The following is a 56,828-nucleotide window of genomic DNA, read 5'->3' on the forward strand; positions in this document are numbered from 1 at the left end:
CCAGCGAGACGGTGCCTTTTTGCAGGTGATCCAGCAGGCGGCCGGGCGTTGCGACAATAATGTGCGGCGCATGCTGGAGTGAATCACGCTGCGCGCCGAACGGCTGTCCGCCGCAGAGGGTTAAAATCTTGGTATTGGGCAGGAAACGCGCCAGGCGACGCAGTTCACCCGCGACCTGGTCTGCCAGTTCGCGGGTCGGACACAGCACCAGAGACTGGGTCTGAAAAAGTGCCGCATCGATGTGCTGCAACAGGCCAAGGCCAAATGCCGCCGTTTTCCCGCTGCCCGTTTTCGCCTGCACGCGCACGTCACGGCCCTCAAGGATGGCGGGCAACGCGGCCGCCTGAACAGGCGTCATCGTGAGGTAACCCAACTCGTTGAGGTTATCGAGTTGGGCGGCGGGCAGAACATTCAGGGTAGAAAAAGCGGTCACAGTAGTCTCTCGTGGTCATCTTTGCGGTCAGATGGCGCGTATCCTCGCAGATCTCGCGGTCCGATGCGACAATTTAATCGGTTCTTCATCTGGCGGCGGGTCGGGCATCGGCTGCGGGCGCGGAATGGGATCGGGCATTGGCACCGGATCGCTGGGGATGGGATCGGATTGACGCGATTGTTGCTGTAGCAGAGCGTTCAGGATGCTCATCATTCCCTCCAGAATTTGCTTTCGTCCCTTTTAGGGTAGACGCTGAGAATCAGGAGGCAAAAAAAAGCCGACTATGAAGTCGGCGTCGTACGAATCAATTGTGCTATGCAGTAATTCAAAAAAGGAAGTAAGACAATATGGAGCGCAACGCCCATCGCTTGACGTTGCATTCACCTGCGGAAGTAATATTGCACCTTACGGGGTAGATGTTTATTGACTTCGCTCAATTAAAAGAGCGTTTTGATCCCGTGAAAAGCTGAAAAAAGCGTAAATTTACAGCCATTTACTACGATGCAACCACCATGCAACACCACCAATCAAAACAACTAACATCACGCAAAACGCGGTAAAGCCGTAGCGATAAGCGCCACCCGGAATTCCCCCCAGGTTCACGCCAAACAGCCCGGTAAGAAACGTGCTGGGTAAAAACACCATCGCCATCAGGGACATCGTATAGGTTCTTCTCGCCAGAGACTCCTGCATCACCTGCGCGATTTCGTCCGCCATCACCGCCGTTCTGGCAATACAGGAATCAATCTCGTCCAGCCCGCGCCCCAGTCTGTCGGCAATATCCTGCATTCTGCGCCGCTGATCGTCATTCATCCAGGCGAGCCTTTCGCTGGCAAGACGCGCGTAAACGTCGCGCTGCGGCGTCATATAGCGGCGCATCACAATCAACTGCTTACGCAACAGGGCCAGAAAACCGCGGGGCGGGATCTGCTGATCGAGCAGGTTATCTTCCAGGTCGATGATTTTGTCGTGCAGCTCTTCAATAAATTCACTCGCATGATCGGTAAGGGCGTCGCAGACGTCCACCAGCCAGCTGCCGCAGTCGACCGGCCCGGTGCCTTCTTTCAGATCGTTGACGATGTCATCCAGCGCCAGAACTTTTCGCTGCCGGGTCGACACAATGAGCCCGTCGTCCATGTAGACACGCATCGCAACCAGCTGATCCGGACGTTCATCCGTGCTGCCGTTAATGCAGCGCAGGGTGATTAGCGTCCCGTCACCCATTCGACTCACGCGGGGCCGCAGGCTTTCACCCGCCAGCGCATCGCGCACGTTATTGGGCAAGAGCGGAGTCGAGGCCAGCCAGTCAGCGCTGTCCGGGTGGGTGTAGTTCAGATGTAGCCAGCAGGGATGCGCACTATCGATCACATCATTATCTTCCAGCGGTCGCGCACCGCCGCGACCATCCAGCACCCACGCAAAAACTGCGTCTGGAACGTTAAGTTCAGATCCTTTAATGCTTTCCACAGCGCCTCCACCTTTTTAGCTCTTCGGTGTCAGTCTAGCTTTCATCAGGTGTTAAGCAACAACTATGTATCTCATCGCGCTGAAATCGCTCAGGAATTGTACATACTGGCCAGAGGCGTAAAAAAAGCCTGGCATGCCAGGCTTTGAGGTGCTGTCAGAGAGAATGCTCTGGCCGCTGCAGGAAGGATGGCGAGCCGCCAGGTGATGAGGACAAGGATGACTGATCGAGCCTGAAATTACGCGTTCGGGTCTGCAGCTCAATCACCTGATTACGCAGTACATCAGACGAACCGTTGAGTTCCTCTGCCATTGCCACGTTACTTTGCGTAACCCGCTCCAGCTCCGATAGCGCCAGGGTAATCTGAGAAATGCCTTTCTCCTGCTCTGAGGTTGACGCGGAAATGTCGTCCATTAAGCGGCTGACATTCCCCGACCCCGTCACGATTTCATGCATGTTTTTCTCTGCCTGTGACACAACGCTGGCTCCCTGCGTGACGTTACTGCTGGTGACTTCAATCAGCGTTTTGATATTCTTCGCGGCCTCTGCGCTGCGGTGTGCCAGGTTTCTTACCTCTTCCGCGACCACAGAAAACCCCTTTCCATGATCGCCCGCCCTTGCCGCCTCAACGGCCGCGTTGAGCGCCAGGATATTCGTCTGGAACGCAATGCCGTCAATGAGCGAAATAATCTCCGTCATCTGCTGCGCGCATTCGGTAATAGACTGCATATTGCTGGCGACCTGCCCCATGAGCTCACCGCCCTTGCGCGCCTGTAACGTCGCCACATTTGCCTGCTCGCTCGCCAGGCGGGTGTTATCGGCATTGTTTTTGGTGCTCGCGGCCATTTGCTCCATGCTGGCGGCGGTTTGCACCAAAGACGCAGACTGCTGTTCGGTTTTCACCGATAGCTGAGCGCTACGTGCCGAGAGTTGGTCCGATAAGGTCATGGCGGTTTGCGATGACGCCCTGATCTCACGCACCAGCGTCGCAATATTGCCGGAAAGGCTATTTATCCCGGGGATGAGTCGGCCCGCGCAGTTATTGCCAAACTCAGGGATAGATACGCCAAGGTTACCTGCGGTCACCTCCTCAATACTTCTCTTCACCGTATTGATCGGCGTCACAAGATACTTCGTCATATAGACCCAGAGCAAAAATAGCGCAACGAAATTGATGACATTAAGCGAAATAAAGAGAGACGTATTGCTGGAAAATAGAACCACGACACCCGCACTTACCAAAAAAAGAGAGAAAAGGAACCCGATAATAAAGGTCCTGACACTAATATTTTTTAGCATGATAATACCCACGTTTTATATTTTGGTCGGCACTTAGACTTATAGCATTGGCCCGGAAGTTTTTCATCGCAAACAACGCTTGTTTTTTGTTTCGCCGTTAGCATCCTGAGATTTGTCTTAAGTCAGATAAAAAAAGCGTATTAGTGAAAATGTTATGCTCAGCATGCTGTGATACTGGTTTCCCGCCATCTTAAGCGATAGTATCGCCCGCGGTGAGACGATACGATCGCCCTCATATTTAAGGAGCTTTGCTACAGTTATTCGTTCTTGTTTAGCAACGCTTAATATATTAACAAGAGAATATATTTTATATTCTTAATAAGTTTTAGAGTATTAATATGACTGGTCATTTTTCACGATAAATAACTAATATGGTTTGAATGCGCATGTTCGTTGCCCAATAAAGATGTACCCGGCAGGCGAAATCGGTGACCCTCTCAGGCGTGGGACTGCATAATGCTCAATATATCGTGGGACCCTGTGTTAATCGCTATCTCTTATCTGGTGGCGTTTATCGCCTCCTTTGTGGCGCTGGACAGCGCCGGAAAGATCCCCCTCTCCAGCCGAAAGGCTGCCCTCTTCTGGCGCATTGCCGGTGGGGTCACGCTGGGCATTGGCATTTGGTCGATGCACTTTATCGGCATGCTGTCGATGCAAATGCCCATGATGATGAGCTACGACCTCTGGTTAACCCTTGCGTCACTGGGCGTCGCGGTGATTGCATCGGCCACGGCACTTAATATTGCCGTCGCGGGCAAAAAACTTTCTCCCTTCCGGCTGATCTTTGCTACGGCGATCCTGAGCGCTGGCGTGGTGTCTATGCACTACATCGGTATGGCGGCCCTGATGCTGGATGGCAGCATCATCTGGGATCGCCGCATCGTGGGGTTGTCCGTGGTTATTGCTGTTGTTGCCTCCGGCACGGCGCTGTGGCTGGCTTTCCGTCTGCGGGATAAACACAAAGGCGTCTTTATCAATCGCATTCTCGCGGCCTTCGTCATGGGTGCCGCCATTTGTGCGATGCATTATACCGGCATGAGTGCCGCGCAGTTTCAGGAAATGGCGCATACCCTCCCGGGCGGGATCGGCGAGCTGGGGTTATCCATCTGGGTTTCGGTCACCACGCTCTGCCTGCTCGGCGTGATGTTAATCATTTCACTTATCGATTCCCACCGGCGCACCAGTCGGCTGACGGATAATCTGCAGCAGCTAAACCGCCAGCTTGAGCTACAGGCGCGTTTTGACGCGCTCACCGGGCTCGCAAACCGCCACCAGATGGATCTCCGCATGCAGGATTGTCTGCGCAGCGCGCTGCTGAGCAAGAAGCCATTTGCGGTTATTTTCCTGGACGTCGATCACTTCAAACGCGTTAACGATACGTGGGGCCACAGCGTCGGTGATGAGCTATTGATCGCGGTCGCGCAGCGCATCACGGCCCGGCTCACTCGTGAGATGACCCTGGCAAGGCTGGGAGGCGACGCCTTTATCCTGCTGGTGCCGGAATGTGACGACGACAGGCTCAACGCCCTGGTCACCGCGTTGCTCGAAGACGTGCGACGCCCTCTGTCTGTCTGCGGGCATACGTTAAGCACGACGATCAGCGCGGGCGTCAGCCTCTATCCTCAGGATGGCGAAACGCTGCATGAGCTGAAGCTCAAGGCGGATGCAGCCCTACATCGCGTCAAAGAAGAGGGCCGCAACGGCTGGGCGATTTACCGGGCCGAGATGTCAACGGCGATCCCGGCAAAACCCGGTTTCCTGCAGGAGCTTTCTCAGGCGCTTGAGCGCGATCAGTTTGAACTGTGGTACCAGCCAACCTGGCATGCGGGAGAGAAAACCATTCACGGTTTTGAAGCCCTTCTGCGCTGGCGGCATCCCGAGCAAGGGGTTGTGCTGCCAAATCTGTTTATCCCCTCTCTGGAGCAAACGAGTTTAATTATTCCGGTAGGTAACTGGGCCATTGAAGCGGCATGCCGACAGCTTCATTTCTGGACTGAGCAAGGTTTCAGCCAGTGGACGCTGTCGCTCAACCTATCCCCCATCCAGTTTGAACAGCCGGATATTTTCCAGATCATCTCGTCGATGCTGGAAAAATATAGCTTGTCTCCGTCCCGGCTGATCCTTGAGGTAACGGAAAGCACCGCGCTTAAAAATCTGGACCGCAGCATTGAGTTGCTCAATGCGTTTAATCACGCGGGGATCGTCGTCTCGATTGATGATTTTGGTACGGGCTATTCCAACCTTCTGATGCTGAGCGTGCTTCCGGCAAAAGAACTTAAGATCGACAGAAGCTTTGTCACGTCGATGCTGGAAAATGAAAAAAGCTACAAGCTGGTTGAAACCATTATCAGTATCGCCCGGACCATGGAGATGAATGTGGTGGCAGAAGGGATCGAGACGGAAGAACAGCAGGCGGTTCTCACCCGTCTCGGCTGCGATTACCTGCAGGGTTACCTTTTCTCCAGGCCCTTACCTGCCGAACAGGTACCGTGGCTACTGCTGCAGATGAATTCAGACAAACAGATTATACCCATTAATAAAATTCAAACGGACCCCGCATTTATTTCTCAAAAAAATCATGCCTGACGGGGTTAAGTGGAGTATGTTTCAAGGGAGTACACGCGAGTCAATTCTGTCATGATTGTCAGGCACATGTTGTCGATGAACAGGAAACGCCTATGTCGCAACCTTGTTTTGATGCGTTAAATGTAATTAAAACACCCGTGTGGCTCGTTTCACCCGTGTCGGAAAAGATCATTTTTGCGAATGTGTCCGCAACGCAGATCATGGGGGATAAAACGCTCGATGACCTGCGCAAAGGGATCTATTCAGCCAGTGCGCAAACCGTCCTGTCGATGTATGTATCTGAACTGAAAACAGAGCAGGAGATCGTCGAAATCTGGACAACGAACCGGGATGGACAGGATACGCCGTTAAGCTGTCGCCTCTCGCTTGCCCACTACGCGCCCTGGGGAGATGTGATTGTTTTCGAGGGCATCTCCCAACAAATACTCTCAGGATTGAAGGCCAGCCGTTCCGCTAACTACCGGCGGAAAAAACAGGGTTTTTATGCGCGCTTTTTTCTGACCAACAGTGCCCCGATGCTGTTAATCGATCCGGCCCGCGACGGTCAAATCGTCGATGCGAATCTGGCCGCGCTCAATTTTTATGGTTATTCACATGATGACATGTGCAGTAAGCATACCTGGGAAATCAATACGCTGGGGCGAGATGTGATGCCCATAATGACTGCGATTGCCGCGCTGCCCGGTGGTCATAAGCCGCTCAATTTTGTTCACCGCCTTGCCGATGGATCCACCCGCCACGTTCAGACGTATGCCGGGCCCATTGAGATCTACGGTGACAAGCTGATGCTGTGCATCATCCACGATATCACCGAGCAAAAAAGGCTGGAGCAGGAGCTGGAACATGCGGCGTTACGTGACTCCATGACCGGGCTACTCAACCGGCGGCAGTTCTACGCGATTACCGATCAAAGCAGCCTGAATAAACTTCCTGCGCAGCAGCAATTTAGCCTGCTGCTGGTGGATACCGACCATTTCAAAAACATTAATGACCTGTTCGGCCATCTGAAAGGCGATGAGGTGCTTATCGCCCTTTCCCGGACGCTGGAAGCCTGTAGTCGGGAGGGCGATATGGTCTTCCGCTGGGGTGGCGAAGAGTTCGTTATCCTGCTGCCGCGCACCTCTCTCGATACCGCGATGCAGATTGCCGAGTCAGTCCGCGCAGCCGTTGCCCGCATTACGATTCCGGGCTTGCCGCGGTTCACCGTTAGCATCGGCGTGGCGCGGCACAATCAGGGGGAGAGTATTGACGAGCTGTTTAAGCGCGTGGACGATGCGCTGTATCGCGCTAAAAATGACGGACGCAATAAAGTCCTTGCGGCATGAAACTGGAGTATCCGTACAAGCCCCGCTACAATGCCCACCTCGAATCAATTAGCTTCAGGTGGGTAAAAGCCGCAATGGGAAAAACAGAAATAATACTCACCTTAATTATTTTACTCCTTATTATATTTGGCTTCTGGTTTATTTTTAGCGGTGAGATCTGGTATCTCGTCGAGTTTCTTGAAAATAGCCTTTACCCGACCTTTGACGCACCGTAACGCACGTTTAATCGCTTGTTTCACCTACCGAATATGTCAGGTATCTGCTTCCCTTACAGCCGCGTAAAATACGCGGCGTTATCCTCCAACAACGTTGATAACGAATCACTTATTCATTTGCTTATGTTGCCCGTGCTCTGACGGGCTTTTTTATTTCCGGCAATTCAGCCACGCCAGGCTATATCTTAATCATCTTTATTGATAGAGGTGAGGAAAGATGAGCAAGAAGATCCTGATGCTGGTTGGCGATTACGCCGAAGATTACGAAACCATGGTGCCTTTTCAGGCGTTGCAGATGATTGGCCATCAGGTGGATGCGGTCTGCCCAGACAAACCGAAGGGCGACTATATCATGACGGCAATCCATGACTTTGACGGCGCCCAGACCTACAGCGAAAAGCCCGGTCACCGCTTTACCCTCAACGCCGATTTTTCAGCCGTAAAGGAGCAGGACTACGACGCGCTGCTCATCCCCGGAGGGAGAGCCCCCGAGTATCTGCGGTTAAATGAGGACGTCTTAAAGCTGGTACAGGCATTTGACGCCGCGCGTAAGCCGATTGCTGCGGTGTGCCACGGACCACAGCTGCTTGCTGCAGCGGGGATACTGAAAGGACGAACCTGTAGCGCCTACCCGGCCTGCGCGCCTGAGGTCCGTCTCAGCGGCGGACACTACGCCGCTATCGGCATCGATCAGGCCCATGTGGACGGGAACCTGGTGACGGCTCCCGCCTGGCCCGCGCATCCGCAGTGGCTGGCGAAGTTTAATGCGCTATTAGAATAACAGAGACCCGGCATCGGGCCACGCATAGCGAATGAAGCCCTACCGCGTTTTGCAGGCCTGGCGCGGGAATGCGCCAGGTCTCATAAAACATCAGTGCTTCTCGATAAACATCGTCCGGCTATACGCCACGTCTTCCGGGTTATTGATGGGGTAGCCTTTCACCCAGGGTTTAATAAGACGACCATTGGTGTACTGGTAAATTGGCGCGATAGGCGCTTTCTCCATGAGGATTTTCTCCGCCATGTTGTAGTCCGTATTACGCGCTTTCGCCGTGGTTTCCAGCGTTGCCTGGTGGATAATTTTATCGTAGGCCGGTTCATTGAAACGCGAGATATTACCGCTGTGGGTTGAGGTCAGCAGAGACAGGAAGGTCGACGGCTCGTTGTAATCGCCTACCCATGACGCGCGGATCACATCAAAATTGCCGGTATTACGGCTGTCGATATAGGTTTTCCACTCCTGGTTTTGCAGTTTGACGTCCACACCGAGATTTTTCTTCCACATAGACGCCACCGCAATGGCGATTTTCTGGTGGTTTTCCGAGGTGTTGTACAGAAGGGTCAACTTCAGCGGACGCTGAGGACCGTAACCTGCGGCCTGGAGCAACGTTTTCGCCTGAGCGTTCAGCTCCTGCTGGGACATCTGCTCGAACGGAGAAGGTTCAGGGGTGAACCCCGCCGTCACGTCGGGGGTGAAATGCCAGGCCGGCTTCTCGCCTGTACCTAATACCTTTTCTGCCATAATGCGGCGATCGATAGTCATGCTCAGCGCAAGACGCACCCGGGCATCGGCCGTCGGGCCCTTTTGCGTGTTAAACGCATAGTAATAGGTCCCGAGCTGAGGCGGCGTATACACCTGTCCCGGAATGTCCTTCAGGAGCTTCTGATACATGTTTTTCGGGAACGATTCGGTGATATCAATATCTCCCGCCAGATAGCGCTTAGTGGCGGAGGATTCCTGATTAATCGGAATGAAAGTCACTTTTTGCAGGACAGTTTTCGCGTTGTCCCAGTAGTGCGTATTCGGCACGACAACCAGTTTTTCATTCACCACGCGGTCGTTCAGGACGTATGCGCCATTGCCCACCAGGGCGCCCGGACGCGTCCACTCTTTACCGCTTTCAACGTTCGCTTTTTGCACCGGATAGAAGGCGAAGTTTGCCGTCAGGTTGCTAAACCACGGGAGCGGTTTGTCCAGCTGGACGCGTAAGGTTCTGGCATCCACCGCCGTCACGCCCAGGGTATCTGGCGCTGCTTTGCCATCGATAATGGCCTGCGCGTTGTTGATGCCTGCCAGCGCCGCAAACCAGGCAAACGGAGACGTGGTTTTTGGGTCAACCAGACGCTGCCAGCTGTAGACAAAATCCTGCGCGGTGACGGGCGTACCGTCAGACCATTTCGCGTTATCGCGCAGGGTAAACGTCCAGATACGGTTATCGTTGCTCTGCCAGCGCGTCGCCACGCCCGGGGTAAGCTCCCCTTTCTCGTTCTGATTCACCAGCCCTTCGAAAAGATCGCGAATCACCTGAATCTCGGGTAATCCCACCGCTTTTGCCGGATCGAGCGAAGCAGGCTCGTCTTTAATATGCCTGACCAGCTCCTGTTTTTGCGCCAGTACCGTGCCCTGGGGCACATCAGCAGCGTACGAGAGTGTAGAGAGTCCGCACAGGTACAGTGCAGCGCAGAGACGCGAAACAGGATGCTTCATAAGATCCCCTTTAATAAATTCAGGTAACAAGCAGATGCGTAATTATTTGTTTCGACACAGGGAAATGCAAATACCTTCGTCAGGAATAGTGATTTGAGGCAATTCTCAAGCGTTACGGAAACTATTTGATTAACAGCGAGTTTTGCACAACACTGCCAGTAGAGAATTCTTTATCAGGATTTCGTATGGCAATTACCCGACCACGAGCGGAGCGCGGGGCCTTTCCGCCGGGCGCTGAGCAATATGGCCGCTCATTTTTAGGCGCATCGCTGATCTGGTTCCCGGCGCCCGATGCCGATCGCAACAGCGGTTTGGTCATTGCCGGCACGCACGGAGATGAGAACTCGTCCATCGTCACGCTTTCCTGCGCGCTGCGGACGCTGACGCCTTCATTGCGACGTCACCACGTGATTCTTGCCGTCAATCCGGACGGCTGTCAGCTTGGTTTACGCGCGAATGCGAGGGGAATCGACCTGAACCGTAATTTCCCGGCGGCAAACTGGCGCGCCGGCGAAACGGTTTATCGCTGGAACAGCTCCGCCGAGGAGCGGGACGTGGTGCTGCTGACGGGAGACAAGCCCGGCTCCGAACCGGAAACGCAGGCGCTGTGCCAGCTTATCCATAAGATCCACCCCGCATGGGTTGTCTCTTTCCACGATCCGCTGGCCTGCATTGAAGATCCGCGCCACTCCGAACTGGGCGCGTGGCTGGCGCAGGCTTTCGCCCTGCCGCTCGTCACCAGCGTGGGCTATGAAACCCCCGGATCGTTCGGTAGCTGGTGCGCCGATTTGAGCCTGCCCTGCATCACCGCTGAATTCCCGCCGATTTCCTCCGACGAAGCCAGCGAGATTTACCTAAAAGCGATGATGGAGCTTCTGCGCTGGCAGCCTCAAAGATGAAGCACGCCGCTGGTAAAATTAAGCGCTGGTGAAACGTCAACCGCCAGCCACGTCGGGCCATCCAGATCGGCGAAACGGACCTGATTGACCAGCGGCAGCGCCGCGCCGATCGCCCGTGATGTGCAGAGCATGCATCCCAGCATCAGGGAAAAGCCCTGCGCCTGCGCCTCCGCCGCCAGGGCCAGCGCTTCTGTCAGCCCGCCTGTCTTGTCGAGCTTGATATTGACCATCTCATAGCTGCCCTTAAGCGCGCTCAAATTCTCGCGGGTATGACAGCTTTCATCCGCACAGACGGGCAGCGGATGGATAAAATTCTTCAGCGCCGCATCATCCTTCGCTGGCAGAGGCTGTTCCAGCATCGCCACGCCCAGGTCAGCCGGCAGCTGACATCGTGCGGCAAGCCCCTCGGGATGCCATGACTCGTTGGCGTCAACAATCAGCGTGGCCGAGGGAACCGCCGAGCGAATGGCGACCATCCGCTCGCTGATCAGGCGATCGTCGAGCTTCACTTTTAACAGCGTGGCCCCGGCGTCAAAGAGCGCTTTTGCGCTGGCGGCCATCTGCTCCGGCTCACCAATCACGACCGTTTGCGCCGTCACGACGGATTCCGGCAGCGCCACACCCAGCAAGGACGTCAGCGATTGCTGCTGCTTAGCGGCCTCAAGGCTCCAGAGCGCGCAGTCGACGGCGTTGCGCGCTGCCCCGGCGGGTAAACGCTGCTGTAACGCCTCGCGCGTGAGCCCTTTTTGCAGGTCAGGCACCAGGGTCATGATATGCGCCATCACCGACGCAGAACTTTCTCCGTAGCGCGGGTAAGGCGTACATTCCCCGACGCCTTTAACTCCCTCTTCTTCGATTTCAACCACGACCACGCTGGCTTCACTTCGGCTGCCGCGGGAGATCACAAACGGGGTATGCAATGGCCAGGCTTCTTCATAGACCTTAACGCTTCTCATCACTGACTCCTTGCGGCCCGGAAAGGCGAAAAATTTGGTTTGCCGTGTTATCCGCTGATGGCATACACTAGCCCCGACGTTAACTATATGTAAACAGGAAGATATCTATGTCACAACTCGTTCATTTCCAGGGCAACCCGGTTGCTGTTGCAGGTTCCATTCCGCAGGCTGGCAGCAAAGCGCAGGCTTTTACTCTGGTGGCTAAAGATCTGTCTGACGTCACACTGGCTCAGTTTGCGGGTAAACGCAAAGTACTGAACATTTTCCCAAGCATTGATACCGGCGTTTGTGCCGCGTCCGTGCGTAAATTCAACCAGCTGGCGACTGAAATGGACAACACCGTTGTGCTGTGCATTTCCGCTGACCTGCCGTTTGCCCAGTCCCGTTTCTGCGGTGCAGAAGGCCTGAGCAACGTTATTACCCTCTCCACCCTGCGCAGCGCAGATTTCCTCGAGAAATACGGCGTCAGCATCGCGGAAGGCCCGCTGAAAGGTCTGGCAGCACGTGCCGTGCTGGTTCTGGATGAAAACGACACCGTCGTCTTCAGCGAACTGGTTAACGAAATCACCACCGAGCCGGACTACACTGCCGCGCTGGACGTGCTGAAAGCATAATAAGTACTTAGCATTCTATACAACTTATTCTCAACCTCGCCGCGGCGGGGTTTTTTATTGCGCCAAAGCTGAATCGTTAAAGCACAAATGCGCACAAGTCACATTAATCATGCAATAACTTAGACAATATGTAACATTAGCGTGATCATTAACGCATAATAATCGTTAAAAATCCCTATTTTCATCCCCAGTGAAGCGCATCACATTTCCCTTTTTGTCTAAACATTAGATTTGCTTACGAAAGAAAATAATCGTTTCAGCAAAAAGGATAATATATGAAGATTAAATTCGCTTTTACACTCCTTTCGGTACTGATTTCTGGCCATGCAGCGGCCAAAACCTGGGTGCTGACAAGCGCTGAAAGCAGCGTAGAGAAAGGAAACTGGAAGATTTCCAGCGATGAGCTGAAAGTTAAAGACCAAACGTTCAGCATTGAGCAAAAAGTCTTGCACGGTGGTAAACAGGAAGGCAGCAAAGTCATCATTATTAGCAGCAAAGATGGCCTGACGATTACCCTGAGCCCGACCCGCGGGATGAACCTTCTGCATGTAGAAGGCTTTGGCACCCGACTGGGGTGGAATTCGCCCGTTAAAGAGGTCGTTAATCCGGCATATATCAATCTTGAAAGCCGCAACGGTCTCGGCTGGCTGGATGGTTTCAACGAGATGATGGTGCGCTGTGGCTATGAGTGGACCGGGCACCCGGTCACCGCGGACGGGCAAATTTACACCCTGCACGGCAGGGCCGGTAATACCCCCGTTTCGCAGGTCGAGGTTGAAATCGCGGATGCCGCCCCGCATGAGATCCGCGTTCGCGGTTTGATCAAAGAGAGCACGTTTAAAAAATCGGATCTGCAAACCATGACCGAACTGCGCTACGTTCCCGGAACCAACCAGTTCAGCCTGCATGATGTTCTGACCAACAATGCGGATTACCCTCATGATTACCAAATCATCTATCACAGCAACTTCGGCACGCCGATCCTTGAAGAAGGCGCGCGTTTCCTTGCGCCGGCGGCAAGCGTGAGCCCATTCAATGACTACGCCAAAGCGGGGGTTAACGACTGGCAAACCTATGCCGGGCCGACAAAAGGCTTTGATGAGATGGTCTTTAACATTAAACCGCTCGCGGACAATAACCACGAAACGCTTGCGGCGGTGGTCAATAAAGCCGGAGATAAAGGCGCGTCAATCCAGTTTGATACCCGCCAGCTGCCTGTGCTGACCTTGTGGAAGAATACCGACACGCTGAAGCAGGGCTACGTCACGGGCATTGAGCCAGGCACCAGCTACGCCTACCCCGTTACGATTGAACGCGAGCAGAAGCGGGTTAAGCAGCTGCAGCCCGGCGCCAGCGCGCAGTTTGATCTGACCTATACCCTGCTGCATAGTCCGCAGCAGGTGAAAGACGTGGAAAGCAGGATTGCGTCGATTCAGGGAGAGACAAAAACAGAAATCGTTAACACGCCGATGGCGAAGGAATAAACGTAAAGTAAAAAGCCTCTTTGCAGAGGCTTTTTTGTTATTCGTCGCCTTTCTTATGATTCAAACCGTACTCGCGCAGCTTGTTCGCGATCGCGGTGTGCGAGACGCCAAGGCGTTTTGCCAGCTTGCGGGTGCTGGGATAGCTGCGGTACAGCTGCGTCAGCACCGAGCGCTCAAAACGGCTGGTGATATCGTCCAGCGAACCCTCCATCGCCTCTTCGCCGACAGACACTGTCCCCGCGTCGTAATCGGGCAACAGAATATCCTGCGGACGCAGTTCATAGCCTTCAAGCTGGGTCAGCGCACGATAAACGGCGTTTTTGAGCTGGCGAATATTGCCCGGCCAGCCGTAGCGCATGAGCACCGTGCCGAGATCGGCAGACAGCTTCGGACGCGGCACCCCCTGCTCGTCGGCAAAGCGGGCAACGAACAGCTCCGTTAGCGGCATGATGTCCTGCGGACAATCGCGCAGCGGGGGAATATTCAGCGTCAGGACGTTAAGGCGGTAATAGAGATCTTCGCGGAAGATCCCCTTTTGCACCAGTTCAACCAGGTTTTTCTGGGTGGCGCAAATGACGCGCACGTCCACATGCACCTCGTGATCCTCACCGACGCGGCGGAAGGTTCCGTCGTTCAGGAAACGCAGCAGCTTAGCCTGCATACGCGGCGACATTTCGCCGATTTCGTCCAGCAGCACGGAGCCGCCGTTAGCCTGCTCGAAGAACCCTTTCTTGCCTTCCGGCGCGTGGCCAAACAGCTCGCTTTCAACGGCATCTTCCGGAATAGAGGCGCAGTTAAGTGCCAGATAAGGCTTAGCCGCACGCGGGCTCGCCAGATGCACCGCGTGAGCCAGCAGGTCTTTCCCGGTGCCGGTATCCCCGGTAATCAGCAGCGGCGCGGTCAGGCTTGCGAGCTTGCGCGCCTGATCAACCACATGGCGCATTTTAGGGCTGACGGCAATAATCTGGCTGAATGTGCCAACGTCCTGACTGGAGAGATTTTGCAGCTGGCGACCCATGCGTAGCGTCGAGCGCAGCATGATCACTGCCCCGGTCAATACGCGGGTATTCCCTTCCCCTTTCAGATAGACCGGCGTGATCTCCATCAGGAAATTCTGCCCGTTAATCACCACATGCTCGCTAAGCGTGTTCTGCGGATTGCTGTCCAGCCAGCGCTGGAAGTTAAAGCCGGGGATCAGCTGCGCGGCGTTATGATTGCTGAGCTTCTCCTGGCTCTGCGCGAAAAGCTGGCAGCTCGCGTGGTTAACGCGCTCAACTTTGCTTTTCAAATCCAGGGAGAGGAACGGCTCTGGCATGGCTTCCAGCAGCGCGCTCAGCGCCAGGTGCTCACGCTCAGAAGGCATCCAGGGAATGGTGCGTACATCCGTAACGCCAGCGATACGGCGGATTTCCGCCATCAGGCTGCTGAAGGTATTAAATTCAATTTCGGCAAAATTGAGGTAAATTCGCCCGACAGGATCGATCTCAATGCCACGTAAATCAATGCTACGTAAAACAAGAAGATCGAGTAATTCGCGGGTCAGACCGAGACGGTCTTCACAGAAGACTTCAAGACGCATGGGAAATTCACCGTTTTAAGCCAATAACAGTAAAATGATATGTCAGAACACGGCGATCCGGAAGATGGCTGTCAACAAATATTGACAGCCAGCACGATAAGTGAACAAAACCTCACGGAGCAGGTTTTTTATTGAGCGTCTCTTTCAGCTGGCCGATCAGCTCACGTCTGAAATCCCCCAGCCGGGGCTTATCGCCATCAATCCACGGCAGCGGACGGCAGACCTCCATCGCTTTAATCCCCAAACGCGCCGTCAATAATCCCGCGCCGATACCCTGGGCGGCACGAGCAGAAAGACGCGCCGCCAGATCCTGCGACATCCAGTCCATGCCAACTTCGCGCACCAGTTCACTCGCCCCGGCAAACGCGATATTGAGCAGGACAAGTTTGAACAATCTGAGCCGACTGTAATAACCCAGCTCTATACCGTAAAGGTTCGCGATACGGTTGATCAGGCGCAGGTTGCGCCAGGCGATAAAGGCCATATCGACCAGCGCCAGCGGGCTGACGGCAATCATCAGGGTGGATTCCGCCGCAGAGCGGCTGATCTCGCGCCGCGCCTGGGCATCCAGCACCGGCTGAACCATATGGGAATAGAGCGTCACCACTTCCCGGTCATTCTGGGTTTCATGGATGGCGGCATACCAGCGCTGAAGCGCCGGATGCGACTGATCGATGCCGGCCTGGCTGGCCAGCTTTTCACAGAACGCGCGGCCTTTGCCGGTGCCGTGACTGTGGAGAAGATCCCGCGCTTCATCACGCTCGTGCGCGCGCTGGCGCAAACGCCAGAGCCGCCGCCACTCGGTGGTAACCGACCCGATGCCCGCCCCCACAATCAGCGCGCCCGCGGCACATCCGCCCAGCGCGACCCAGTCCTGAGTATGCCAGGCATTCATCGTCCACTGCACGCCCTGCCCAACCACGCTTACGCCAAACAGCGCCAGACCGGTGGTGACCATCCTGCGCCACAGGCTGCGCTTTGGACGCAGAGCGGCTTCCACAACCGCCTCTGCCGGACCTTCCTCGACGCCCGACTCCTCGGTCAGGGCCGGGGCAAAGTTATCAGCCTGCGTGCCGCTGAACGTCTGCGCGGTTTTAAACGCCTCCTGAGGATCCTGCTCAAGCGTTCCGGTAAAGTCTATGCGCGGTTTTAACGGTTCCGTCATCGCAATTTATCTCCTATCAAAAACTCCAGCGCTGCATCCAGACGGATGTGTGGCAATGGCCGATCGACGCTCATTGCCTGCGGGCGGAAGGCTTCAAACTGGAAGCCCTGGTTCTGCCAGAAGGCCGGACCCGGCAGCCGCGCAGGCACTTCGCCCGGATACACGGTAAGCGGTTCACCGTCGCTGAGCCGGTTCCCGCGTAATGCCGGTATTTTCTCGCCGTTAAGATCGATCAGCCCGCTTTGCGTCGCCTGCACGGACGCAAGTCCAAGGCAATCCATGCCGATCCCTTCGAAGGCGGCGTTTTGCCAGGCGTCCTGCACCAGCTGCTGCAGCAGCGAAACCATATTGGCATGCTGGTCGACCGTGACGTGATCGGCCTTTGTGGCCGCAAAGAGCAGTTTGTCGATCACCGGAGAGAACAGACGGCGAAACAGCGTCCGCTGCCCGTAGTGAAAACTTTGCATCAGCTGCGTCAGTGCAAGGCGCATATCGTTGAAGGCCTGCGGCCCGCTGTTTAGCGGCTGCAGACAATCCACCAGCACAATCTGACGGTCAAATCGCAAAAAGTGGTTTTTATAGAATCCCTTGACCACTTTTTCACAGTAGTAATTGTAACGCTCGCGCAGCATCCCGGCGTTAGTGTGCCTGTCGGCCTGCGCCAGCTTCGACTCGCCCACCCCATCCACGTTCGGCCAGGGGAAGAACTGAAGCGCAGGTGCGCCCGCTAAATCACCCGGCAGGACAAAGCGACCCGGCTGAATGAAGTGCAACCCTTCCTGCTTGCACTGATGCAGATACGCCGTCCAGGCTTCAGCAATGACCGCCAGACGGTTTTCATCGGCCGGTGCAAGCGGGTCCAGGCCTTCGCACAGCTGTCGCCATTTGGCCGACCACCCGGCGCGCTGCCCCTGCAACAACCCCGTCATCTGGCGGGACCAGCTGAGGTAATCCTGCGCCAGCATCGGCAGGTCGAGCAGCCATTCACCGGGATAATCGACGATTTCCAGGTACAGCGTGGAGGTATCCTTGAAGTGGCGCATCAGGGATTCATTCGAGCGAAAACGCAGCGCGAGGCGAATTTCACTCACCCCTCGCGTCGGCGTCGGCCACGTGGGCGGATCGCCGTAGAGCTGCGCCAGTCCTTCGTCATAGGTAAAGCGTGGAATACCAAAATTACGCTGAGGGACACGCTTCACGCCCAGCAGACGTTCTTCCCGCACCGCGCTAAGCAGCGGCAGACGCGCGCCGGCGTGCAGGTTCAGGAGCTGGTTTACCATCGCGGTGATAAACGCCGTCTTACCGCTGCGGCTCAGCCCCGTCACGGCCAGACGCAGATGACGGTCAACGCCACGGTTCACCAGTGAATTGATTTCGTTTTTAAGTCGCTTCATCGCCGTCCTTCGTTGCCTGGAAGCCTTGAACGCATGGCTTCAGAATACAATAAATGGGGGCAGATCGTTGATTATCAATTCTTATTTATTGCTATTGCCGTTTTCTCTCCAGTAAGATGAACGACATTGCTGTCAGTCCGGAGTGAGTAAGGTGTATGTCACCCACCATCTATGATATCGCACGGGTTGCGGGCGTATCGAAATCAACCGTTTCCCGCGTTCTGAATAAACAAACGAATATTTCTCCCGAAGCGCGTGAAAAAGTGCTGAAGGCGATTGACGAATTAAATTATCAGCCCAACAAACTGGCCCGCGCCCTGACCTCTTCAGGCTTCGATGCCATTATGGTTATTTCGACCCGTTCAACCAAAACCACTGCCGGCAATCCTTTTTTCTCCGATGTCCTTCATGCCATTACGGCAAAAGCGGAAGAAGAAGGCTTTGATGTTATTTTACAAACGTCAAAAAGCAGCGAAGACGATCTGCTGAAATGTGTAAGTAAAATAAAACAGAAGATGATCAAAGGGATCATAATGCTGAGTTCACCGGCAAATGAATCCTTTTTCACCACGCTGGATGCGTATGGCGTACCGGTAGTGGTTATCGGCAAAGTCGAAGGTGAGTTTCAGAATATTTATTCCGTCGACACGGATAATTTCCATGACAGCGCCACGCTGACTGAAACCTTTATTAAAAACGGACGCCGTAAAATTGCCTGTCTGCATGCCCCGCTTGATTATCATGTTTCGATCGATCGTCTTGCGGGCTATAAAGCCAGTCTGAAAAAGCACCGTATTGCCCTTAACCCGGACTGGATCAGGGATGGTGGTTATACCCATGAGAGTGCGCTTACGGCGGCGCTGGAATTATTGTCTTCACCCACGCCGCCTGATGCGGTATTCGCTACCGACAGCATGAAGTTACTTAGCCTCTATCGCGCGGCGGATGAGTTGAACCTGATGATCCCGGAGCAGGTGGTGATAGCCGGATACAGTGACCCGATGCTGTCTCTCATTTTAACGCCCGCACCCGGCGGCTTCGATATCCCGACCCGAAAGCTGGGGGAAGAGAGCTGCGATCTTCTTTTCAGGCGTATTGCGGGTCAGCCTGCACCGCAAAAAGTTCTCGTTGATACCCACTTTTTACTGGCGGCCTCGCTGCGCTAAAACCAGGGGCTTAACGCCCCTGGCGTGCCCTCGGTCAGAACGCGTAATTTACCCCAACGCCCGCATAGTGGAAGCGGTCGTTTTTACCCTCGTCATGGTTTTCCCATTCATAGGCGTATTCAAGCGTCATGGATAAACCGTTGTTGAAGTCATAGGCATACTGCATACCCAGGCGGTTGAAATCATGTCCTTCACGCTCAGGATCGTCCTGCCAGTCCCAGTTCGTCCAGCGATCGAGCCCCAGTCGGGTATAAGGCGTTAAGGTCGTCTGGCCCAATGAAATAGGCAGATAGGCGCGAATTTCCTGGGTGGAGAATTCGCCGTTATTACGGGAACCGTCCATATTGAAGCCGCGCTCTAAATAGTAATTCACTTTAGCCGCAAAGGTTTCGTTAATGGTCCAGGTAAAGCCCGTTTCGGTTTCAACGCGGCTGTCAGAATAACCGGTTTTCTCCAGATCGTTGGCAAACTGATACATGGCAAACCAGCCGCCAAAGCGCCAGTCGTCGGTTAATTTAATATCCCAGTCAGGTTGAACTTTATAGCGCTGCATATTGGCGCTGCCGTCTTTGGCACCGTGTTCATCTTTAAAGTGGTAGCCATAATTACGGAAACCACCGGTCAGACCGAAAGTAAAATCATCGGTTCCGATAAAGCGATAGCGTAATTCAAATTCAGGACGGTCGAAATAGGTTCCACGGGTCATACTGCTGTAATCAACCGGCCCCTCCTGATACATCGCCAGCGAAATAGTCCACGCATCCCAGGTTGCATTAAACCACACGGAGGGTTCATATAATCCATCTTTATCGTCGCCCTGCCCCTCAACGTTTTCGATTTCATACATCGCCCCAATATTAAATTCCCACTGTTTCGCTGTTTCTGATGCTTGTGCACAGCTCACCCCTGCGCACAGCACGAGCGCAGGGTAATGACTCCAACTTACTGATAGTGTTTTATGTTCAGATAATGCCCGATGACTTTGTCATGCAGCTCCACCGATTTTGAGAACGACAGTGACTTCCTGCCCAGCCTTGCCAGATGCTGCCTCAGATTCAGGTTATGCCGCTCAATGCGCTGCGTATATCGCTTGCTGATAACGTGCAGTTCTCCCTTCAGGCGTGATTCATACAGCGGCCAGCCATCCGTCATCCATACCACGACCTCAAAGGCCGACAGCAGGCCCAGAAGACGCTCCAGCGTGGCCAACGTGCGTTCACCGAATACGTGCGCCACAACCGTCCTCCGTATCCTGTCATACGCGTAAAACAACCAGCGCTGGCGTGATTTAGCGCCGACGTAACCCCACTGTTCGTCCATTTCCGCGCAAACAATGACGTCACTGCCCGGTTGTATGCGTGAGTTTACCGACTGCGGCCTGAGTTTTTTAAGTGTCGTAAAATCGTGTTGAGGCCAACGCCCATAATGCGTGCACTGGCGCGACATCCGACGCCATTCATGGCCATATCAATGATTTTCTGATGCGTACCGGGTTGAGAAGCGGTGTAAGTGAACTGTAGCTGCCATGTTTTACGGCAGTGAGAGCAGAGATAGCGCTGATGTCCGGCAGTACTTTTACCGTTACGCACCACGCCTTCAGTAGCTGAACAGGAGGGACAGCTGATAGAAACAGAAGCCACTGGAGCACCTCAAAAACACCATCATACACTAAATCAGTAAGTTGGCACCATTACCGAAATGCGGTTAACCGTCGCCAGTCCCTCCCCCGTCAGGGAAAGGGCTAACGCCAGCGGGAATTATTGGGATAAGTAGCGGCGAGAAAGCCGTTTTGCCACCTTTTGCAACAGCGGTTCTAGCGCCACGGCCAGCACCATTCTGACCGGCGTGCGGGCTACAGATTTAATTGCCCAACCCGCCACACCTGCCGGGCCGAACCGTAACGCGGTCAGCAGGACCAGTTTACCTGCGATTTTCAGGCCGGGTTTTACCTTCTGACCGGCCTGTTGCCAGTGTTGTTTCATCTCATCTCTCTCTTAAAGCTGACGAAAGCGACTTCTCAGCGTAAAGGTATCCGACGTGACATAGCGTTCCATTTCCCGTAGCCGCTTCTCACCTGCGGCGAGCTGCTCATCAACCGCATTGAGAAGATCGCTGCTGGTCGGGGCTCCCTCCGCAGCCAGTTCTCCTTCCGGCATCGGGTCAAGGACAAACGACAGGACGATGTATGCCACCAGGGTAATAAACGCCAGGCCGAAGAATATCGATAGCACCGCGACCACGCGGACAAGTTTGACCGGGACATCAAGATAGTGAGCCAGCCCGGCACAAACGCCGCGCACCATGCCCTGCTGGGGAATACGCCACAGCTTTTTGTTCAGATTCAGTCCAGACATTAACGGTCCCTCCAGTTTGGATGCTCAGCATCCAGGATGGCTTCCAGCGCCTGAATGCGTTCGCGCATTTTGTTCGCCTCGTCGGAGAGCTGCACCAGACGCTGTTGTTCACTCTGGGAGAGTTCGCCCCGAGAAGAACGGTTGCTGTAGTGCAGCCATAGCCAAATCGGCAAAACGAACAGCACGAAAATTGTCAGGGGAATGGCCAGAAAAAGCGCGCTCATGTGTACTCCTTGTCTTATGATGCGGCACGCTCAGGTGCCGCAGGAATTATTATTGGTTGTCTTGCTTCATTTTGGCTTTCAGTGCCGCCAGCTGCTCGCTGATTTCATCATCAGCCTTCAGATCGGCGAACTGTTGATCCAGCGACTTCTGCTTGCCGATGCCGTGGCTTTCGGCTTCCGCTTCCATGTGGTCGATACGACGTTCAAACGATTCAAAACGCGCCATTGCTTCATCCAGCTTACCGCTGTCCAGCTGACGACGCACGTCGCGGGAGGAGCTTGCCGCCTGGTGACGCAGGGTCAGCGCCTGCTGACGCGCACGGGTTTCGCTCAGTTTGTTTTCAAGCTCACCAATCTCTTTCTTCATACGGGTGAGCGTGTCGTCCACCAGCGTCACTTCATGCTCGAGCGTCGCGACCATATCGGCCAGCTTCTGTTTTTCGATCAGCGCAGCGCGGGCCAAATCCTCTTTATCTTTGCGCAGCGCAAGTTCCGCTTTTTCCTGCCATTCGTTCAGCTGAGCGGTAGCTTGTTCAATGCGACGCGTAAGCTGTTTTTTCTCCGCCAGCGCGCGGGCGGAGGTAGAACGCACTTCAACCAGCGTGTCTTCCATCTCCTGAATCATCAGGCGGACCAGCTTCTGCGGATCTTCTGCTTTCTCAAGCAGCGAGTTGATGTTGGCGTTCACGATGTCGGCAAAACGAGAAAAAATACCCATAATCTAATCCTCATAGTTCTGTTATCGGGCTATGCCCTGCTGTACAGATAACACAAACATCATGCCAACTTTTTATCTTATTGATTTTAATGAACCTGATTGATTTTCATGCAGTGAAGAACTATTCTTACCTGGTGAATATCGCTAAGGAGTGGTTAATTTCATCATGCCTGGATACAAAGACAATTTACTCGGCGAAGCAAACAGTTTCCTTGAAGTGCTGGAACAGGTCTCTCGCCTGGCGCCGCTCAACAAGCCGGTGCTGATCATCGGTGAACGTGGAACGGGGAAAGAGCTGATAGCCAACCGTCTGCACTATTTATCCGGGCGCTGGGACGGCCCCTTTATTTCCCTTAACTGCGCGGCGCTGAATGAAAACCTGCTCGACACCGAGCTCTTCGGCCATGAGGCGGGCGCGTTTACCGGCGCCCAGAAGCGCCATCCCGGACGCTTTGAGCGCGCCGACGGCGGTACGCTGTTTCTTGATGAACTGGCCACCGCGCCCATGCTGGTACAGGAAAAACTGCTGCGCGTGATTGAGTACGGCGAGCTGGAGCGCGTCGGCGGTAGCCAGCCGCTGCAGGTTAACGTGCGCCTGGTGTGCGCCACTAACGCCAACCTGCCGGAGATGGTGGCGGAGGAGAAATTCCGTGCCGACCTGCTTGACCGCCTGGCCTTTGACGTCGTTCAGCTTCCTCCGCTGCGCGAGCGCAAAAGCGACATCATGCTGCTGGCAGACCAGTTTGCGATTCAGATGTGCCGCGAGCTCGGCCTGCCGCTGTTTCCCGGCTTCAGCGATTATGCGCAGGAGACGCTGCTTGCTTACCACTGGCCGGGAAATATCCGCGAACTGAAAAACGTCGTGGAGCGTTCCGTCTATCGTCACGGCAGCAGCGAGACGGAGCTGGACAACATCATTATCGATCCTTTTCAGCGCAGCGTGCCGCCGCTGTCCGCACCAACGTCTTCAGGCGATCTCCCTACCCTCCCCCTTGATTTACGCCACTTCCAGAACGACCAGGAGAAACAGCTGCTGGAGCAAAGCCTGAAGACGGCAAAATATAACCAGAAACGGGCGGCTGAACTGCTGGGTCTGACCTACCATCAGTTAAGGGCATTGCTCAAAAAGCATCAAATGCGCTGACAATATCAGCACTTACCCGCAGACATTTTTACGAAGCAGGCGTAAGTGCGATACACTTTGCAGATCGAACCTAAAAACCTTAAAAATTATGCGTCTGGTTTTATCGTCCTTTTTTGCACTCGGTCTGTTTAGCAGCCTGGCCTTTGCCGCGCCCGAGCTAACTCCGCAGCCTGACATTCGTGACAGCGGCTTCGTCTATTGCGTAAGCGGCCAGGTGGACACCTTCAACCCGCAAAAAGCGGGCAGCGGCCTGATCGTGGATACCCTTGCCGCGCAGCTATACGACCGTCTGCTTGATGTTGATCCTTACACCTACCGTCTGGTGCCTGAGCTGGCGGAAAGCTGGGAAGTGCTGGATAACGGCGCAACCTACCGTTTTCACCTGCGCGATGACGTCGCGTTTCAGCGCACGCCGTGGTTTACCCCCACGCGCAAGCTGAACGCAGATGACGTGGTCTTTACCTTCCAGCGCATCTTTAACCGCAACCACCCGTGGCATAACGTTAACGGCGGGAACTTCCCCTATTTTGACAGCCTGCAGTTTGCCGACACTATCAAAAGCGTGCGCAAGCTGGATAACCGGACGGTCGAATTTACGCTGACGCGCCCGGATGCCTCCTTCCTCTGGCACCTGGCGACCCACTATGCATCGGTCATGTCCGCTGAATACGCGGCGAACCTGACGAAAAAAGATCGCCAGGAGTTGCTCGATCGTCAGCCGGTTGGCACCGGTCCGTTCCAGCTGGCCGAATATCGCGCCGGGCAGTATATTCGCCTGCAGCGCCATGAGCATTTCTGGCGCGGCACTCCGCTGATGCCGCAGGTGGTAGTCGATCTCGGTTCAGGTGGAACGGGACGTCTGTCGAAACTGCTCACCGGTGAATGTGACGTACTCGCCTGGCCGGCGGCCAGCCAGCTCACCATTTTGCGCGACGATCCGCGCCTGCGCCTGACGTTACGCCCGGGCATGAATATCGCTTATCTGGCCTTTAACACCGATAAGCCGCCGTTGAATAACCCAGCCGTTCGTCACGCTCTGGCGCTGGCGATTAACAACCAGCGTTTGATGCAGTCGATCTACTACGGCACGGCGGAAACCGCCGCCTCAATTTTACCGCGCGCCTCGTGGGCCTATGACGGTGAAGCTAAAATTACGGAATACAATCCGGCAAAAGCGCGTGAACAGCTGAAAGCGCTGGGGGCGGAAAACCTCACGCTGCAGCTTTGGGTGCCAACCAGCTCCCAGGCGTGGAACCCGAGCCCGCTCAAGACCGCCGAACTGCTGCAGGCAGATATGGCGCAGGTGGGCGTCAAAGTGATCATCGTACCGGTTGAGGGCCGTTTCCAGGAGGCGCGCCTGATGGACATGAATCATGATTTAACCCTGACCGGCTGGGCGACCGACAGTAACGATCCGGACAGTTTCTTCCGGCCGCTGCTGAGCTGTGCGGCGATAAACTCGCAGACCAACTATGCCCACTGGTGCAACCGGGAGTTTGACGCCGTGCTGCAAAAAGCGCTGGCTTCCCAGCAGCTGGCCTCACGCATCGACGCCTATGATGAAGCGCAGAAGATCCTTGCCCAGGAACTGCCGGTGCTGCCGCTGGCCTCTTCCCTGCGTCTTCAGGCCTATCGTTATGATATTAAAGGTCTGGTGCTGAGTCCGTTCGGCAATGCCTCGTTCGCCGGCGTGTCGCGTGAAAAAGAACAAGAGGTGAAAAAACCATGATTATTTTTACCTTACGTCGGCTCCTTTTGCTGCTGGTGACGCTCTTTTTCCTGAACTTTGTCGGCTTCAGCCTGAGCTATTTCACGCCCCATGCCCCGCTCCAGGGATCGTCGCTGTGGGATGCCTGGCTGTTCTGGTTTAACGGGCTGCTGCACTGGGATTTCAGCGTGTCCAGCATTAACGGACAGCTGATTTCCCAGCAGCTGAAAGAGGTGTTCCCGGCCACGATGGAGCTGTGCATTCTGGCCTTCGGCTTTGCCCTGATGGTCGGGATCCCCGTGGGCATGCTGGCCGGGATCTATCGCAATAAATGGCAGGATAAGTTTATCAGCGCCCTCGCCCTGTTCGGCTTCTCCATCCCGGTATTCTGGCTGGCGCTGCTGCTGACGCTGTTCTTCTCGCTGACGATGGGCTGGCTGCCGGTTTCGGGTCGCTTTGACCTGCTCTATACGGTTAAAACGGTGACGGGTTTTGCCATCATTGACGCGTGGCTGTCCGATTCGGTGTGGCGCCATGAGATGATCGTCAGCGCCGTGCGCCATATGGTATTGCCGGTGCTGACGCTGGCGGTTGCGCCAACCACCGAAGTGATCCGCCTGATGCGCCTGAGCACCATTGAGGTATTTGACCAGAACTACGTCAAAGCCGCCGCCACGCGCGGGTTGTCCCGCCTGACCATACTGCGCCGCAACGTCCTGCACAACGCGCTGCCGCCGGTTATTCCGCGTCTGGGATTACAGTTTTCCACCATGCTGACGCTGGCCATGATCACCGAGATGGTCTTTAGCTGGCCAGGCCTGGGGCGATGGCTGATTAACGCCATCCGCCAGCAGGACTACGCCGCGATTTCTGCAGGCGTGATGGTGATTGGTTCGCTGGTGATTATTGTTAACGTGTTGTCCGATATTCTGGGTGCCATGGCCAACCCATTGAAGCATAAGGAATGGTATGCCTTACGATAGCGTATACAGTGAAAAGCGCACGCCCGGTGTGCTGCGCACCGTGTGGCGTAAATTCTATGGTGATACCACGGCGATGATCGGTCTATACGGCTGTACCGGCCTGGTGTTGCTTTGCGTCTTTGGCTCGTGGTTTGCGCCGTACGGCATCGACCAGCAGTTCCTTGGCTATCAGCTGCTGCCACCGTCCTGGTCGCGCTACGGTGAAGTCTCTTTCTTCCTGGGAACGGACGACCTCGGACGTGACGTGTTGAGCCGCCTGCTGAGCGGTGCAGCCCCGACGGTGGGCGGTGCATTTGTGGTGACGCTCGCGGCTACGATCTGTGGGCTGGCGCTCGGTATTTTTGCGGGATCCACCCATGGCCTGCGCTCGGCGGTGCTTAACCACATTCTGGATACGCTGCTGTCGATCCCGTCCCTGCTGCTGGCAATCATTGTTGTTGCCTTTGCCGGTCCGCACCTGTCGCATGCCATGTTCGCCGTCTGGCTGGCTATCCTGCCCCGCATCGTGCGCTCGGTTTACAGCATGGTGCATGATGAGCTGGAAAAAGAGTACGTCGTTGCCGCGCGTCTGGACGGCGCGACAACCTTCAACATTCTGTGGTTTGCCGTACTGCCCAACATCGCCGCCGGGCTGGTCACTGAGATCACCCGCGCCCTGTCGATGGCGATCCTGGACATCGCGGCGCTCGGCTTCCTCGATCTCGGTGCACAGCTGCCGTCGCCCGAATGGGGTGCGATGCTCGGCGACGCGCTGGAGTTAATCTACGTGGCACCGTGGACGGTCATGCTGCCGGGTGCGGCCATTATGGTGAGCGTGCTGCTTATCAACCTGCTGGGCGACGGTATTCGCCGTGCAATTAACGCGGGGGTGCAATAATGCCGCTTCTTGATATTCGCAACCTCACCATCGAATTCAAAACCGGTGAAGGCTGGGTTAAAGCCGTCGATCGCATCAGTATCACCCTTGCGGAGGGTGAAATTCGCGGGCTGGTGGGGGAATCCGGCTCCGGAAAAAGCCTGATTGCCAAAGCTATCTGCGGCGTGGCGAAAGACAACTGGCGCGTGACGGCAGACCGTATGCGTTTTGACGATATCGATCTGCTGCGCCTCTCCCCCCGCGAGCGGCGTAAGCTGGTCGGGCATAACGTCTCGATGATTTTCCAGGAGCCGCAGTCCTGTCTCGACCCGTCCGAACGCGTGGGTAAACAGCTCATGCAGAACATTCCCGGCTGGACCTATAAAGGCCGCTGGTGGCAACGCGTTGGCTGGCGCAAGCGCCGCGCCATCGAGCTTTTACACCGCGTCGGGATCAAAGATCACAAAGATGCGATGCGCAGCTTCCCCTATGAGCTGACCGACGGCGAATGTCAGAAAGTGATGATTGCCATCGCGCTGGCAAATCAGCCGCGTTTGCTGATTGCGGATGAGCCCACCAACGCGATGGAACCCACCACGCAGGCGCAAATTTTCCGTCTGCTGTCGCGTCTCAACCAGAATAACAACACCACCATTTTGCTGATCAGCCATGACCTGCAAATGCTCAGCAAATGGGCGGATAAAATTGACGTCATGTACTGCGGGCAAACGGTCGAAACCGCGCCGAGTGAAGATCTGATTAACGCCCCGCATCATCCGTATACGCAGGCGCTTATCCGCGCCATTCCTGATTTTGGCAGCGCCATGCCGCATAAAAGCCGCCTGAATACCCTACCGGGGGCGATCCCGCTGCTGGAATCCCTGCCGATAGGCTGTCGTCTGGGGCCGCGGTGCCCTTATGCTCAGCGTAAATGTATCGAGACGCCGCGCCTGACGGGGGCCAAAAATCATCTTTACGCCTGTCATTTCCCGCTGAACATGGAGAGAGAGTGAAATGGTCGAAACCTTACTGGAAGTTCGCAACCTGAGTAAGACCTTTCGCTACCGCACGGGGCTGTTTCATCGTCAAACTGTCGACGCGGTGAAGCCGCTGAGCTTTACGCTGCGTGAAAAACAGACCCTGGCGATCATCGGCGAGAACGGTTCCGGGAAATCCACCCTGGCGAAAATGCTCGCCGGCATGGTTGAACCGACTGCAGGCGAGGTGTTGATTGACGATCATCCTCTGACGTTCGGCGATTACTCTTTCCGCAGCCAGCGCATCCGCATGATCTTCCAGGATCCGTCTACCTCGCTTAACCCGCGCCAGCGCATTTCGCAGATCCTCGATTTTCCGCTGCGTCTGAACACAGACCTGGAGCCTGAAGCGCGCCGTAAGCGCGTATTTGAAACCCTGCGTATGGTTGGACTGTTACCGGATCACGAAAGCTACTACCCGCATATGCTGGCCCCCGGTCAGAAACAGCGCCTGGGACTGGCGCGTGCGTTGATTTTGCGGCCAAAAGTGATCATTGCGGATGAAGCGCTTGCCTCGCTGGATATGTCGATGCGCTCGCAGCTGATTAACCTGATGCTGGAATTGCAGGAAAAACAGGGGATCTCGTATATCTACGTCACCCAACATCTGGGAATGATGAAGCACATCAGCGATCAGGTGATGGTCATGCACCAGGGTGAAGTGGTCGAGCGCGGCAGCACCGCGGATGTGATGGCCTCTCCGCTTCATGAGCTGACAAAACGGCTGATTGCCGGTCATTTCGGTGAAGCATTGACCGCCGATGCGTGGAGAAAGGACCGCTAAGCGCGACGCTCAGCAAAAATCACCCCATTAAATTAAGGATTAAATAGCCTGCGTACGCTATTTAATCCTTTAATTTTTCGTCTCCATCCCTGCTCCATATTTTAAGCAATATCAATCAACAGTTCTTCTCCAGAATATCCGGACATTACGGAGGAGAAGAAATGAACACCGCCACTTACGTTTTAAAATACACAGAGTATCTCATCAGAAAATGCCGTTCATTTTTAATGACGGACCTACACTTTCATACTCTAAGGCTTAAGAAAACAACAGGGGAAACCCCTGACATTAACTCGCCCACGACGTTGAGCGAAAAAATATGTCATCGTCTGGTCTATGACCATAATAACTTCTATACGATGCTTGCCGATAAACTCGCCGTTCGGGCATACGTTTCCTCCAGAACAACGCGCGTGAAAACGGTGCCATTAATTGGCGTTTATACCCGGCCGTCGCAGATTGATTTTTCAGTTCTTCCTGACAAATTCGTCCTTAAGTGCAACCATGACAGCGGCAGCACAATAATATGTACAAACAAAGCGCAATTTAATGAAAGAGAAGCGTGTAAAAAACTGAGCCTCGCGTTAAAGAAAAATCTTTACTACACCACGCGCGAATGGCAGTACAAAAACATTACGCCGAGTATACTTTGCGAGCCGTATGTCGATCTCTTCGACGATGCTGACAGGAACACAACGCCCGAAATGCTGAGGATCCATTGCTTTCACGGCGTTGCCCACTATGTAGAAGCGGATTTTACGGATGAGAACGGCAAAGGGTTTATCAACGTTTATGACAGGCACTGGAACTTACAACCCTTCCGGATGGAATATCCGAATACTTCAGCAACGCCTGGCGAACCGCTTTTGTTCCGCCAGGCACTGTTGGCCTCCCAGGAACTGGCGCATGGAATTGACTACTGCCGCGTTGACCTTATGCTAAAAAAAGATGAAATCTATTTCAGCGAAATAACCTTAAGCCCGAGACGCGGTAAACTGACGATTACCCCGCAGGAATGGGATGCTAAGTTAGGAAAAATATGGCATTTATCGCCGGCAGGCACATTTGACCTGCCGCTGAAGCTCACGAGACGGGCCAGGTGAGTTTAAATATCGAGTGGTTTTGCGTCGATAAGGTATAGGTAACATCGCCACCATGAGCCAGCATGATGGCTTTTACCACCGATAAGCCCAAACCACAGCCTTCCGGGTTCACATGTCTGGCGCCATTATCGCGCTGAAAGGGTTGAAACAGGAAATCATGAAACTCTCTGGGGATGCCCGGTCCCCCGTCCTGAATAAGGATATAATTGCCTTTATCAGAAACGCCATTTTTCACGATGAGCGTGCGCGAGGTTGAATAGTGTAAGGCATTATCAAATAAAACGGTCAGACACTGATTGATGCGTATTGGATCAAATACGCATTGCTGCTCCCTCAGGTCTGTATTGACGGTAAACGCCTTACGGCTGAACTCGGGCATGAACGTATCGAGTGCGTTCTGTATTGTCCCTTTTAGATCCGTTCTTGACTGGCACAGCGTGTATCCCGCCCCGCCATTCGAACTGACAACCCGGAGATCTTCAATCAGACGGGTTAACCCTTCCGTCTGTTTGAGAAGATTATTAAACAGCACCGGATCCGGGGTAAAAACGCCGTCAACCAACCCCTGAAGCCGTCCGCGCAAAATCGTGACCGGCGTTCTCAGCTCATGTGCAATAGCGGCATTCCAGGATTTCCTCTGAATATCCAGCGTCTGTAATTTTTCCGCCATTTCATTGAAATCCGTCACCAGGTGATTGATCTCACCCAGCCGGGAACTGGCGCAAAATGCCCTGGCGTCCAGATCGCCCTGAGAAATCTTTTTCAGGCTGGACGCTACCGCGTTTAGCGGGGTGAGGATTCGCGATGATAGTTTGACCGTGAAAAAGAGGGCAATAATCATACTGATCGTAGTCGCGGTCCCAATCCATGCCCAGTCCCACATCGTCATCTGCTCGTCATCGCCCGCTGCAGGGCCGCCCGGGAGGTGATCCAGAATAAAGGAGTAAAAAAACCATGAGCCGAGTATGGCGATGGCAATTATCGTAAACGTCAGCAACAGCATATACGTTAAGATCTGACGACTCAGGACAGACTCTTTGTTCATTTCTTTTCCCCAAGCCGGTAGCCCATGCCTCTGATGCTCTCGGGAACACCGTAAAGGCCGGCAAGCTCCAGTTTTTTACGCAGCTTGCTCATATGGCTGTCGACCGTTCTGTCGAGCGTATCACCTTCCGGCAGACACGCGTTGAGTAACTCTTCGCGGGAACAGACCTTTCGCGGATATCGCATCAGCCAGGTAAGTAATTTAAATTCGGTCGTCGTTAATACCGGGGAGATGACCTCTTCGCCCACGGTGACTTCCACGTAGAAATCATCCGGATAGACCGTAATAAAGGGCGTTCTGAGCGGCAGAGAACCCGCCTGCTGAAGCGCAGTTTTTGTCCTGCGCAGCACCGCCTCAACCCGTGCGACAACCTCAGAAGGGTTGAAGGGTTTGATTACGTAATCATCCGCGCCCAACCTCAGCCCCATGAGCTTATCGACATCCTGATCGAGAGCGGAAACCATAATGACCGGGACAGAACTTTCCTGACGAAGCGTGGTAAGTACGCTCCAGCCGTCACATACGGGCAGGTGAATGTCCAGCAATATGAGATCCGGTTTATGGAGGCGATTGAGCGTTATGGCCTGTTCGCCCTGCCTGGCTCTGAGCGTTTTCATTCCCGAACGCTCTAAGTAGCTCATCAGTATATCGGCGATTTCGTCTTCATCTTCAACAATAAGGATCAGCGTATTTTTGTGCATTTTATCTCCGTGGGTGAAATCCCTTTGAGCACGCTATCAGATATCTTTAGCACAATAAGACACAGCCTCCGCGAAAAAGTGCCGTGGTGACGAAAATTTCCCGGTTGATTTAAATGCCCGGTTATTTCTCCACACAGCCTACACATTCAGTCAATAAAGACTCGACAATGTCCGTTCAAAATCGCTATTGAGGCATAACCCTTTGTGCATTGCGCGTTGCAAATTACCACTGTTTCTTAAAGATTTTATGAAGTTGGCTGAAATAATGAACATGGAACTTTCTAAATATTTCTCACCTAAAAAACTGGGCATATATTCCCTGTTTCTGCTGCTGTCGTGGGGATTACTTTATACCTGGCTGGTGCTGGTGCACAGAATGGATGAAAAAGTCGCCTCGACGCTGCTCTCTTCCCCCATTATCTATGGCTGCATCGCATTGTCGGTTGTCTCTCTGATAATACAAAATAAAGCTGGCGCGTTGACTGAGCTGCTTGTCATCGCCTTCTGGCTAATAGTGATTTTTGTCTATCTCATTATTACGTTCACCGTGCTGTTAAACGCGATGCCCGATATCGAGGATCTGGTCTTTTACTACGAGTGTTATTTGATCATTTTTTTTGGCGGAGCACCGCTGTACCTCATTATGAGAATGATTTGAGCCGCTGCTCCACACGTCCTCCATAAACCGCCCATGTACGCTAAACAGGCGCGCGGTAGAGTCTCTACCTCACTCTTTTACACAAAAATAACTCACTGAAAAGTCTGACATGACTTACCCATAATGATGAACCGTAATAATAATTTTCGTTCTTCTGAACCTGCCGGTGTGATGCGCTCGCTTAAAAAACTCGCGATACGGCACCGAAAAAAACTGGCTGTCATTTTCTTCCTGGTGGTGGCCGAAAACGTAACTTTTTTACTTTATCCCGTTCTGGCAGGCATCGCGATAAATGCCATCCTCGCCGGTGAAACGCTTAACGCCGCGCTGTATGGCCTGATGGTACTTTGTATGTGGTTCATCGGTGCAGCCAGACGGAGCATCGACACGCGCACGTTTGCACGCATTTATGCCGGACTCGCGGTTTCCGTCGTCCTGGCACAGCGCAAATACCAGCTTAACCATTCGGCGATCGCCGCCAGGGTAACGCTCTCGCGCGAATATGTGGATTTCTTTGAAATGCACCTTCCCCTGCTTATTACCTCGCTGAGCTCACTTTTTGGTGCCGCCATCATGTTGCTGTTTATTGAGTTTTGGGCCGGCGTCATGTGCTTTGCGATTGTATTTATTCTGCTCGGATTTGTCTCAGGATATGCCCGTAAAAATGAATGGCTGTTCATGCGCCTGAATAATCGGCTGGAAAAAGAAGTGGATTATGTTCATAAGGCGGGCACGGCTACCCTTCACCGACATTACTCCGCGCTGGCGCGTTTACGTATCGCACTATCTGACCGCGAGGCGTGGGGCTATTTGTGGGTCGGCGTGCTTGTTGCCGCGCTTTTTACACTGACCATCGTCTGGATGACGCGCTCAAGCGGCATCACCGCCGGACATATTTACTCAGTGATGACCTACATGTGGATGTTCGCGACGAGCCTCGATGACGCGCCGCAGCTTCTTGAGAAATTTTCGCAGCTCAGGGATATCGGTAAGCGCGTATCCACTGATGATGAAACTCACGTAACGGGACGTTAATTTAATGCCGCATTTTTTTATTGAACGCCCCGTTTTCGCCTGGGTAGTGGCGCTTTTTATCGTTCTGGCGGGACTTCTGTCTATTCCCCGTTTGCCGGTTGCGCAGTATCCGGCGGTGGCACCGCCGGGAATCATTATTTCCGTCAGTTACCCGGGGGCCAGCCCCGACATCATGAATACGTCGGTGGTGTCATTAATCGAGCGCGAAATCTCTGGCGTAGATAATTTGCTCTACTTTGAATCATCCAGTGACACAACCGGTTCGGCATCGATTACCGTCACGTTTAAACCGGGCACGGACATCAAGCTGGCGCAGATGGATCTGCAGAATCAGATTAAGATCGTCGAGCCTCGTCTACCTCAGGCGGTAAGGCAAAACGGCATTAACGTTGAGGCCGCTAACTCTGGCTTTTTAATGATGGTGGGGCTGAAGTCCGCGACGGGTCAATTTGAGGAAGCCGATTTAAGCGACTATTTTGCCAGAAACGTCAGTGACGAGCTTCGTCGCGTGCCCGGCGTAGGGAAAGTTCAGCTGTTTGGCGGCGAAAAAGCGCTGCGCATCTGGCTGGATCCCATGAAGCTCCACGGCTACGGGCTTTCGGTGAGCGATGTTCTTACCGCCGTTGGCCAGCAAAATGCCCTTGTGTCGCCCGGCAAAACGGGAGATGAGCCAGCATCTGCAGGACAAGGGGTGACGTATCCCATCACCGTGAAGGGACAACTCTCCTCGGTTGAGGCGTTCAGGAATATCACCCTGAAATCTGACGCATCCGGCGCCCGCCTGAAACTGTCCGACATTGCGCGGATTGAATCTGGCCTGCAAAGCTACGCCTTTGGTATCCGTGAAAATGGCGTGCCCGCAACGGCGGCGGCAATTCAGCTCTCGCCAGGCGCGAATGCAATGAGTACGGCTTCCGGCGTACGGGCGCGCATCGACGAGCTTTCCCGGGTGCTACCTGAAGGAATGGCATTTACGATCCCCTTCGACACCGCGCCATTTGTGAAACTTTCTATCATGAAAGTTGTTCAGACATTTGTGGAAGCAATGGTCCTGGTCTTCCTGGTTATGCTGCTGTTTCTGCACAAGATACGCTGCACGCTTATCCCGGCGATTGTTGCTCCCGTCGCACTTCTTGGCACCTTCACCGTGATGCTATTGAGCGGCTACTCCATCAATATTCTGACGATGTTCGGCATGGTGCTGGCGATAGGGATTATCGTTGATGATGCCATTGTGGTCGTAGAAAACGTTGAACGGCTGATGGAGGAAAAAAGCCTGTCCCCGCGTGACGCCACGCGGCAAGCTATGCAGGAAATCACCCCGGCGATTATTGGCATCACGCTGGTGCTTACCGCCGTCTTTATCCCCATGGGGTTTGCGGAAGGGTCCGTCGGGATTATCTACCGACAATTTTGTATTTCCATGGCGGTCTCCATACTGCTGTCCGCGTTTCTTGCCCTGACGCTGACGCCTGCCCTGTGCGCAACGCTACTCAAGCCGCATCAGGCAGGAAAGAGCGGAGGCGGAAGGTTCGCGGTCGGGTTTAACGCGCGCTTTCGTGCGCTCACCGCCTGTTACGAAGCCGGGCTGGGTGCCGTTCTGAAGCGAACCGGGCGTATGCTGCTCCTGTACGCTGCGCTTTGTGCTGCGCTATTTCTGGGATTGTCTTCGTTACCGTCGTCCTTTCTGCCGGACGAAGATCAGGGCTACTTTATGTCCTCAATCCAGCTGCCTTCTGATGCCACGATGCAGCGCACCCTCAACGTGGTTAAAAAATTTGAAGAGGAAATTGCGGCCCGGCCGGATATTGAAAGCTACATTATGATCCTGGGGTTTGGGTTTTCAGGTTCAGGACCAAACTCGGCTATGGCCTTCACCACGCTGAAGGACTGGAAAGATCGGCAGGGCTCGACGGCCCAGGGGGAAGCCGACCAGATACAGGCCAGCATGGCGAACATCTCTGATGCCGTCACGATGAGCCTGCTCCCGCCGGCCATTTCGGATATGGGCACTTCGTCGGGCTTCACCTGGTACGTGCAGGACAGAGCGGGACTGGGCTACGAGGCGTTAAAGCGCGCTGCCGACGCGCTGGTCATGCAGGCCAACCAGCGCCCTGAACTGAGTGACGTGTATATAGACGGGCTTCCGGAAGGAACAAGCCTTGCGCTCCAGGTGGACAGAGAAAAGGCGGAAGCGATGGGCGTCTCATTTGATGAAATCAACCAGACGCTCTCCGTCACCCTGGGCTCAAATTACGTCAATGACTATACGAACAACGGCCGAGTTCAGCAGGTGATTATTCAGGCCGATGCGCCCTACCGAATGCAGCCTGAGCAGATACTGACATTATCAGTGAAAAACCGGATGGGGCAGATGGTGCCGGTATCAACGTTTGCCACGCTTTCCTGGCACGTTGCGCCGCAGCAGTTGACGCGTTATCAGGGATATTCGGCTATTCGCATTACCGGAAGTGCGGCGCCGGGAGCGTCCAGCGGCACCGCAATGAAGGTTATGGAGAGTTTGTCCAGAGATTTACCTCTGGGCATGGCGGGCGAGTGGGCCGGGAGCTCATTGCAGGAGAGAAAATCGGAATCTCAGCTTCCGGGCCTTATCGTCCTGTCGATACTGGTCGTGTTTATGGTGCTCGCCGCCCTGTATGAGAGCTGGTCTATTCCATTTGCGGTCATGCTGGTCGTTCCGCTGGGCCTTATCGGCGCGGTGATAGCGGTGTCTGTTGCCGGCATGACAAATGACGTTTTCTTCAAGGTCGGCCTGATTACGCTTATCGGCCTGTCGGCCAAGAACGCCATTCTGATTGTTGAATTTGCGAGGCAGCTCCATCGCCAGGGGCAGCCCCTGCTGGCGGCAACCATTCATGCCGCCGGCCAGCGCCTGCGCCCTATTCTGATGACGTCGTTAGCCTTCACCTTAGGGGTTGTTCCGTTGATGCTGGCCCGTGGGGCGAGCGACAGTACGCAGCATGCCATCGGTACCGGCGTATTTGGCGGCATGATTAGCGGTACGCTTCTCGCCATTTTCTTCGTACCGGTTTTCTTTATCGTCATCGCGCGCTTCATCGACAACCTCAGGAAAGCGTGAATACCCTTGCGGGATCGCGCTTCCTCGCTGGTTGGATGAGGCGAAGCTGTTGCCGGGTGATATACTGGACGAATGCTGAAATTTTGAGCCCCCGCGAGTCCGCGGCGCATTCTTCGGGGCAGGCGTCTTCGGAAAACAGCGAGAAATATCGTGACACAAGGGGCTGTGAGTGGGCTATAATTTCGAGCTAATTTCGAATGATTTTGAAATACTGCCTGTAACGCTATGAATTACAAGGCAAAATTAGCAATGAATATAAGGATTAAAGCTATGGGTTTTCTTTCCGGTAAGCGCATTCTGGTAACTGGCGTTGCCAGCAAACTGTCCATCGCATACGGCATCGCACAGGCAATGCATCGCGAAGGCGCTGAGCTGGCGTTCACCTACCAGAACGACAAGCTGAAAGGCCGTGTTGAAGAGTTTGCCGCGCAGCTGGGTTCCAGCATTGTTCTGGAATGTGACGTTGCACAAGACGAAAGCATCGACGGCATGTTTGCTGAACTGGCAAAAGCATGGCCGAAATTCGACGGTTTCGTTCACTCCATTGGCTTCGCTCCTGGCGACCAGCTGGACGGCGACTACGTGAACGCGGTTACCCGTGATGGCTTCAAAATCGCTCACGACATCAGCTCCTACAGCTTCGTTGCGATGGCGAAATCCTGCCGCGCGATGCTGAACCCGGGCGCAGCCCTGCTGACCCTGTCCTACCTGGGCGCTGAGCGTGCTATCCCTAACTACAACGTTATGGGTCTGGCGAAAGCGTCTCTGGAAGCCAACGTACGCTACATGGCGAACGCAATGGGTCCTGAAGGCGTGCGCGTTAACGCCATCTCTGCAGGTCCTATCCGCACCCTGGCAGCTTCCGGTATTAAAGATTTCCGTAAAATGCTGGCACACTGCGAAGCGGTTACCCCGATTCGTCGTACCGTTACCATTGAAGATGTGGGTAACTCTGCGGCATTCCTGTGCTCTGACCTTTCCGCTGGTATCTCCGGCGAAGTGGTTCACGTTGACGGCGGCTTCAACATCGCTGCAATGAACGAGCTGGAAATTAAATAAGCTGTGACTCTCTTCCCTTCCGGGAAGAGAGTTTTCCCCCCGCACCGCCCCTTCGTTATTCCGTTCTGCTATTTGTTATCACCTAACAATATTTTTCCCTTTATCTGCCTTACGCCAGGATATTGATCGCCATTTTGAGATCAAGGAACGCACATGGAACAACGCCGTTTTTCCGGCAAAGGCCACTGGTATCACGAGACCCAGTCGAACCACGCGCAGACAGATGTTCTGCCTCTGGTGCCCGAAGCCGCTAACGTCGACGATCGTTTTTTGCTCGATTTAGCCCTGCCTGATGAGATTGTCGCCGCCTGTTCTGGCTGGCTTACCCCTGCCAGAGCCTTATGCCACCAGCTGTTTCCGCTCTCAATTCCCGTGAACCGTCTGCATACGCTCAGCGCCTACGATCGGCTCAGCACCGCGCTAACGGTCGCACAGGCCTGTGGGGTTCAGCGGCTCTGTAACCATTACGCCGCCCTCCTCGCCCCGCTTCCCGGCCCGGACTCCTCGCGCGAAAGCAACAGACGTCTGGCGCAAATTACGCAGTATGCCCGCCAGCTCGCCAGCTCCCCTGATGTCATCGATGATAAAGCGCAGAACCAGCTTGATGAGGTTGGCCTGTCGACGTATGACATTGTGGTGATTAGCCAGATTATCGGGTTTATCGGTTTTCAGGCGCGCGTGGTCGCGATTTTTCAGGCGTTGTTAGGACACCCTGTTCGCTGGTTGCCAGGCCATCATATTCAGCCGCAAACTCTGCCCGCGAGCCACGCCGCCTGGGTGCCGCTGTTGCCCGTCGTCGAGCTGCGCTATGCGAGTGCGCATCAGCTTGAGTCGCTGTCTCGCTGGCAGGCAGAACCCGCGCTGGAGGCGCTGACGCCGGTCCTTTGCCACGAGCCGTCGCTGCTCGACCTGACCGGAGAGATCCTGTTAAACACCCGCGAAGCGATCCCGCTGACGTCCCCCGCACTTTCGGCGGCGGTCGAACTGCTGACGCGCTCTCCGGACCGCTTCAGCGCCGCGCAGTTTACCCCGCTAACGGATCAAGGACTCCCCGGCGAACATGCCATCATGCTGCTTACCCGGAGCGCGTTTGACGGCTGGCTCAATCGTTTGAAAGTCGCGTTTGGTAAAGAGGAATAACCATACTAATTACCCAAAGAGCGCTTGCTGAGACAGTGAGAATCGCGTAAAACTGTCAGCCGCTCAATGGCTACGAAAATAGAACATTATGTTTCAGGACAACCCGCTGCTAGCGCAGCTTAAACAGCAACTGCATTCCCAGACGCCGCGTGCAGAAGGGGTCGTAAAAGCCACGGAAAAGGGCTTTGGCTTCCTTGAGGTTGACGCGCAGAAAAGCTACTTCATTCCGCCACCGCAGATGAAGAAAGTGATGCATGGCGATCGCGTCAAGGCCGTCATTCATACCGAGAAGGACCGCGAGTCTGCCGAGCCGGAAGAACTGATCGAACCGTTCCTGACCCGTTTTGTGGGTAAGGTGCAGAGAAAAGACGATCGTCTTGCTATCGTGCCGGATCATCCCCTGCTGAAAGATGCCATTCCCTGCCGCGCCGCCCGTGGCGTTGAGCATGATTTTAAAGAAGGTGACTGGGCCGTAGCAGAAATGCGCCGTCATCCTCTGAAAGGCGATCGCGGTTTTTATGCTGAGCTGACCCAGTTCATCACCTTTGGCGCCGACCATTTCGTGCCATGGTGGGTCACGCTGGCACGCCATAATCTTGAAAAAGAAGCGCCGAACGGCGTAGCGACCGAGATGCAGGACGAAGGTCTGACGCGCCGCGATCTCACCGCGCTGGAGTTTGTCACCATCGACAGCGCCAGCACGGAAGATATGGATGACGCGCTGTACGCTGAAGAGGGCGCCGATGGCAAACTCCATTTGACCGTCGCCATTGCCGATCCAACCGCCTGGATTGCCGAAGGCAGCAAGCTGGATGACGCCGCGAAAATCCGTGCGTTCACTAACTACCTGCCAGGCTTCAACATTCCGATGCTGCCGCGCGAATTGTCAGACGATCTCTGCTCGCTGCGTCCAAACGAAGTGCGCCCGGTCCTTGCCTGCCGCATGACTATCGCCGCAGATGGCGCGATTGAAGACGATATCGAGTTCTTTGCCGCCACCATCGAATCGAAAGCCAAGCTGGCCTACGATAACGTCTCCGACTGGCTTGAAAATACCGGTAGCTGGAAACCTGAATCAGACGCCATTGCCGCGCAAATCCGTCTGCTGCATCGCATCTGCCTGAACCGCGGCGAATGGCGTAAAACCCATGCACTGGTGTTCAAAGACCGCCCGGACTATCGCTTTGTTCTGGGCGAGAAAGGCGAAGTGCTGGACATCGTGGCCGAACCGCGACGCATTGCGAACCGCATCGTTGAAGAGGCGATGATTTCCGCCAACATCTGTGCCGCACGCGTGCTTCGCGACAAGCTGGGCTTTGGCATTTACAACGTCCACACCGGGTTTGATCCGGCGAATACCGAAGCGCTGGCGGCCCTGCTGAAGACTCACGATGTGCACGTTGATCCGGAAGAAGTGCTGACGCTGCCGGGCTTCTGCAAGCTTCGCCGCGAACTGGACGCGCAGCCGTCGGGTTTCCTGGACAGCCGCATTCGTCGCTTCCAGTCCTTCGCTGAAATCAGCACCGAACCTGGCCCGCACTTTGGTCTTGGCCTCGAAGCTTACGCCACCTGGACATCGCCGATCCGTAAGTATGGCGATATGGTCAACCACCGTCTGCTGAAAGCGATTATCAAAGGTGCAACCATTGCCCGTCCGCAGGAGGACACCACGCTGCAGATGGCCGATCGCCGCCGCCTGAACCGCATGGCGGAACGTGACGTTGGAGACTGGCTGTACGCGCGCTTCCTGCAGGATAAAGCCGGTACGGACACCCGTTTCGCCGCAGAGATCATCGATATCAGCCGAGGGGGGATGCGCGTCCGTCTGGTCGATAACGGTGCTGTCGCGTTTATTCCTGCGCCGTTCCTGCATGCGGTTCGTGACGAAATGGTCTGTAGCCAGGAAAACGGTACCGTGCAAATTAAAGGTGAAACAGTTTACAAAGTCACCGACGTGATTGACGTTACTATCGCCGAAGTTCGCATGGAAACCCGCAGTATTATCGCGCGCCCTGTCGCCTGATAACCGGTTCAATTGTCGGTCATTTCCTTTCCGGAAGGGCCGGCAATTTTTCTTTTTATCCCCGCCACAAAATCATTATTTTTCCTTACTATTTTCAGTATCCCTTCGCCCAAAACCGCCATAATTATCTACAGTAAAAGAGTGTTGTTATATTCGGTTACGTGAATTTCTATACGCTCAGTATCCTTTTTCACCTGACTCGTTTTATTATAAGAAAGCAGGGAAAAACAACAGGTTCACTTCGGTTTTGCCGCTGTTTCTCAACGGAAAAGTCGACAGCAAATGAATAATTTGTGCGCTAATGAACAGCTGCGGGAGAAAACATGATGGACGATCTGGAGCAGAATTTGCTGTTTCGCTACATGGGGACTCACAGCCCGTGGTGGCGCCTGTCAGCCGACAGCAACGCTCTGCACCTTTCCACCAGCGAAAATGCCGATGTCACTCAGGTCGTGGCGCTGGACGATGAACAGGCCGATCTCATCCGTCATTTAACCGTTATTACCTCCAGCATTTCCATGTCGCTCTCCCTGTACGGGGAAGATGTCCCGGTTCATCTTGTGGGCCGTAAAATTACCCGCAACGAGTGGGCAGGCACCGCTTCCGCCTGGAACGATACGCCCTCCGTAGCGCGCGATCTGGCTCAGGGGCTCTCTTTCGCGGAACAGGTTGTCTCAGAGGCCAACTCCGTCATTGTTATTCTCGATCAGCACGGCAATATTCAGCGTTTTAACCGGCTTAGCGAAGAGTACACCGGCCTGAAAGAGCAGGAAGTCATTGGTCAGAACGTATTTAAGCTGTTTATGAGCCGCAGCGAAGCGGCAGCCTCAAAGCGCAATATTACCGGTTTTTTTCGCAACGGCAGCTCCTACGAAGTCGAACGCTGGATCAAAACGCGTAAAGGGCAGCGTCTGTTTCTGTTCAGAAACAAATTCGTGCACAGCGGCAGCGGTAAAAATGAAATTTTCCTTATCTGTTCCGGGACCGATATTACCGAGGAGCGCCGCGCTCAGGAGCGGCTGCGCGTGCTGGCCAATACCGATACCATCACCGGCCTGCCAAACCGCAATGCGATCCACGACCTGATTTCTGACGCCATCGACAACCGCGGCGACACGCAGGTGGGCGTGGTGTATCTCGATCTGGATAACTTTAAAAAGGTCAACGACGCTTACGGTCATATGTTTGGCGATCAGCTGTTACAGGCCGTCGCCCTCGCCATTTTAAGCTGCCTGGACGAGGAACAGGTGCTGGCGCGACTTGGCGGTGATGAGTTTATCGTCATGGCTACCAATACCTCTCAGGGCTCTCTGGAGGCGATGGCGTCGCGCATTTTAACCCGCCTGCGTCAGCCGTTCCGAATCGGTCTTATTGAGATTTATACCGGCTGCTCCCTGGGTATCGCCCTCGCCCCGCAGCACGGGAACGACCGGGAAAGCGTTATTCGCAACGCCGATACCGCCATGTACACTGCCAAAGAGAACGGCCGGGGCAAGTTCTGCGTCTTCTCACCCGAGATGAACCAGCGCGTGTTTGAGTATCTCTGGCTGGATACCAACCTGCGCAAGGCACTGGATAACGATCAGCTTCTGATCCACTATCAGCCGAAAATAACCTGGCGCGGAGAAGTCAGAAGCCTCGAAGCGCTGGTCCGCTGGCAATCACCAGAACGCGGCCTGATCCCGCCGCTGGAGTTTATCTCTTATGCCGAGGAGTCGGGGTTGATTGTGCCGCTGGGCCGCTGGGTGATGCTCGACGTGGTTCGCCAGGTGGCAAAATGGCGCGATAAGGGAATTAACCTGCGCGTGGCGGTGAACGTCTCTGCACGCCAGCTGGCCGACCAGACCATCTTCAGCGACTTAAAGCAGGCGCTGAAGGATCTGAATTTTGAATACTGCCCGGTCGACGTCGAGTTGACCGAAAGCTGTCTTATCGAGAATGAAGAGCTGGCGCTGTCCGTGATCCAGCAGTTCAGCCGACTCGGGGCGCAAATTCATCTGGATGATTTTGGCACCGGCTACTCTTCCCTTTCTCAGCTGGCCCGTTTCCCTATCGACGCCATTAAGCTCGATCAATCTTTCGTCAGGGATATTCATAAGCAGTCTATTTCCCAGTCACTGGTGCGCGCTATCGTCGCGGTGGCGCAGGCGTTAAATCTGCAGGTGATTGCCGAGGGTGTGGAAAATGCAAAAGAAGACGCCTTTCTGACCAAGAACGGCGTCAACGAACGGCAGGGTTTTCTGTTTGCTAAGCCGATGCCCGCTGCCGCATTCGAGCGATGGCTAAAACGATATCAAGCGCGAAATCAACGTTAACTGGCTTTACGCAGGCCCGCCGCGTGATGGCGATTTTGCAGCGTGACCAGACGCTCCATGTAAGCGATATCTTTCGGCTCCAGGCAGAAAGCGGCATCTACCCAGTCTTCCGTGATGTCCATCAGTTCACTGCGGGGCAATTGCAGAACGCGCGTACGGGCGCGCAGCATCGCCCTTACGCCATTCAGTTTTGGCCGCAGCGTATCGATGAAGGTTCGGGTGGAAACATAGCTTTGTCCGGGTTCAAACAGGACATCCACCAGCCCGTGCTGTTCGTACCATTCAGCCGTATGGGATTCCCCTTTGTAGATGAGTTCCTCCGCCAGCTTCATGCCTGCACGGCGCGCAACCAGGGAATATCCTCCCATCCCCGGAAACAGGTTGAAGGCAATCTCCGGGAAACCTAAACGGGCATCGCGCTGAGCCAGGACGAAATGGTGTGCCAGAGCGGCCTCAAACCCGCCCCCTAACGCACTGCCTTCGACCATTGCCAGAGTAATGGCTCCCGTATCAAACCCCCGCGAGGCCGCATGGACGCAATCAACGCAGGCGCGAGCGTACGCCCGTAACGCTTCCCGACGTCCGTTCTGAATGCACTCGACGAAGAACTGTAAATCCCCGCCCGCATTGTACATCTCGGGAACCAGCGATCCGGTTACCCAAAAATCAACCGCAAACCCAGACTGGCGAACCAGCCATGAAAAGTTCATGATCTCCTCTATTAACGCATGGTTAAAGCAAGGACGTGGCTGAGCCCGCAGCATCATCCAGACCGTGTGACGCTCCGCCTCGTAATACCCTGACAGCTGCGTGAACCGTTCAGTATCGGTAAACAGTGTGCAGGTAGGCTGATTGATAACTGTCATAGTCTAATTCCTCTTATAAAAAAGCGCCTTGCGCGCAGTTTTAGACTAATCCACTCATTAAGCCTGCTGCATGAGGGGGAATAAATTTATCACTTACGTTTATGTAATTTAGTTATTGCATTTTTTCCCTTCTCTTTTGATCCTATTTTCTGCATCATTGAAAATATTAACTTTTCGCGCCTGGGGTGAGATTATGTCGACTATTGACGCACAAGCTGTAGCACAACGAATTGATACCGTGCTGGATATCCTGGTGGCGGGCGATTATCACTCTGCAATCCGTAATCTCGAGATCCTGAAGTCTGAACTTCTTGCTCAGAATGGTGCTGACAATGCGCCAGAAAACGGACAGCCAAAAGCGCCGTGGGAAGTTTAATCCCACCGTCTCCGACCTCGTTTCGCTTTATTAAATGGATGCTATGAATTCCCGACAACAACTTATTTTGCAGATGGTCATCGATCAGGGACGCGTAAGCGTAGTCGATCTCGCTAAAACCACTGGCGTTTCTGAAGTCACCATCCGTCAGGATCTTAATCTGCTGGAAAAACAGAGCTACCTGCGTCGCGCGCACGGATATGCTGTCCCGCTGGACAGTGACGACGTCGAAACGCGCATGATGAATAACTACGCGCTCAAACGTGAACTGGCGGAGTTTGCCGCGTCCCTGGTGAACAACGGCGAGACCGTCTTTATTGAAAACGGCAGCAGTAATGCCCTTCTGGCGCGCACGCTTGCCGATCAAAAAGACGTTACCATCATCACCGTCAGCAGCTATATCGCGCATTTGCTCAAAGAGACGCGCTGCGAGGTGATTCTGCTGGGCGGTATTTACCAGAAAAAAAGTGAAAGCATGGTAGGCCCGCTGACCCGTCAGTATGTCCAGCAGGTTCATTTCAGCAAGGCCTTTATCGGGATTGACGGCTGGCAGCCGGAGACAGGTTTTACCGGCCGGGATATGATGCGCTCTGACGTGGTGAATGCCGTGCTGGAAAAAGAGTGTGAAGCCATTGTGCTGACCGACAGTTCTAAATTTGGCGCCGTTCACCCTTATACGATGGGCCCCGTTTCACGCTTTAGCCGCGTGATTACCGACGAACGGTTGAGCGACGCGCACCGTAATAAGCTGGAAGATAACGGGCTGATCGTCAATATTATTAAAACGACCGCCTGAGTCCCCTCCGCGCCCGAATTTCGGGCGCATACGCCCCTTCTTTCTCTGAGATGATTCCTGGTACTTCTTTAAGAGTTTTTACCTGTTTAACCTGCATTAAAGTCGTAAAATTAATGTTAGCGATATAACAGGAAGTGACTATCACCTGCGTGATTACGTAACGCCTGCGCGACCAGCTTTCACGGAGAACAGAATTAAGTATTCGATTCGTCTATACTTAACGTGTACATCTTTCCGTGAATCGATAATTCAGGAGAAAGTATTATGACCTTAACCAGCAAAAAATTAGCCGCCGCTGTTCTGGCAATCACTGTAGCAATGTCCCTGAGCGCGTGCTCTAACTGGTCTCAACGTGACCGTAACACCGCTATTGGTGCCGGTGCCGGTGCTCTCGGTGGTGCAGTATTAACGGATGGTAGTACGCTGGGTACATTAGGTGGCGCTGCTGTCGGTGGTATTATCGGTCACCAGGTTGGCAAATAATTATTATCTAAGCCTTCCCCGGTATTGCGATATTTGAACGCATTTCAGGTCTGACATACGCACGTATATAACACGAGCCACGGCATTTGCCGTGGCTCATTTATTTTAACCGCCTGCCAGTTTGACTTTCATACCTTTGGCTTCCAGCAGAGATTTTATTAAATCGCGCTTATCTCCCTGGATTTCAATAATGCCGTCTTTCACGGCGCCGCCGCAGCCACATTTCTTTTTTAACTCGGCCGCCAGCTTTGCCAGTTCAGCATCATCCAGGTCAATGCCGGAGATAAGGCAAACCCCTTTCCCTTTTCGTCCACTGGTTTGACGCTGGATCCGAACGATGCCGTCCCCCTTTGGACGTTCCACTTTCGCTTTCGGCTCGTCTATACGCCCGCTATCGGTTGAATAGACCAGACGGCTGTTGGAATCGGTCATTACGCCCCCTTTTTCAGCGATGCATTGATAGCCTTAAGCGTCTCAGCCGGGTTGGCAGATTGCGTCACCGGACGCCCGATGACCATATAGTCAACGCCAGCAGCCAGCGCCTGCTCAGGCGTCATAATGCGGCGCTGATCGCCCACGTCGCTGCCTGCAGGGCGGATCCCTGGCGTGACCAGTTTAAAATCCTGGCCCAGCGCTGATTTGAAACGTACCGCTTCCTGCGCGGAGCAAACAACGCCATCCAGGCCGCAATGCTGCGTCAGACGTGCGAGACGTTCGGCATGCTCGGCGGGTGACAACGTCACGCCCAGGTCGCGAAGATCGTTTTCGTCCATACTGGTCAGCACCGTGACCGCAATCAGCAGCGGTGCATCTTTACCGAACTGCAGGAGCGCCTCGCGGGCGGCCGTCATCATTCTTGCCCCACCCGATGCATGGACGTTGACCATCCATACGCCCAGCTCTGCGGCTGCGGCAACGGCGTGCGCCGTGGTATTCGGGATATCGTGGAATTTCAGATCGAGGAAAACGTCAAAGCCGCGCTGCTGCAGATCGCGAACGATTTGCGGTCCAAACAGCGTGAACATCTCTTTGCCAACTTTCAGACGGCAGTCGCGAGGGTCGATGCCGTCGACAAACGCCAGTGCGGCGTCACGCTTATTGTAATCAAGCGCAACAACAACAGGAGAATCCGTAATTACGCGGGAAGTGGAGGATGTAACAGACGTCATGACCAGCCCTTTTCGTCTATGGGCGCGCAGCGGCGCGGAACAGATAAACGGCCAGCATTCTACCTGCCGACGCCGCAAATTGACAGGATCCATTTACGCGCCTGCCAGGCCGACAAACCGCACGGAGTTCAGGATATGGGAAAAACGATCAGTATGTTGTAACTAAAATGCGGCGTTTTAAAAAATTACTGCCCGTCCAGGCCACGGATTGGCTTGATGGTGGACCAGGCGCGGCAGGAAGGACAGTGCCAGTAGAGCGTATACGCGGTAAAACCGCACTTCTGACAGCGATAGCGCGGCTTGCTGCGCACCTGTTCGCCAACCATGTCGCGCAGCACCATCAGGCTCTCTTTGGCGCGCCCTTCTTCAGCATCGTTCAGGTGGTAATCCATCAGCTTGTGGAATACCCGCATGGTCGGATGACGCTGCAGCTGACGCGTAATATAAACCTGCGCGGTGTCGCTTCCCTCATACTGCTCAACAACGTCTGAGAGCATCAGTTCAGCGGTGGCGCCGGTATTCTCTTCCACGCAGCGACGCAGGAATGCTACCCACTCTTCCTGCTTGTCGAGCTGTTGATAGCAGGTTTGCAGCATTTCCAGCGTTTCACTGACCAGCTCTTTGTCCTGGTCGATAACCCGCAGCAGGCTTTCAACGGCTTTGGCGTAGTCGCCATTCGCCATAAAGACGCGCCCCATCATAATGGAGATTCGCGCGCTGTTGCGGTCCGCGGCGGCGCCTTTCTTCAGCAGCGCCATGGCTTTATCCATGTCGTCGTTGCCCATCTGCTGAAGCGCAAGCTCACAGTAGAAATGGGCTATCTCAACGCGCTGCTTATCTTTACCCAGCTTCACCAGACGTTCAGCGGTATCAATGGCTTTCTGCCAGTCGCTGGTGGCCTGATAAATCTGCAGGAGTTGCTGCAGCGCGCCGATGCGGAAATCTGTTTCATCCACCAGCTGCGCGAACATATCTTCAGCGCGATCGTACAACCCCGCGGCCATGTAATCCCGCCCCAGCTGTTGCACCGCAAGGAGACGTTGATCGTAGGTCAGCGAGGCGCTTTCCATCAGGGTCTGGTGAATACGTATGGCGCGATCGACCTCGCCGCGCGAGCGGAACAGGTTGCCCAGGGTGAGATGCGCTTCAACCGTCCCCGTATCCTCTTTCAGCATATCGAGGAACAGGTCTACCGCTTTGTCCTGCTGATTGCTCAGGAGGAAGTTCACCCCCGCAACGTAGTCGCGGGAGAGGCGGTTGGCCTCATCCTGTTTTGTTTGTTGCGCACTTCTGCGGCCCATATACCAGCCATAGGCTGCGGCTACAGGCAAAAGCAGAAACAACAACTCCAGCATAGTCGATTATTCCTTCACGACCGGCACACCAGAGCTTTCCGGGATGTCAGACGCAGGGGCAATGTTATTTTCGAGTCGCTTAATTTTACGTTCAGCGCGCGCAAGAGAAACACGGACTTTCAGCCAGAACAGACCGCAAACCAGCCAGCCAATGGCAAATCCGGCAGCAAATAAGACCGCCAGCAGGCTCGAGACGCGATACTCACCCTGAGCCAGCAGATAGTTAAACGTCACCTGCTGATCGTTTTGTGCACCCAACGTGACTGAAATGACAAAAATCGCCAATACCAGTAAGAAAATGAGTAAATATTTCACATTACTTCCCGTTATGTGGTTCAAGCGAATAAAGTGTGTTCAATTCACCGCAATCAGCCTTATAAACTACCATTTTAGCGACGAGCGCGAAACGGAAAAAGTGACGCGCAGGTCATGGATCTATGGGCAAAATACGGAATATCAACCGTCAGGCGTCCGTTTGGTCCCTTTCGGCTATTTCTTCTTTCTCTTCCGGCGGTGGCGTTAGCGGGCCGCAGAATCGTTCAGAAAGCCAGGTGGCCAGCGTCACCAGCAGCCATGAGATCAGCGTGGCGACGACCAGGTCCCGGGGCCAGTGCATCCCCAGCAGCAAGCGGCTGCCCATGACTCCCGTCGCCCAGACCAGTAAAATCACGATAGTAATCGTTCGACGCCTTGGCCAAAGCAGCCCAACCCCCAGCAACGCCCAGCTGGCCGCAAACATGGTGTGACCGGAAGGAAACGCGAACCCGGTCTCTTTCTGCCAGTGTTTACGCAAGAATTTCGGGATATCCTGCTGTTCCGCAAGCTGTTCTTTCACCAGCGCGCCACGATCTTTACGTTTTAAATTGTAGAACTCATCCACCGGAACATGATGCGTTTTTTCCAGCCAGATGACAAAAGGACGTGGCTCCTGAACGCGATCTTTAACCCAGGACTTCACACCCTGACCGACAAGGATAGCGCCCCCGAGGATCGCAAAGAGCATTAGCGCCGCGCGCAAACGAAAGCGCAGGCACCACAGAAACCAGGCGCAGAGGAGTACGTGGGTAATAATCCCCCACGGCTGGGTGACCGTTTCCGTTATCCAGTATAACGTTTTCAGCCACGTGGCATTATGCCCGGGCTGCCACATCCAGCCTGAAAGCCATACGGCCAGAGGCATAATCAGTAAAATGGCCGCACCTGCTGCCGTACGTCTGGCGATTGAAAGCATGTCTTCTCCTTTTTCGCTAAGCGTCACAATCATAACTGAAATTAATCCTTTGGGTGGATATGTCGGATCGTGCGTTTAACGTTCATATAGCATGGTGCCCATTAGGCGAACCTGCTGAGCTTGTGGCAAAATGAACTGATACAGAAAGCAAAACAGGGCAAAGGCACGAAACGTGTCAGCCTACTCTGGAGAATCACATGCAGCTTAAACGTGTGGCAGAAGCCAAACTGCCAACCCCATGGGGCGATTTCCTGATGGTGGGTTTTGAAGAACTGGCAACCGGACAGGATCATGTCGCGCTGGTATATGGCGACATTTCAGGGCAGACGCCGGTTCTGTCCCGCGTCCATTCAGAGTGTCTTACCGGCGACGCGCTGTTCAGCCTCCGCTGTGATTGTGGTTTCCAGCTGGAAGCCGCCCTGTCTCATATTGCAGAAGAAGGTCGCGGTGTGCTGCTTTATCACCGTCAGGAAGGTCGTAATATTGGTCTCCTGAATAAAATCCGCGCCTACGCGCTTCAGGACCAGGGCTACGATACGGTTGAAGCAAACCATCAGCTCGGCTTTGCCGCTGACGAACGCGACTTCACCCTATGCGCCGATATGTTCAAGCTGCTGGGCGTGGACGAAGTTCGGCTGCTGACCAATAACCCGAAAAAAGTGGAGATCCTGACCGAAGCGGGGATCAACATAGTCGAGCGCGTACCGCTGATTGTCGGCCGTAACCCGAAAAACGCCCACTACCTTGATACCAAAGCCGCCAAGATGGGCCATCTGCTGAAAGAGTGATGCTAAAAGCCCGGCACGCGCGCCGGGCTTGTTTCATCAGTCCAGCATCTTACGAATCACATAATGTAAAATGCCGTCGTTCTGGTAATAGGTCAGCTCGGTTGCCGTATCAATACGGCACCGGCAATCCAGCACCTCGGTTTTCCCGTCTGCCCGCGTTAGCTTCACCGGCACCGTTTTCCCCGGCTGCAGGTTTTGCAGACCGCTAATCTCAATCTGCTCTTCCCAGGTCAGTCCCAGCGTTTTACGCGTCACGCCCTGCGGGAACTCAAGCGGCAGGATCCCCATACCGATCAGATTCGAGCGATGAATACGTTCAAACGATTCGGCGATAACCACGCGAACGCCAAGCAGACGCGGACCTTTCGCCGCCCAGTCGCGGCTGGAGCCGGAACCGTACTCTTTCCCGGCGATCACCGCCAGCGGTGTTCCTTCCTGTTGATATTTGACCGCAGCATCATAAATCGAAACCACTTCCGTCCCCGGCAGATGGCGCGTCATGCCCCCTTCCACGCCCGGTACCATTTCGTTACGAATGCGAATGTTGGCAAAGGTCCCGCGCATCATGACCTCATGATTGCCGCGACGCGAGCCGTAGGAGTTAAAATCGCGGCGTTCGACGCCCCGGCTCTGTAGATAACGGCCTGCCGGGCTATCGGCTTTGATACTCCCCGCCGGAGAGATATGGTCGGTCGTGACGGAATCTCCCAGCATCGCCAGTATGCGCGCGCCGTGGATATCCTTAAGCGGTGCCGGCTCGGCCAGCATCTCGTCAAAGAACGGCGACAGACGAATATAGGTAGAGTCATCCTGCCAGTCGTAGGTATCTGAGCCCACGACGTTGATGGTTTTCCACTCCGGCGTGCCTTCAAAGACCTCCGCATACTCTTTGCGGAACATCTCGGTTGAGACCTTTTCAACGGCCAGCGCGATTTCACGCGAAGATGGCCAGATATCTTTCAGGTAGACAGGATCATTCTTGCGATCGTGACCAATTGGATCGGTCGCCAGGTTGATATTCATGTTCCCTGCAAGGGCATACGCCACAACCAGCGGCGGCGAGGCGAGCCAGTTGGTTTTCACCAGCGGGTGAATACGCCCTTCAAAATTTCGGTTACCGGACAGGACCGCGCCTACCGTCAGGTCACCCTGCTTGATCGCCGTTTCAATGGGTTCAGGCAGCGGACCGGAGTTACCAATACAGGTCGTACAGCCGTAGCCCACGAGGTTAAAGCCCAGCTCGTCAAGGTACGGCGTCAGTTTGGCCTGCGCCAGGTAATCCGATACCACTTTGGAACCCGGTGCCAGCGAGGCCTTGACCCATGGCTGAGGTTTTAGCCCAAGCTCTACCGCCTTTTTCGCCAACAGACCGGCCGCCATTAATACGCTGGGGTTCGAGGTGTTGGTGCAGGAGGTAATGGCCGCAATAACAACCGCGCCATCCGGGAGCTGATACTGATGTCCGTTCAGAACATAGTCGACCGGACGGTGGTCTTTCTGCGCCACGTTCACTTCCAGGGCATTGCTGGCGGCAAAGGCTTTTGGCACGTCACTCAGCGCAACCCGATCCTGCGGACGTTTCGGCCCGGCGAGGCTCGCCTCGACGCTTCCCATATCGAGCTCAAGCGTGCTGGTGAAGACCGGTTCATCGCCCGGGTTTCGCCACATGCCCTGCGCTTTGGTATAGGCCTCCACCAGCGCGACCTGCTCTTCGCTGCGCCCGCTAAGGCGCATGTATTCCAGCGTGACGTCATCGATGGGGAAAAAGCCGCAGGTTGCACCGTATTCCGGCGCCATATTGGCAATGGTGGCACGGTCGGCAAGCGGCAGTGAATCCAGACCATCACCGTAGAATTCTACAAACTTGCCCACCACACCATGCTTACGCAGCATCTGGGTGACGGTGAGCACCAGATCGGTGGCGGTAATGCCTTCAGACAGCTTGCCGGTGAGCTTGAAGCCCACCACGTCAGGGATAAGCATGGACACCGGCTGGCCGAGCATAGCCGCTTCCGCTTCGATCCCTCCGACGCCCCAGCCCAGCACGCCCAAACCGTTGATCATGGTGGTATGAGAGTCCGTGCCCACCAGCGTGTCCGGATAGGCGACCCACTCTTTATCCTGCAATTCACTCCAGACGGCTTTACCCAGATATTCAAGATTCACCTGGTGACAAATACCGGTACCCGGCGGGACCACGCTAAACCGGCTGAACGCCTGCTGTCCCCACTTCAGGAACACGTAACGCTCGTGGTTGCGCTCCATCTCCAGACGCACGTTCTCGCCAAAGGCGTCGTCATCACCAAAGCGGTCAACGGTTACGGAGTGGTCAATGACGAGGTCAACGGGGGAAAGCGGATTCACTTTTGCCGTATCTCCGCCGAGACGCTTAACGGCCTCGCGCATCGCGGCTAAATCAACGACGGCAGGAACACCGGTAAAGTCCTGCATCAGCACCCTGGCCGGGCGGTAGGCGATTTCTCTGTCGGCATGGGCATTTTCTAGCCACCCTGCCAGCGCCTGGATATCATCGAGGGTGACAGAGTCACCGTCCTGCCAGCGCAATAGATTTTCCAGTAAAACTTTCAATGACTTGGGTAAACGCGAAATGTCCCCAAGCGTTCTGGCGGCCAGCGGCAGGCTGTAGTAATGCCAGGTTTTATTTTCTGCCTGTAACGTGTCCTTACTGGCTTCGCGTAGGGTTAACGACATAAGCTCCTCCTTAATCACAGAGATGCCCCGACAATCATCAGGGCCGTAATTAAAGATAACACAAAGATGTCGTAACGTTTTAATAACAACCCAAATTGATAAATTTAGGATTGGTCCAGAAAGGAAAAACAAAAAACCCCGCCGTAGCGAGGTTTTACAATTTAGTGGAGGGCCAACCAGATGAGCTGACTCCAGAACAGAATCGACACGGTAAAAACGCCGATCCATGACCAGTATTTGTGAGACGTCATGTTATTCATCATAGGGACACCAGGCATTATTTATTAAAAGTTCCGAGGTAAGTCCTCAGTGCTATATTGCTGATGTGTATTTATTAAAGAGTACAAAAGTGCAGAGTCGATATTCAGACTATTTGCATCATTATGCAATTAACTAAATTATTGTTTTTTGGGTTCGTCTTCAGCGAACACATCAATAAACGCTTGCTGCTGCGGCGTCAGTTTCCAGGACGCGGGTACAACAGTCGCAGGTGCTTTACGCCCTCTGTGGCCATTGTCACGATGCTGACACATCTGTTTTACCGTTTCTGTACGTACCGTCACTGCCATATTTAACCCCAATATTTCCAGGCCAGGAGAGCAACCACCACCCAAAACAGGGTAGAGACGAGAAAGACCGCCAGCCAGGCTTTACGCTTGAGCGCAGGATCCCTTTGCGGTTCTTCACTTCCTGAAGGCATTGCTAACCTCATACAATCGACATCGCTTATCATTTAGGACCAAACAATTGGTACAATTAATCATCTGTTGAGATAAATCCTAAAGAAACTTTAGCCGAAAAGCCAGTGAATTTACGCACCGGAAGGTATGAAATATTCAATCTTTTGACCAGAAATAAATAATTGAAAAGAAAAATTTGCGAAGGCGTAAATTAGTTTCTACTTTTGTCGCCAATTCACGACATTATAACCTTACGGATTAAATGGATAATGACATTATATGACAGGGGATGCGTAGATGATGATAATTCTAATTTAGCTTTGAGGTGTTATTTCGGTATCTTTCCCTAAGGGAAAGATACCGGGTGTGATTATTTTTCGGGGAGTTTGATGTCTTTAAACATCTCTTCAATATCTTCATTTGAGCGTAATGCAACGGCGGTATCAACCACATCACGCGTTAAATGAGGGGCAAAGCGCTGAATAAAATCATACATATAGCTGCGCAGGAAGGTGCTGCGACGGAAGCCAATCTTTGTGGTGCTATGACTGAAAACATCATGCGCATCAAGACGCACCAGGTCAGGGTCTGACACCGGATCCACCGCCATGCTGGCAATGACGCCAACCCCCAGACCAAGCCGCACATAGGTTTTAATCACGTCGGCGTCCGTTGCGGTAAAGACAATGCGCGGCGTTAACCCTGCCCGGTTAAAGGCCGTATCAAGCTCGGACCGTCCGGTAAAGCCAAACGTATACGTCACCAACGGATATTGAGCCAGCTCTTCGATAGTGACCGACCCTTTACCCGCCAGGGGGTGATCGGGGGTCACCACGATAGAACGATTCCAGTGATAGCAAGGAAGCATCACCAGATCGTCATACAGGTGAAGCGCTTCGGTGGCGATGGCAAAGTCTGCATTACCCTTGGAGACGGCTTCAGCAATTTGCGTTGGCGAGCCCTGGTGCATATGCAAAGAGACGCGAGGATAACGCTCGATAAAGCCTTTGATAACGCCGGGTAGCGCATAGCGTGCCTGGGTATGCGTCGTGGCAATATACAGCGAACCTTTATCCGGCCAGGTGTGTTCCCCCGCCACAGACTTAATTGCGTCGACTTTGGAGAGGACTTCCCGCGCAATGCGGATGATTTCCTGCCCCGCAGGCGTTACCTGGGTGAGATGCTTACCGCTGCGGGCAAATATCTGGATACCTAACTCGTCCTCCAGCATACGAACTTGTTTGCTGATGCCCGGTTGCGAGGTATATAACCCCTCGGCGGTAGAAGAGACGTTAAGGTTATGATTCACCACCTCAACGATATAACGAAGCTGCTGTAATTTCATGCCAGACCATCCGATTTAGCGCATGCGGTCAATCGCTTAAGACGATTTAATAATAAGAAACAGGTTAACTATAACCACTATATCATTTATAGCCTGACTGTATAGTACGGAACAAAAAATAATAACAAGGCAATAAAAAAGGGCCGGAAATCCGGCCCTTTAACAGGTAAGTTACGGTAAGGGAAGATTATTTCTTGCCTTCAACCCATTTGCCATCGACAAAGAAGGCTGACCATCCGGTCGCTTTACCCTCTTTCTCGGCCGCAACATACTGCTGCTTGGTTTTACGGCTAAACCGCACCACGGTTTTGTTGCCTTCCGGATCCTGCTGTGGCGCATCGGCCAGATAACGCAGTTTCTCAGGCAGACGATCGCGGAAGCGATGCAACTCTTCCACCAGCGGCGCGCGCGTTTCACGCGATTTCGGGAAGGTGTTGGCGGCCAGGAAGACACCTGCGGCACCATCACGCAGCACGAAGTACGCGTCTGATTTCTCGCACGGCAGTTCTGGCAGCGGAACCGGATCTTCCTTCGGAGGAGCCACTTCGCCGTTACGCAGGATTTTGCGCGTGTTTTTACACTCGTCGTTGGTACAGGCCATGTACTTACCGAAACGCCCCATTTTCAGGTGCATTTCAGAGCCACACTTCTCGCATTCCACAATCGGGCCGTCATAGCCTTTAATGCGGAACTCGCCCTCTTCGATCTCATACCCGTCACACGTTGGGTTATTACCGCAAACGTGCAGCTTACGTTTTGGATCGATCAGGTAGCTGTCCATTGCCGTGCCGCATTTCTTGCAGCGGCGTTTGGCACGCAGAGCGTTAGTTTCCGCATCGTCACCTTCCAGCACGTTGAGAACTTCGTTCTCAGGCACCAGGTTGATGGTGGTTTTGCAGCGCTCTTTTGGTGACAGCGCGTAGCCGGAGCAGCCAAGGAACACGCCCGTGGTTGCGGTACGGATCCCCATCTTGCGGCCGCAGGTTGGGCAGTCGATGCTGGTCAGAACCATCTGGTTAGGCAGCATGCCGCCCTCTTCAGGGTCTTTCTCCGCTTTTTCAAGCTGGTCGGTAAAGTCGCTGAAGAAGCTGTCGAGTACCTTTTTCCATTCCGCCTGATGGCTGGCAACCTGGTCGAGGCTGTCTTCCATTTGCGCGGTGAAATCGTAGTTCATCAATTCGCGGAAGTTAGCTTCCAGACGGTCGGTGACGATCTCACCCATTTTTTCCGCATAGAAACGACGGTTTTCAACGCGCACGTAGCCACGGTCCTGAATCGTCGAGATGATGGACGCGTAGGTCGACGGACGACCAATACCGCGTTTTTCCAGCTCTTTCACCAGGGACGCTTCACTGAAGCGCGCAGGCGGCTTGGTGAAGTGCTGTGCCGGAACCAGATCGACAAGCGACAACTCGTCACCTTTATTAACCGCAGGCAGCGTTCTGTCTTCATCGCCTTTACGCAGCGCAGGCATCACTTTCGTCCAGCCGTCGAAGCGCAGAATACGACCGCGCGCCTTCAGGCGGAAATCACCCGCGCCGACGGTCAGCGTTGTGGAGTCGTACTTCGCAGGCGTCATCTGACAAGCGACAAACTGGCGCCAGATCAGCTGATACAGCTTCTGCGCATCCGCTTCCATATCTTTTAACGATTCCGCGAGGACGGAGACGTCGGAAGGACGAATTGCTTCGTGCGCTTCCTGGGAATTCTCTTTGCTGGCGTACTGATTCGCACTTTCCGGCAGGTATTTTTTGCCGAAATTGTCGCTGATATAGCCGCGAACCATATTAACAGCGTCCTGGCTCAGGTTGGTGGAGTCAGTACGCATGTAGGTGATGTAGCCCGCTTCATACAGGCGCTGCGCCATCATCATGGTTTTCTTCACGCCATAACCCAGACGCGTGCTTGCAGCCTGTTGCAGCGTTGAAGTAATAAACGGCGCACCCGGCTTGCTGCTGGTCGGTTTGTCTTC

General features: G+C 54.2%; 55 protein-coding genes (2 of these 55 only partly in view). 26 read left to right on the forward strand and 29 right to left on the reverse strand.

Annotated features, from left to right (window positions below; all coding sequences use genetic code 11):
• The 4 genes from dbpA to ACJ69_RS07850 all read right to left on the reverse strand — a co-directional run.
• Positions 1-433: the 5' portion of an ATP-dependent RNA helicase DbpA gene (gene dbpA / locus ACJ69_RS07840; RefSeq protein ID WP_059346847.1), read on the reverse strand. The gene continues 941 nt to the left of window position 1, outside the view; only the first 433 of its 1,374 coding nucleotides appear in the window; it begins with the start codon at positions 431-433; the stop codon falls past the left edge of the window.
• 27 nt (positions 434-460) lie between these two features.
• A complete protein-coding gene (ynaL, locus tag ACJ69_RS25680) occupies positions 461-643 on the reverse strand; it encodes a proline-rich small protein YnaL (RefSeq protein WP_071886551.1) in 183 nt (60 codons plus the stop codon).
• A gap of 273 nt (positions 644-916) precedes the next feature.
• The gene (gene zntB, locus ACJ69_RS07845; protein ID WP_023335899.1) at positions 917-1,900 is read right to left on the reverse strand and encodes a zinc transporter ZntB; all 984 of its coding nucleotides are present in this window, start codon (positions 1,898-1,900) and stop codon (positions 917-919) included.
• Positions 1,901-2,054: 154 nt separating this feature from the next.
• Positions 2,055-3,197, reverse strand: coding sequence for a methyl-accepting chemotaxis protein (locus tag ACJ69_RS07850; protein WP_059346848.1), 1,143 nt, complete (start codon positions 3,195-3,197; stop codon positions 2,055-2,057).
• A 456-nt stretch (positions 3,198-3,653) separates the two neighbouring features.
• Between ACJ69_RS07850 and ACJ69_RS07855 the strand changes: the two genes are divergently transcribed.
• From ACJ69_RS07855 to ACJ69_RS07870, 4 genes are all read left to right on the forward strand, one after another.
• Positions 3,654-5,783, forward strand: coding sequence for a putative bifunctional diguanylate cyclase/phosphodiesterase (locus ACJ69_RS07855; protein ID WP_059346849.1), 2,130 nt, complete (start codon positions 3,654-3,656; stop codon positions 5,781-5,783).
• A gap of 92 nt (positions 5,784-5,875) precedes the next feature.
• Positions 5,876-7,108, forward strand: coding sequence for a sensor domain-containing diguanylate cyclase (locus ACJ69_RS07860; RefSeq protein WP_059346850.1), 1,233 nt, complete (start codon positions 5,876-5,878; stop codon positions 7,106-7,108).
• A gap of 74 nt (positions 7,109-7,182) precedes the next feature.
• Positions 7,183-7,323 carry an Ecr family regulatory small membrane protein gene (locus ACJ69_RS25185; RefSeq protein ID WP_021240268.1) on the forward strand — a complete coding sequence of 47 codons (141 nt, stop codon included), beginning with the start codon at positions 7,183-7,185 and terminating at the stop codon, positions 7,321-7,323.
• Between the two features lie 217 nt (positions 7,324-7,540).
• Positions 7,541-8,104, forward strand: a complete 564-nt coding sequence (locus tag ACJ69_RS07870; protein ID WP_033145709.1) for a DJ-1/PfpI family protein — start codon at positions 7,541-7,543, stop codon at positions 8,102-8,104.
• 90 nt (positions 8,105-8,194) lie between these two features.
• Here the strand turns inward: ACJ69_RS07870 and ACJ69_RS07875 are convergent, their stop codons facing one another.
• Entirely contained in the window at positions 8,195-9,811 is a 1,617-nt protein-coding gene (locus tag ACJ69_RS07875; RefSeq protein ID WP_048976577.1) for a peptide ABC transporter substrate-binding protein, read from the reverse strand.
• 185 nt (positions 9,812-9,996) lie between these two features.
• Here ACJ69_RS07875 and mpaA point away from each other — a divergent pair, with 185 nt between their 5' ends.
• Positions 9,997-10,710, forward strand: a complete 714-nt coding sequence (gene mpaA / locus ACJ69_RS07880) for a murein tripeptide amidase MpaA (protein ID WP_047647589.1) — start codon at positions 9,997-9,999, stop codon at positions 10,708-10,710.
• Here mpaA and ycjG read toward each other — a convergent pair.
• On the reverse strand, positions 10,701-11,666 hold the full coding sequence (gene ycjG, locus ACJ69_RS07885) for an L-Ala-D/L-Glu epimerase (RefSeq protein ID WP_059346851.1): 966 nt from the start codon (positions 11,664-11,666) through the stop codon (positions 10,701-10,703). The two genes, mpaA and ycjG, sit on opposite strands and share 10 nt — an antisense overlap.
• Positions 11,667-11,773: 107 nt before the next feature.
• Between ycjG and tpx the strand changes: the two genes are divergently transcribed.
• Both tpx and ACJ69_RS07895 read left to right on the forward strand, forming a co-directional pair.
• Positions 11,774-12,280: a thiol peroxidase gene (gene tpx, locus ACJ69_RS07890; RefSeq protein WP_023335907.1), complete on the forward strand. Its 507-nt coding sequence runs from the start codon at positions 11,774-11,776 to the stop codon at positions 12,278-12,280.
• 275 nt (positions 12,281-12,555) lie between these two features.
• Entirely contained in the window at positions 12,556-13,764 is a 1,209-nt protein-coding gene (locus ACJ69_RS07895; protein WP_059346852.1) for an aldose 1-epimerase family protein, read from the forward strand.
• A 37-nt stretch (positions 13,765-13,801) separates the two neighbouring features.
• Here the strand turns inward: ACJ69_RS07895 and tyrR are convergent, their stop codons facing one another.
• The 3 genes from tyrR to ACJ69_RS07910 all read right to left on the reverse strand — a co-directional run bounded on the left by tyrR (position 13,802) and on the right by ACJ69_RS07910 (position 17,902).
• Positions 13,802-15,343, reverse strand: coding sequence for a transcriptional regulator TyrR (gene tyrR, locus ACJ69_RS07900; RefSeq protein WP_059346853.1), 1,542 nt, complete (start codon positions 15,341-15,343; stop codon positions 13,802-13,804).
• A 112-nt stretch (positions 15,344-15,455) separates the two neighbouring features.
• A complete protein-coding gene (locus ACJ69_RS07905; protein ID WP_059346854.1) occupies positions 15,456-16,508 on the reverse strand; it encodes a YcjF family protein in 1,053 nt (350 codons plus the stop codon).
• A complete protein-coding gene (locus ACJ69_RS07910; RefSeq protein WP_059346855.1) occupies positions 16,505-17,902 on the reverse strand; it encodes a YcjX family GTP-binding protein in 1,398 nt (465 codons plus the stop codon). Before ACJ69_RS07910 ends, ACJ69_RS07905 begins: the two co-directional genes overlap by 4 nt.
• A gap of 155 nt (positions 17,903-18,057) precedes the next feature.
• Between ACJ69_RS07910 and ACJ69_RS07915 the strand changes: the two genes are divergently transcribed.
• Positions 18,058-19,068 carry a LacI family DNA-binding transcriptional regulator gene (locus ACJ69_RS07915; RefSeq protein WP_059346856.1) on the forward strand — a complete coding sequence of 337 codons (1,011 nt, stop codon included), beginning with the start codon at positions 18,058-18,060 and terminating at the stop codon, positions 19,066-19,068.
• Between the two features lie 34 nt (positions 19,069-19,102).
• Here ACJ69_RS07915 and ACJ69_RS07920 read toward each other — a convergent pair whose 3' ends face one another.
• The 6 genes from ACJ69_RS07920 to pspA all read right to left on the reverse strand — a co-directional run bounded on the left by ACJ69_RS07920 (position 19,103) and on the right by pspA (position 22,364).
• Positions 19,103-19,987, reverse strand: a complete 885-nt coding sequence (locus tag ACJ69_RS07920; protein ID WP_059346857.1) for an OmpG family monomeric porin — start codon at positions 19,985-19,987, stop codon at positions 19,103-19,105.
• A gap of 23 nt (positions 19,988-20,010) precedes the next feature.
• Positions 20,011-20,708 (reverse strand): IS1 family transposase gene (locus ACJ69_RS07925; protein WP_223274117.1). Its coding sequence is split into 2 segments (ribosomal slippage): positions 20,011-20,459 and positions 20,459-20,708, totalling 699 coding nucleotides; the frame shifts between segments, so codons are not numbered across the junction.
• Between the two features lie 117 nt (positions 20,709-20,825).
• Positions 20,826-21,050 carry a phage shock protein PspD gene (gene pspD, locus ACJ69_RS07930; protein ID WP_054829759.1) on the reverse strand — a complete coding sequence of 75 codons (225 nt, stop codon included), beginning with the start codon at positions 21,048-21,050 and terminating at the stop codon, positions 20,826-20,828.
• A 12-nt stretch (positions 21,051-21,062) separates the two neighbouring features.
• Positions 21,063-21,422, reverse strand: a complete 360-nt coding sequence (pspC, locus tag ACJ69_RS07935; protein WP_023312044.1) for an envelope stress response membrane protein PspC — start codon at positions 21,420-21,422, stop codon at positions 21,063-21,065.
• The gene (pspB, locus tag ACJ69_RS07940) at positions 21,422-21,646 is read right to left on the reverse strand and encodes an envelope stress response membrane protein PspB (protein WP_023312045.1); all 225 of its coding nucleotides are present in this window, start codon (positions 21,644-21,646) and stop codon (positions 21,422-21,424) included. Before pspB ends, pspC begins: the two co-directional genes overlap by 1 nt.
• A gap of 49 nt (positions 21,647-21,695) precedes the next feature.
• Positions 21,696-22,364 carry a phage shock protein PspA gene (gene pspA, locus ACJ69_RS07945; protein ID WP_029740507.1) on the reverse strand — a complete coding sequence of 223 codons (669 nt, stop codon included), beginning with the start codon at positions 22,362-22,364 and terminating at the stop codon, positions 21,696-21,698.
• Between the two features lie 166 nt (positions 22,365-22,530).
• Between pspA and pspF the strand changes: the two genes are divergently transcribed.
• From pspF to ACJ69_RS07980, 7 genes are all read left to right on the forward strand, one after another.
• Complete coding sequence (gene pspF / locus ACJ69_RS07950; protein ID WP_054829758.1) at positions 22,531-23,508, forward strand: phage shock protein operon transcriptional activator; 978 nt, start codon at positions 22,531-22,533, stop codon at positions 23,506-23,508.
• An 88-nt stretch (positions 23,509-23,596) separates the two neighbouring features.
• A complete protein-coding gene (sapA, locus tag ACJ69_RS07955) occupies positions 23,597-25,237 on the forward strand; it encodes an ABC transporter substrate-binding protein SapA (protein ID WP_029740510.1) in 1,641 nt (546 codons plus the stop codon).
• Positions 25,234-26,199: a putrescine export ABC transporter permease SapB gene (gene sapB / locus ACJ69_RS07960; protein ID WP_059346858.1), complete on the forward strand. Its 966-nt coding sequence runs from the start codon at positions 25,234-25,236 to the stop codon at positions 26,197-26,199. Before sapA ends, sapB begins: the two co-directional genes overlap by 4 nt.
• Entirely contained in the window at positions 26,186-27,076 is an 891-nt protein-coding gene (sapC, locus tag ACJ69_RS07965; RefSeq protein ID WP_054829757.1) for a putrescine export ABC transporter permease SapC, read from the forward strand. The genes sapB and sapC overlap by 14 nt, the downstream gene beginning before the upstream one ends.
• Positions 27,076-28,068, forward strand: coding sequence for a putrescine export ABC transporter ATP-binding protein SapD (gene sapD / locus ACJ69_RS07970; protein WP_023335931.1), 993 nt, complete (start codon positions 27,076-27,078; stop codon positions 28,066-28,068). The genes sapC and sapD overlap by 1 nt, the downstream gene beginning before the upstream one ends.
• A gap of 1 nt (position 28,069) precedes the next feature.
• Entirely contained in the window at positions 28,070-28,876 is an 807-nt protein-coding gene (sapF, locus tag ACJ69_RS07975; protein WP_023312051.1) for a putrescine export ABC transporter ATP-binding protein SapF, read from the forward strand.
• A gap of 161 nt (positions 28,877-29,037) precedes the next feature.
• Positions 29,038-29,979 carry an ATP-grasp fold amidoligase family protein gene (locus tag ACJ69_RS07980; protein ID WP_059346859.1) on the forward strand — a complete coding sequence of 314 codons (942 nt, stop codon included), beginning with the start codon at positions 29,038-29,040 and terminating at the stop codon, positions 29,977-29,979.
• On the opposite strand, the gene ACJ69_RS07985 is transcribed toward ACJ69_RS07980, so the two are convergent.
• On the reverse strand, positions 29,960-31,024 hold the full coding sequence (locus tag ACJ69_RS07985; protein ID WP_059346860.1) for an ATP-binding protein: 1,065 nt from the start codon (positions 31,022-31,024) through the stop codon (positions 29,960-29,962). The genes ACJ69_RS07980 and ACJ69_RS07985 overlap by 20 nt on opposite strands.
• Positions 31,021-31,725, reverse strand: a complete 705-nt coding sequence (locus tag ACJ69_RS07990; RefSeq protein ID WP_059346861.1) for a response regulator — start codon at positions 31,723-31,725, stop codon at positions 31,021-31,023. Before ACJ69_RS07990 ends, ACJ69_RS07985 begins: the two co-directional genes overlap by 4 nt.
• Before the next feature lie 271 nt (positions 31,726-31,996).
• Between ACJ69_RS07990 and crrC the strand changes: the two genes are divergently transcribed.
• The 7 genes from crrC to pdeR all read left to right on the forward strand — a co-directional run bounded on the left by crrC (position 31,997) and on the right by pdeR (position 43,055).
• A complete protein-coding gene (crrC, locus tag ACJ69_RS07995) occupies positions 31,997-32,383 on the forward strand; it encodes a colistin resistant protein CrrC (protein ID WP_047648706.1) in 387 nt (128 codons plus the stop codon).
• Positions 32,384-32,506: 123 nt separating this feature from the next.
• A complete protein-coding gene (locus ACJ69_RS08000) occupies positions 32,507-33,418 on the forward strand; it encodes an ABC transporter six-transmembrane domain-containing protein (protein WP_155616772.1) in 912 nt (303 codons plus the stop codon).
• A gap of 4 nt (positions 33,419-33,422) precedes the next feature.
• Positions 33,423-36,518 (forward strand): multidrug efflux RND transporter permease subunit, encoded by a 3,096-nt coding sequence (locus ACJ69_RS08005; protein ID WP_059346862.1) that lies wholly within the window; start codon positions 33,423-33,425, stop codon positions 36,516-36,518.
• A gap of 270 nt (positions 36,519-36,788) precedes the next feature.
• On the forward strand, positions 36,789-37,577 hold the full coding sequence (fabI, locus tag ACJ69_RS08010) for an enoyl-ACP reductase FabI (RefSeq protein ID WP_003856831.1): 789 nt from the start codon (positions 36,789-36,791) through the stop codon (positions 37,575-37,577).
• A gap of 153 nt (positions 37,578-37,730) precedes the next feature.
• The gene (locus ACJ69_RS08015) at positions 37,731-38,717 is read left to right on the forward strand and encodes a CMD domain-containing protein (RefSeq protein WP_059346863.1); all 987 of its coding nucleotides are present in this window, start codon (positions 37,731-37,733) and stop codon (positions 38,715-38,717) included.
• Positions 38,718-38,805: 88 nt separating this feature from the next.
• Positions 38,806-40,740, forward strand: coding sequence for an exoribonuclease II (locus ACJ69_RS08020; protein ID WP_059346864.1), 1,935 nt, complete (start codon positions 38,806-38,808; stop codon positions 40,738-40,740).
• A 323-nt stretch (positions 40,741-41,063) separates the two neighbouring features.
• On the forward strand, positions 41,064-43,055 hold the full coding sequence (gene pdeR / locus ACJ69_RS08025; protein ID WP_029740520.1) for a cyclic di-GMP phosphodiesterase: 1,992 nt from the start codon (positions 41,064-41,066) through the stop codon (positions 43,053-43,055).
• Here pdeR and ACJ69_RS08030 read toward each other — a convergent pair.
• Complete coding sequence (locus ACJ69_RS08030) at positions 43,052-43,921, reverse strand: crotonase/enoyl-CoA hydratase family protein (protein ID WP_054829756.1); 870 nt, start codon at positions 43,919-43,921, stop codon at positions 43,052-43,054. The two genes, pdeR and ACJ69_RS08030, sit on opposite strands and share 4 nt — an antisense overlap.
• A 193-nt stretch (positions 43,922-44,114) precedes the next feature.
• On the opposite strand from ACJ69_RS08030, the gene ACJ69_RS08035 reads away from it, so the two are divergent.
• From ACJ69_RS08035 to osmB, 3 genes are all read left to right on the forward strand, one after another.
• Positions 44,115-44,297, forward strand: a complete 183-nt coding sequence (locus ACJ69_RS08035) for a YciZ family protein (protein WP_029740522.1) — start codon at positions 44,115-44,117, stop codon at positions 44,295-44,297.
• A 43-nt stretch (positions 44,298-44,340) separates the two neighbouring features.
• Complete coding sequence (gene yciT / locus ACJ69_RS08040; protein WP_059346865.1) at positions 44,341-45,093, forward strand: DNA-binding transcriptional regulator YciT; 753 nt, start codon at positions 44,341-44,343, stop codon at positions 45,091-45,093.
• A 264-nt stretch (positions 45,094-45,357) separates the two neighbouring features.
• Positions 45,358-45,576: an osmotically-inducible lipoprotein OsmB gene (gene osmB / locus ACJ69_RS08045; RefSeq protein WP_054829755.1), complete on the forward strand. Its 219-nt coding sequence runs from the start codon at positions 45,358-45,360 to the stop codon at positions 45,574-45,576.
• Between the two features lie 105 nt (positions 45,577-45,681).
• Here osmB and yciH read toward each other — a convergent pair whose 3' ends face one another.
• From yciH to pgpB, 5 genes are all read right to left on the reverse strand, one after another.
• Positions 45,682-46,008 carry a stress response translation initiation inhibitor YciH gene (gene yciH, locus ACJ69_RS08050; RefSeq protein ID WP_023312064.1) on the reverse strand — a complete coding sequence of 109 codons (327 nt, stop codon included), beginning with the start codon at positions 46,006-46,008 and terminating at the stop codon, positions 45,682-45,684.
• Complete coding sequence (gene pyrF, locus ACJ69_RS08055; protein WP_054829761.1) at positions 46,008-46,745, reverse strand: orotidine-5'-phosphate decarboxylase; 738 nt, start codon at positions 46,743-46,745, stop codon at positions 46,008-46,010. The genes yciH and pyrF overlap by 1 nt, the downstream gene beginning before the upstream one ends.
• Positions 46,746-46,930: 185 nt before the next feature.
• On the reverse strand, positions 46,931-48,100 hold the full coding sequence (lapB, locus tag ACJ69_RS08060; RefSeq protein ID WP_023335944.1) for a lipopolysaccharide assembly protein LapB: 1,170 nt from the start codon (positions 48,098-48,100) through the stop codon (positions 46,931-46,933).
• Positions 48,101-48,106: 6 nt separating this feature from the next.
• Positions 48,107-48,415 carry a LapA family protein gene (locus tag ACJ69_RS08065; protein ID WP_023312067.1) on the reverse strand — a complete coding sequence of 103 codons (309 nt, stop codon included), beginning with the start codon at positions 48,413-48,415 and terminating at the stop codon, positions 48,107-48,109.
• Between the two features lie 148 nt (positions 48,416-48,563).
• The gene (gene pgpB / locus ACJ69_RS08070) at positions 48,564-49,331 is read right to left on the reverse strand and encodes a phosphatidylglycerophosphatase B (RefSeq protein WP_054829760.1); all 768 of its coding nucleotides are present in this window, start codon (positions 49,329-49,331) and stop codon (positions 48,564-48,566) included.
• A 197-nt stretch (positions 49,332-49,528) separates the two neighbouring features.
• On the opposite strand from pgpB, the gene ribA reads away from it, so the two are divergent.
• Positions 49,529-50,119: a GTP cyclohydrolase II gene (gene ribA / locus ACJ69_RS08075; protein WP_008501210.1), complete on the forward strand. Its 591-nt coding sequence runs from the start codon at positions 49,529-49,531 to the stop codon at positions 50,117-50,119.
• 36 nt (positions 50,120-50,155) lie between these two features.
• Here ribA and acnA read toward each other — a convergent pair whose 3' ends face one another.
• The 6 genes from acnA to topA form a co-directional block, all read right to left on the reverse strand.
• On the reverse strand, positions 50,156-52,831 hold the full coding sequence (gene acnA / locus ACJ69_RS08080; protein WP_059346866.1) for an aconitate hydratase AcnA: 2,676 nt from the start codon (positions 52,829-52,831) through the stop codon (positions 50,156-50,158).
• A gap of 161 nt (positions 52,832-52,992) precedes the next feature.
• A complete protein-coding gene (gene ymiC, locus ACJ69_RS25685) occupies positions 52,993-53,091 on the reverse strand; it encodes a small membrane protein YmiC (protein ID WP_032623144.1) in 99 nt (32 codons plus the stop codon).
• 138 nt (positions 53,092-53,229) lie between these two features.
• Positions 53,230-53,400, reverse strand: a complete 171-nt coding sequence (locus tag ACJ69_RS25470) for a hypothetical protein (RefSeq protein ID WP_032656727.1) — start codon at positions 53,398-53,400, stop codon at positions 53,230-53,232.
• Positions 53,401-53,402: 2 nt separating this feature from the next.
• The gene (locus ACJ69_RS08095) at positions 53,403-53,543 is read right to left on the reverse strand and encodes a YmiA family putative membrane protein (RefSeq protein WP_213327741.1); all 141 of its coding nucleotides are present in this window, start codon (positions 53,541-53,543) and stop codon (positions 53,403-53,405) included.
• 338 nt (positions 53,544-53,881) lie between these two features.
• Complete coding sequence (gene cysB / locus ACJ69_RS08100; protein ID WP_008502814.1) at positions 53,882-54,856, reverse strand: HTH-type transcriptional regulator CysB; 975 nt, start codon at positions 54,854-54,856, stop codon at positions 53,882-53,884.
• A gap of 187 nt (positions 54,857-55,043) precedes the next feature.
• Positions 55,044-56,828, reverse strand: partial view of a type I DNA topoisomerase gene (gene topA, locus ACJ69_RS08105; RefSeq protein ID WP_029740526.1) — the 3' portion only. The gene runs 813 nt beyond the window's last position; only the last 1,785 of its 2,598 coding nucleotides appear in the window; its start codon lies off the right edge, out of view; it ends in the stop codon at positions 55,044-55,046.

This window comes from Enterobacter asburiae, from assembly GCF_001521715.1.
Taxonomy (GTDB): Bacteria; Pseudomonadota; Gammaproteobacteria; order Enterobacterales; family Enterobacteriaceae; genus Enterobacter; species Enterobacter asburiae.

What these genes read in the sequence shown, in the direction of transcription:
- ynaL (WP_071886551.1), bottom strand. Translation starts at nt 643, where the DNA reads ATGAGCATCCTGAACGCTCTGCTACAGCAACAATCGCGTCAATCCGAT.
- ACJ69_RS07850 (WP_059346848.1), bottom strand. Translation starts at nt 3,197, where the DNA reads ATGCTAAAAAATATTAGTGTCAGGACCTTTATTATCGGGTTCCTTTTC.
- ACJ69_RS07855 (WP_059346849.1), top strand. Translation starts at nt 3,654, where the DNA reads ATGCTCAATATATCGTGGGACCCTGTGTTAATCGCTATCTCTTATCTG.
- ACJ69_RS07860 (WP_059346850.1), top strand. Translation starts at nt 5,876, where the DNA reads ATGTCGCAACCTTGTTTTGATGCGTTAAATGTAATTAAAACACCCGTG.
- ACJ69_RS25185 (WP_021240268.1), top strand. Translation starts at nt 7,183, where the DNA reads ATGGGAAAAACAGAAATAATACTCACCTTAATTATTTTACTCCTTATT.
- ACJ69_RS07870 (WP_033145709.1), top strand. Translation starts at nt 7,541, where the DNA reads ATGAGCAAGAAGATCCTGATGCTGGTTGGCGATTACGCCGAAGATTAC.
- ACJ69_RS07875 (WP_048976577.1), bottom strand. Translation starts at nt 9,811, where the DNA reads ATGAAGCATCCTGTTTCGCGTCTCTGCGCTGCACTGTACCTGTGCGGA.
- mpaA (WP_047647589.1), top strand. Translation starts at nt 9,997, where the DNA reads ATGGCAATTACCCGACCACGAGCGGAGCGCGGGGCCTTTCCGCCGGGC.
- ycjG (WP_059346851.1), bottom strand. Translation starts at nt 11,666, where the DNA reads ATGAGAAGCGTTAAGGTCTATGAAGAAGCCTGGCCATTGCATACCCCG.
- tpx (WP_023335907.1), top strand. Translation starts at nt 11,774, where the DNA reads ATGTCACAACTCGTTCATTTCCAGGGCAACCCGGTTGCTGTTGCAGGT.
- ACJ69_RS07895 (WP_059346852.1), top strand. Translation starts at nt 12,556, where the DNA reads ATGAAGATTAAATTCGCTTTTACACTCCTTTCGGTACTGATTTCTGGC.
- tyrR (WP_059346853.1), bottom strand. Translation starts at nt 15,343, where the DNA reads ATGCGTCTTGAAGTCTTCTGTGAAGACCGTCTCGGTCTGACCCGCGAA.
- ACJ69_RS07905 (WP_059346854.1), bottom strand. Translation starts at nt 16,508, where the DNA reads ATGACGGAACCGTTAAAACCGCGCATAGACTTTACCGGAACGCTTGAG.
- ACJ69_RS07910 (WP_059346855.1), bottom strand. Translation starts at nt 17,902, where the DNA reads ATGAAGCGACTTAAAAACGAAATCAATTCACTGGTGAACCGTGGCGTT.
- ACJ69_RS07915 (WP_059346856.1), top strand. Translation starts at nt 18,058, where the DNA reads ATGTCACCCACCATCTATGATATCGCACGGGTTGCGGGCGTATCGAAA.
- pspD (WP_054829759.1), bottom strand. Translation starts at nt 21,050, where the DNA reads ATGAAACAACACTGGCAACAGGCCGGTCAGAAGGTAAAACCCGGCCTG.
- pspC (WP_023312044.1), bottom strand. Translation starts at nt 21,422, where the DNA reads ATGTCTGGACTGAATCTGAACAAAAAGCTGTGGCGTATTCCCCAGCAG.
- pspB (WP_023312045.1), bottom strand. Translation starts at nt 21,646, where the DNA reads ATGAGCGCGCTTTTTCTGGCCATTCCCCTGACAATTTTCGTGCTGTTC.
- pspA (WP_029740507.1), bottom strand. Translation starts at nt 22,364, where the DNA reads ATGGGTATTTTTTCTCGTTTTGCCGACATCGTGAACGCCAACATCAAC.
- pspF (WP_054829758.1), top strand. Translation starts at nt 22,531, where the DNA reads ATGCCTGGATACAAAGACAATTTACTCGGCGAAGCAAACAGTTTCCTT.
- sapA (WP_029740510.1), top strand. Translation starts at nt 23,597, where the DNA reads ATGCGTCTGGTTTTATCGTCCTTTTTTGCACTCGGTCTGTTTAGCAGC.
- sapB (WP_059346858.1), top strand. Translation starts at nt 25,234, where the DNA reads ATGATTATTTTTACCTTACGTCGGCTCCTTTTGCTGCTGGTGACGCTC.
- sapC (WP_054829757.1), top strand. Translation starts at nt 26,186, where the DNA reads ATGCCTTACGATAGCGTATACAGTGAAAAGCGCACGCCCGGTGTGCTG.
- sapD (WP_023335931.1), top strand. Translation starts at nt 27,076, where the DNA reads ATGCCGCTTCTTGATATTCGCAACCTCACCATCGAATTCAAAACCGGT.
- sapF (WP_023312051.1), top strand. Translation starts at nt 28,070, where the DNA reads ATGGTCGAAACCTTACTGGAAGTTCGCAACCTGAGTAAGACCTTTCGC.
- ACJ69_RS07980 (WP_059346859.1), top strand. Translation starts at nt 29,038, where the DNA reads ATGAACACCGCCACTTACGTTTTAAAATACACAGAGTATCTCATCAGA.
- ACJ69_RS07985 (WP_059346860.1), bottom strand. Translation starts at nt 31,024, where the DNA reads ATGAACAAAGAGTCTGTCCTGAGTCGTCAGATCTTAACGTATATGCTG.
- ACJ69_RS07990 (WP_059346861.1), bottom strand. Translation starts at nt 31,725, where the DNA reads ATGCACAAAAATACGCTGATCCTTATTGTTGAAGATGAAGACGAAATC.
- crrC (WP_047648706.1), top strand. Translation starts at nt 31,997, where the DNA reads ATGGAACTTTCTAAATATTTCTCACCTAAAAAACTGGGCATATATTCC.
- ACJ69_RS08000 (WP_155616772.1), top strand. Translation starts at nt 32,507, where the DNA reads ATGATGAACCGTAATAATAATTTTCGTTCTTCTGAACCTGCCGGTGTG.
- ACJ69_RS08005 (WP_059346862.1), top strand. Translation starts at nt 33,423, where the DNA reads ATGCCGCATTTTTTTATTGAACGCCCCGTTTTCGCCTGGGTAGTGGCG.
- fabI (WP_003856831.1), top strand. Translation starts at nt 36,789, where the DNA reads ATGGGTTTTCTTTCCGGTAAGCGCATTCTGGTAACTGGCGTTGCCAGC.
- ACJ69_RS08015 (WP_059346863.1), top strand. Translation starts at nt 37,731, where the DNA reads ATGGAACAACGCCGTTTTTCCGGCAAAGGCCACTGGTATCACGAGACC.
- ACJ69_RS08020 (WP_059346864.1), top strand. Translation starts at nt 38,806, where the DNA reads ATGTTTCAGGACAACCCGCTGCTAGCGCAGCTTAAACAGCAACTGCAT.
- pdeR (WP_029740520.1), top strand. Translation starts at nt 41,064, where the DNA reads ATGATGGACGATCTGGAGCAGAATTTGCTGTTTCGCTACATGGGGACT.
- ACJ69_RS08030 (WP_054829756.1), bottom strand. Translation starts at nt 43,921, where the DNA reads ATGACAGTTATCAATCAGCCTACCTGCACACTGTTTACCGATACTGAA.
- ACJ69_RS08035 (WP_029740522.1), top strand. Translation starts at nt 44,115, where the DNA reads ATGTCGACTATTGACGCACAAGCTGTAGCACAACGAATTGATACCGTG.
- yciT (WP_059346865.1), top strand. Translation starts at nt 44,341, where the DNA reads ATGAATTCCCGACAACAACTTATTTTGCAGATGGTCATCGATCAGGGA.
- osmB (WP_054829755.1), top strand. Translation starts at nt 45,358, where the DNA reads ATGACCTTAACCAGCAAAAAATTAGCCGCCGCTGTTCTGGCAATCACT.
- yciH (WP_023312064.1), bottom strand. Translation starts at nt 46,008, where the DNA reads ATGACCGATTCCAACAGCCGTCTGGTCTATTCAACCGATAGCGGGCGT.
- pyrF (WP_054829761.1), bottom strand. Translation starts at nt 46,745, where the DNA reads ATGACGTCTGTTACATCCTCCACTTCCCGCGTAATTACGGATTCTCCT.
- lapB (WP_023335944.1), bottom strand. Translation starts at nt 48,100, where the DNA reads ATGCTGGAGTTGTTGTTTCTGCTTTTGCCTGTAGCCGCAGCCTATGGC.
- pgpB (WP_054829760.1), bottom strand. Translation starts at nt 49,331, where the DNA reads ATGCTTTCAATCGCCAGACGTACGGCAGCAGGTGCGGCCATTTTACTG.
- ribA (WP_008501210.1), top strand. Translation starts at nt 49,529, where the DNA reads ATGCAGCTTAAACGTGTGGCAGAAGCCAAACTGCCAACCCCATGGGGC.
- acnA (WP_059346866.1), bottom strand. Translation starts at nt 52,831, where the DNA reads ATGTCGTTAACCCTACGCGAAGCCAGTAAGGACACGTTACAGGCAGAA.
- ymiC (WP_032623144.1), bottom strand. Translation starts at nt 53,091, where the DNA reads ATGAATAACATGACGTCTCACAAATACTGGTCATGGATCGGCGTTTTT.
- ACJ69_RS25470 (WP_032656727.1), bottom strand. Translation starts at nt 53,400, where the DNA reads ATGGCAGTGACGGTACGTACAGAAACGGTAAAACAGATGTGTCAGCAT.
- ACJ69_RS08095 (WP_213327741.1), bottom strand. Translation starts at nt 53,543, where the DNA reads ATGAGGTTAGCAATGCCTTCAGGAAGTGAAGAACCGCAAAGGGATCCT.
- cysB (WP_008502814.1), bottom strand. Translation starts at nt 54,856, where the DNA reads ATGAAATTACAGCAGCTTCGTTATATCGTTGAGGTGGTGAATCATAAC.